This is a genomic window from Paenarthrobacter nitroguajacolicus (assembly GCF_007786235.1).
GTDB lineage: Bacteria > Actinomycetota > Actinomycetes > Actinomycetales > Micrococcaceae > Arthrobacter > Arthrobacter nitroguajacolicus_A.
This window is the reverse complement of the sequence record NZ_VNFK01000005.1, coordinates 1-57671: the sequence shown is the minus strand read 5'-3', so window position 1 is coordinate 57671 and position 57671 is coordinate 1. Positions and strand designations below refer to the sequence as shown.

Below are 57671 nucleotides of genomic sequence, written 5' to 3'. Positions count from 1 at the left end.
GGGGCTCGACCGACCGTCTACTCGTGGGGCAAAAGCGGAGCTGAGCCCCGCACGGATCATCGAGGTGGCCATACGACTCGCCGACAAGGAAGGCCTGGCAGCTGTTTCCATGGCCCGGGTTGCCAAGGATTTGGGCTTCACCACCATGTCCTTGTACCGACACCTGCGCTCCAAGGAAGAGCTGCTGGTCCTGATGGTGGACGCTGCGTTTGGCGATCCGGACCTCGCCGCGCCGGAGGTCGGGGACCGGGCGGAGCCCGACTGGCGAACCGCCACCCGGAGATGGGCCAAAGCCATCGAGCAGCGATACAGGGAGCATCCCTGGATTCTGGACTACCCCGTCACCGGGCCACCCGCCTCACCCAACGAGCTCCTCTGGCTGGAACAGTTGCTGCGCGCTCTCGCACCAACCACCTTGACGGCCTCAGAGAAGTTGAACTCCGCCCTCATGCTGGCCAACCTGGTTAGGTCCAGCACCCGAATGGAACTCGATGTGGCGGACAACGACACCCCGGACGCCTTTGAAGCGTACGTGGGCTTGCTCTTCCAACTCCTGGACCCGGAACAACACCGTGAAGTCCTGGGACTGTTCAGCGACCCCGAGCTGGCCGTGATGGAAGATGCCGGAGATGAACTCAGCTTCGCGCTGGAGCGCTATCTGGACGGTATGGAAGCGCTGATGGCGCGCCGCGGCTCCGGCGCGGACCAGCCCGGGTAGCCAACGGCAGCCCTACGCCAGCTTGCCCGCCAGCAGGAACTCAAACGGGGACTCAATGACAGACCGGATCACTTGGCCGGCAGCACCAAGGAGCGTCCCGGAGTGCTCCAAGCCGGAGACCGTGAGGTTGGCAGGATCCAACAGCCCTGGGGCGTAACGCTCCAGGCTGCCCAACAGCGCCGGCCTGAGCCACTCCCCCAACACGGCAAAATGGCCACCCAGCACTACGGCTTCGATATCCATCAACCGTGCAGAGGAGGCGAGCGCGACGCCCAAGTACCGCCCGGCGTCGTGAACCGCCTGAGTGGCCCGCGGATCCTTCCTCCGCAGGGCCGTGAGGAGCAGTTCCGTACGTTCACCCAACGTGCCGTCGGGTGTGCCCGCGGCCTCAAAAATGGCTTCCTGGCCGGCGAACGTTTCCAAACACCCCGCCCCGCCGCAGGAACAGGCGGGACCTTCCGGGTGCACCACAATGTGGCCCAGTTCGCCCGCAGATCCACCCGGCCCTGTATAGAGTTCCGAGCCGATGATGACGCCGCCGCCGACGCCCACTTCACCGGAGACATACAGGAAGTCCGCCTGGCCACCGCCATACCAAAGCTCTCCCAGGGCGGCACTGTTGGCCTCATTGGAGAGCCTGACGCCCAGCGGAGCACCTTCCAGCAGGGACCGCGGATTCAGCTGTTCGTTTTCCCAATGAAGGTTCGGAGCGGAAAGCACCACGTTTCGCTGCTGGTCCACCAAACCCGGAACGGCCAATCCGCCACCCAAGATGGCAATGTTTTCGGCTGCAGCCGCAGCTTTCGCTTCAGCCGCAAGCCCCCCAAGGCGTTCCATCACCTTTGCAGGCGCCAAGCCCCTGTTGCGCGATTCAACAGCTGAGTGGAACCGCAGGTTTCCGCCGAGGTCCACCAACCCCACGGCCAGGTAGTCCACATTAATCTCCATGCCAATTACGCCGCGATGCGAGCTGAGCTCCAAGCCCTGGCCGGGCCTTCCCCTCTCACCATCGCGGTAGAGGCCCACTTCGGACACCAGCCCGGACTCCACGAGGTCGGCAACGAGGCTGGACACGGCAGCTTTGGTCAGCCCCGTTCCAGCGGCCAGTTGCGCACGGCTTGGCTTGGCATCCCCCGTTCGAGCGATCGAGTCCAGTACCAACGAAAGATTTCGACGGCGGACGTCGCCTACGCGTCCGGGCGCGGTTGCCTCATTCACGGGCGTGGGACCTCCCTGCGGATTCGAAGTTTTTTTGCTGACTTCCATTGACCATGATCCATCATCCCCCATATAGTTCAGATTGAAAACTAATTGGAGTGGAAAACTTCCACACCTCCCCAGTGCTTTGCAAAGGAGCAAAAATGACCCCGCAGCCCACCCCCCAGGACCGCTTCACCTTTGGCCTTTGGACCGTCGGTTGGACTGGCGCTGATCCCTTCGGTGTAGCTACCCGCCCCGCATTGGATCCCGTGGAAGCCGTACACAAGCTCAGTGAACTCGGGGCGTATGGCATCACCTTCCACGACAATGACTTGATCCCCTTCGACGCCACCGCCTCCGAGCGCGACCTGATCTTGAAGAACTTCAAGGCAGCATTGGCGGAGACCGGCCTGAAGACTCCGATGGTGACCACCAACCTCTTCAGCCACCCGGTCTTCAAGGACGGCGGATTCACTTCGAACGACCGTGCCGTTCGCCGCTTCGCGCTGAGCAAGATCCTTCGTAACATCGACCTCGCCGCTGAACTGGGCGCCGAGACGTTCGTCATGTGGGGAGGCCGCGAAGGCAGTGAATACGACGGTTCCAAGGACCTCTCCGCAGCGCTGGACCGCATGAAGGAAGGCGTGGACACCGCGGCCGGCTACATCAAGGAAAAGGGCTACGGCCTGCGCATCGCCCTTGAGCCCAAGCCGAACGAACCCCGCGGCGACATCTTCCTGCCCACCGTTGGCCACGGCTTGGCGTTCATTGCGCAGCTGGAACACGGCGACATCGTGGGCCTCAACCCGGAGACGGGCCACGAGCAGATGGCCGGCCTGAACTTCACGCACGGAATTGCACAGGCCCTGTGGGCCGGAAAGCTCTTCCACATCGACCTCAACGGGCAGCGCGGTATCAAGTACGACCAAGACCTCGTCTTCGGACACGGCGACCTCACCAGCGCTTTCTTCACCGTGGACCTGCTGGAGAACGGCTTCCCCAACGGCGGACCGAAGTACGACGGCCCCCGGCACTTCGACTACAAGCCGTCCCGCACCGATGGCTACGACGGTGTGTGGGAATCAGCCAAGTCCAACATGTCCATGTACCTCCTGCTGAAGGAACGCGCCCTTGCTTTCCGTGCGGATCCCGAGGTCCAGGAAGCGCTGGCCACCTCGGGCGTGTTCGAGCTGGGCGAGACCACCTTGAACGCCGGCGAGACCACCGCGGACCTGCTGGCTGACGCCAGCGCGTTCGAAACGTTCGACGCCGACAAGGCCGCCGAGCGCTCGTTCGCTTTCGTCCGTCTCAACCAGCTGGCCATCGAGCACCTGCTCGGTTCCCGCTAACCACTCCATCCACCTCAACCCCGTCGACGGGCTTGCCAGGATTATTCTTTGGCAAGCCCGGCGCCGGTCCCCCCAAAGGAACAAACGCATGCCTCTCGTAGCCGGGATCGATAGCTCCACCCAGTCCTGCAAGGTGGTCATCAGGGACACAGCCACGGGGGCCTTGGTGCGTCAGGGCCGGGCCTCCCATCCTGACGGCACGGAGGTCCACCCCGAACACTGGTGGACTGCCCTGCAGGAAGCGATCTCACAGGCCGGTGGCCTGGACGACGTCGAGGCCGTGTCCATAGGCGGACAGCAACATGGCATGGTGTGCCTGGACGAATCCGGCGATGTGGTTCGACCGGCCCTGCTCTGGAACGACACCCGTTCGGCACCAGACGCTGACCAACTCATCATCGAAGCCGGTGATGGCGATGCTGCTGCCGGGGCCTCATTCTTGGCATCCAGCACCGGAACCGTCCCAGTGGCTTCCTTGACCGCCACCAAGCTCCGTTGGCTGGCCCGGAATGAGCCCGCCAACGCTCAGCGCACAGCCGCAGTGTGCCTTCCCCACGATTGGCTCTCCTGGCGCTTGGCCGGTCACGGTCCAGGGACCGGACCTCAGTCCTTGGAGCTGCTCAGGACCGACCGTTCCGACGCCTCGGGCACGGGCTACTTTTCGGCCATCACCGGGGACTACCTGCCCGATGTCCTCAAGAGCACCCTGGGCCATGTCCCGGTGCTGCCAACCGTCGTCGGACCTTTTGAAACTACGGGCAAGACTCCCACGGGCGCATTGATCGGTCCGGGCGCGGGCGACAACGCCGCAGCGGGCCTGGGCGTCAGTGCCGCCGTCGGGGACGTCGTCATTTCGATCGGCACATCGGGGACCGTGTTCGCGGTATCGGACGTCCCCGCCCGGGACGCTTCCGGTCTGGTGGCTGGCTTCGCGGACGCGACCGGAAACTTCCTTCCGCTTGCCTGCACGCTTAATGCCACCCGGATCTTCGACGCGACAGCTGCGCTGCTTGGCGTAAACCTCACGGAACTTGGAGAACTCGCGCTTTCCGCCCCGGAGGGAGCCAACGGCCTGACACTTGTTCCGTATTTCGAGGGTGAACGGACGCCCAACCTTCCCGATGCCTCGGGTTCCCTCCACGGCCTCACTCTCTCCAACTACACCCCAGCCAACCTGGCCCGGGCTGCGGTGGAGGGTGTCCTCTGCTCATTGGCCGACGGTTTGGCAGCGTTGCAGGCACAAGGGGTCGCCGCGCAGCGCATCATCCTGGTGGGTGGCGGCGCCCAATCGGAAGCTGTGCAGCAGGTGGCTGCCTCAGTGTTCGGCCTGCCAGTGTTCGTCCCGAATCCCGGAGAATACGTGGCCGACGGCGCCGCCCGGCAAGCAGCCGGGGTTCTCACGGGGCAACTGCCTGATTGGGCGTTGGAAGGCGTCGAGGTGAGCCCCCTGAACTCTGATGGGCCAGCGCCCTTCCTGACGAGGTATCGGCGTTACGCCGCCGGGGTGGCCATGGGCTGATCAGCGCAGCTTGTGCTCTATCGTGACAGGGTGAGCTCTGAACAATCTGCACCGATCCGACCTCCCGTCATGGAGGACGTGGCCCGCGTGGCGGGAGTCTCCCACCAGACGGTCTCGCGGGTTCTGAACAATCACCCCAACGTAAGTTCCAAGACCCGCGAACGCGTGGAACAAGCCATCACGGAACTTGGCTACCGCCGCAACACGGCCGCCCGCAGCCTGGTGACCCGGCGCTCCCAAACCATCGGAGTGCTCGGCAGCGAAATGGCCCAGTATGGGCCATCCCACACCCTGCTGGGAGTCCAACAGGCAGCGAGGGACGCGGGCTATTTCGTCAGCGTGGCAGCCCTGCGGGAAGTCACGCCGGAGACCATCAAGGACGCCATAGCCCACTTCATGGACCAGGGCGTCGACGGCATTGTGGTGACCGTCCCCCACCCGGGTACGTTTGACGTCCTCAAGGACATCACGTCCCAGGTCCCGCTGGTGGCCGTGGGGTCAATCGGGGATGAACACCTCAGCGGAGCCACCGTTGACCAGCGGCAAGGCGCCCTGCTTGCCGTCCGGCACCTCCTGGATCTGGGACACCAGCGCATCGGACACCTCTCCGGGCCAACTGATTGGATTGATGCCGCTGCCCGGATCGACGGCTGGCGGGACGCGTTGACCGACGCAGGACTTGAGCCAACCACCCTGATCGAGGGCGATTGGAGCGCCGAATGCGGTTACAGGGAAGGCCTGAAAATTGCTGCCGACCGCTCCGTGAGTGCGCTGTTCGTCGCCAACGACCAGATGGCCCTTGGCGTCCTCCGGGCGTTCCATGAAGCAGGGGTTCACGTGCCAAAGGACATCAGCATTGTGGGCTTCGACGACCAACCGGAGTCGGCTTACTTCATTCCCCCGCTGACTACCGTTGCCCAGGACTTTGAGGAACTCGGCCAGCGCTGCATCGGCCTGCTTCTGGATCGCCTGGAAAGTGGCGCGCCGGGCACCCCCATCACGGTGACACCCCGCTTGGTCGTCCGCGAGACCACAGCGCGGCTCAGCAACTAACCCCTCTGGGGGCGAGAGAACAGTGACATGCGCCAGGGAGCCTCTTGACATCAAAGTTGTGAGCGCTAACAATTGCATCAGACCTTCTTCAGTTTTCCACCCCGACCCCCGGCAATGAGGCCCTGGCCAGCCGGATGGAGACCCATGAATACCTCTGAAAACCTCCCGCTCGACGAGCAGTTTGTCATCGGTGTGGATTACGGCACTTTGTCCGGACGCGCCGTCGTGGTGCGTGTATCGGATGGCACCGAGCTCGGAAACGGCGTGTTCGAGTATCCGCATGCCGTCGTGACGGAAAGCCTGCCCGGCAGCAGCCAGCGATTGCCCGCTGACTGGGCGCTTCAGGTGCCCAACGACTACCGCGACGTCCTTCGCAACGCAGTACCGGCCGCCGTCGCCAATGCTGGAATCAACCCGGCCAATGTGGTGGGCATCGCCACTGACTTCACGGCGTGCACCATGGTTCCGACGACGGCGGACGGCACGCCACTGAACGAACTGGAACGCTTCGCGAACCGGCCGCACGCCTTTGTGAAGCTGTGGCGGCACCACGCCGCGCAGCCACAGGCGGACCGCATCAACCAGCTCGCCGAAGATCGCGGCGAATCCTGGCTCCCCCGCTACGGTGGCCTGATCTCCTCTGAATGGGAATTTGCCAAGGGCCTGCAGCTCCTGGAGGAAGACCCGGAAGTCTACGCTGCCATGGAGCACTGGGTTGAAGCGGCGGACTGGATCGTCTGGCAGCTCTGCGGCAGCTACGTCCGCAACGCGTGCACTGCCGGCTACAAGGGCATCTACCAGGACGGACAGTATCCGTCCGAGGACTTCCTGGAAGCACTCAACCCTGATTTCAAAGACTTTGTCAGCGCAAAGCTGGAGCACACGATTGGCCGCCTGGGCGACGCCGCCGGCTTCCTCACCGAAGAAGCCGCGGGATGGACCGGGCTCCCGGCGGGTATCGCTGTGGCGGTAGGCAACGTGGACGCCCATGTCAGTGCACCTGCTGCCAACGCCGTGGAACCCGGCCAGCTCGTCGCGATCATGGGAACCTCCACCTGCCACGTCATGAATGGCGACGTCCTGCGCGAAGTCCCGGGCATGTGCGGCGTTGTAGATGGCGGAATCGTTGACGGCTTGTGGGGCTACGAAGCCGGCCAGTCCGGAGTGGGCGACATCTTCGGCTGGTTCACCAAGAACGGCGTACCGCCCGAATACCACCAGGCCGCAGCAGAGAAGGGCCTGGGAATCCACGGATACCTCACGGAACTCGCAGAGAAGCAGGCCATCGGCGAGCACGGCCTGATTGCCTTGGACTGGCACTCGGGCAACCGTTCAGTGCTGGTGGACCACGAACTTTCCGGCGTCGTGGTGGGCCAGACCTTGGCCACCAAGCCTGAGGACACCTACCGTGCGCTGCTGGAAGCCACGGCGTTCGGCACGCGGACCATCGTGGATGCCTTCCGCGATTCCGGCGTCCCGGTCAAGGAGTTCATCGTGGCAGGTGGACTCTTGAAGAACAAATTCCTGATGCAGGTCTACGCCGATATCACCGGCCTGCAGCTCTCCACGATCGGATCGGAACAGGGCCCGGCTCTGGGCTCCGCCATCCACGCGGCCGTGGCTGGCGGGAAGTACAAGGACATCCGCGAAGCCGCCGCTTCCATGGCTGCGGCCCCCGGCTCTGTCTACACGCCCATCCCGGAAAATGTCGCCGCGTACGAGGTCCTTTTTCAAGAGTACAAAGAGCTCCACGACTACTTCGGCCGCGGGGCCAACAACGTCATGCACCGCCTCAAAGCCATCCAGCGTGCCGCCATCCAAGGCTCGGCAACCCAGGATACAGCGAACCAGACGAACACCCTGGAAGGGGCCAACGCATGAGCGCCCTCTTGGAGACCATCGCGCGGGTCCGCAAGGACGTCTGCGAGCTCCACGCCGAACTGACCCGCTACGAACTTGTCGTGTGGACCGCCGGCAATGTGTCGGGCCGCATCCCTGGCCACGACCTGATGGTCATCAAGCCCTCCGGAGTTTCCTACGACGACCTCACCCCGGAGCTCATGGTGGTCACGGACCTTTACGGCACACCGGTCCGCGGGATCAACACTGGCAGTGGCGGCACCGTCGACTGGGGCAACCCGGACCTCTCACCGTCCTCGGACACCGCTGCGCACGCCTACGTCTACCGGCACATGCCCGAGGTAGGCGGCGTGGTGCACACGCACTCCACCTACGCCACGGCGTGGGCGGCCCGTGGAGAAGAAATCCCCTGCGTCCTCACCATGATGGGCGACGAATTTGGTGGCCCCATACCGGTGGGACCGTTCGCCCTGATCGGCGATGACTCGATCGGCCAGGGAATCGTGGAGACGCTCAAGAACTCCCACTCCCCCGCAGTGCTCATGCAGAACCACGGGCCCTTCACCATCGGCAAGTCCGCCCGCGAGGCGGTCAAAGCCGCGGTCATGTGCGAGGAAGTGGCCAGGACGGTCCACATTTCGCGCCAGCTCGGCGATCCCCTGCCCATTGATCAAGCCAAGATCGAATCCCTGTACGACCGCTACCAAAACGTCTACGGCCGCTAACGCGACGCAGCTTTAGCCCCGCCACCACAACACTTCAGGAGCCCCGAGAATGCCCAACGCCAACAACACCTCCCTCGAACAGTACGAAGTCTGGTTCCTCACGGGCAGCCAGCACCTTTATGGCGAGGACGTCCTGAAGCAGGTCGCAGCGCAATCGCAGGAGATCGCCAACGTCCTCAACGCCAACAGCAACATTCCCGTCAAGCTCGTGTGGAAGCCGGTCCTCACTGATTCCGATGCCATCCGCCGCACTGCACTCGAGGCCAACGCGGACGACGCCGTGATCGGCGTGACCGCCTGGATGCACACGTTCAGCCCCGCAAAGATGTGGATCCAGGGCCTCGACGCCCTCCGCAAACCGCTCCTGCACCTCCACACCCAGGCCAACCGCGACCTGCCGTGGGCGGACATCGATTTCGACTTCATGAACCTTAACCAGGCTGCGCACGGTGACCGCGAGTTCGGGTACATCCAGTCGCGCCTCGGCGTGCCGCGGAAGACCGTCGTCGGGCATGTCAGCAATCCTGAGGTCGCCCGCCAGGTGGGCGCGTGGCAGCGCGCCTCGGCGGGCTGGGCCGCCGTCCGCACCTTGAAGCTGACCCGTTTTGGCGACAACATGCGCAATGTCGCCGTCACCGAAGGCGACAAGACTGAAGCCGAGCTGCGCTTCGGCGTCTCAGTGAACACCTGGTCCGTCAACGAGCTCGCCGAGGCTGTTCACGGCACAGCAGAGTCCGACGTCGATGCCCTGGTGGCAGAGTATGAGCGCCTCTACGAGGTGGTTGCCGAACTGAAATCAGGCGGCGCCCGCCACGAGTCGCTGCGGTACAGCGCCCGCATCGAACTGGGGTTGCGCAGCTTCCTCGAAGCCAACGGTTCCGCAGCGTTCACCACTTCCTTTGAGGACCTCGGCGAGCTGCGCCAGCTCCCCGGCATGGCCGTCCAGCGCCTCATGGCTGACGGCTACGGCTTCGGCGCGGAGGGCGACTGGAAAACCGCCATCCTGGTGCGGGCTGCCAAAGTCATGGGCGGTGACCTGCCCGGCGGCGCGTCGCTCATGGAGGACTACACGTACCACCTGGAACCGGGAAGCGAGAAGATCCTGGGTGCGCACATGCTGGAGGTCTGCCCCTCGCTGACCGCCAAGAAGCCGCGCGTCGAGATCCACCCGCTGGGCATCGGCGGCAAGGAAGACCCCGTCCGCATGGTGTTCGATACGGACGCTGGCCCAGGCGTCGTTGTGGCGCTGTCCGATATGCGCGACCGGTTCCGCCTGGTTGCCAACGTGGTGGATGTCGTCGACCTTGACCAACCGCTCCCCAACCTTCCGGTGGCCCGCGCGCTCTGGGAGCCGAAGCCCAACTTCGCTACCTCGGCGGCTGCGTGGCTGACTGCCGGCGCCGCGCACCACACGGTATTGTCCACGCAGGTGGGCCTGGACGTGTTCGAGGACTTCGCCGAAATCGCCAAGACCGAACTTCTCACCATCGATGAGGACACCACCATCAAACAGTTCAAGAAGGAACTCAACTGGAACGCGGCGTACTACAAGCTGGCCGGCGGCCTGTGAGCGCCGAATTCACGCTGAGCGCGGGCGGTTACACCGCTGTCGTGACCGCCCGCGCCGCTGCGCTTCGTCGGCTGACATTCGATGGCCGGGACCTGGTGGTTCCCTTCCCGGAAGGCGGCCCGATCCCGGACTACCGTGGCATCATCGCCGCGCCGTGGCCCAACCGGATCGCCGATGGCAAGTACAGTTTCGACGGCGTTGATCACCAGTTGCCGATCAACGAACCTGAGCGGGACACCGCGCTGCATGGCCTCGCCTTTCCGCTCGACTGGACGCCGAAGGAGTCCGACGCCGGTTCGCTCACCTTGACGTGCGCGGTGGGACCCACGGCGGGCTACCCGTTCGTCCTGGAGTTGGAGGCACGGTATGTGCTGGACGAGGCGGGGTTGCACACGTCCGTTTCCGCGGTGAACGCAGCCGACATCGATGCCCCCTACGGCGTCTGCCCGCACCCGTACCTGGTAGCGGGTTCCTCGCCACTGGACCAATGGGTCCTTGAGTTCGCCGCCGACTCGTTCCTTGAGGTGACACCGGACAGGCTCTTGCCTGTCGGCGTTGTGCCCACGGACGGCCACGCCTTCGATTTCCGTGCTGCCAAGGCCATCGGCAGCACGGAAATCGATCATGCGTTTACCGCAATAGCGTTCGACGGCGGGCTGGCGCGCCTTTCGCTGCGGGACCCCGCGGGCACCGGCGTCGGAATCTCCTGGGACGAAAGCTGCCCTTGGCTGCAGATCCACACGGCGGATAAGCCGACACCGATCCCCAGCCGCATCGGCTTGGCTGTGGAGCCCATGACCTGTCCTCCGGACGCCTTCAACAGCGGAACGGACCTGATCCGGTTAGAGCCCGGAGCCAGGCACACGGCGTCGTGGAGCATCTACGCGCTGTAGCTGGCCCCGTCAGGCGGATTTACCGGGCTGAGGGGATGTGTTGCAGGAGTCGGACGTCTGCGTAACCATCCTCGATGTCGATGCTGGGCTCGTCGAAGACCCGCACCTGATGGTCACCGGCGTCCCAGGGCGTCCACCCCGGTTGGCCGTCCCGGATGAAGGCCACTGCCGCTCCGTGTACGTCCGCAGCCAAAGCCGAGGGCGGCTCCTCGCCGGCTATCGCGGCCACACGTTCGGCCGTGGTCACATCAAAGAAGAACGGGATATCGAAGCAGTGGCCGGCATCCCCGGTGACCGGTGACCGCCACGCAAAGCGGTAAACCCACGTGGGTGCCGCCGATCCGGCACGAGCCTCGGCAACGTTCAGGGTGGGGGTGCGGAAAATCCTGTCGGAAACGTATTGGCCCACCAGGACCTCGCTCGGAAGCCCGCCGTGGCTTGCCAAGTAGGCCTCGGCTATCTCCGGCGAGGCACCCAACCTTTCCAGCAGTGCCGCGTCCGGCTCCTTGGGCAGCAACGGGCCGGCGCCCGCCGTCGACATATTGAACTCGTGGTCAGTGCAGCCCACCAACAGAGCCTTGTCCGAACCATTCCCCAGGCGCATGGCCTCAACCGTTGGCCCAGGAATAAGAACGCCGTCCACGACGGGCCCAAACACCAGTCCGTCCCGCACGAGGTCAGCGAGTGGCCTGATGGGGTCTGTTTGTTCGGGCGAACTACCCATCCCCGCTACCTCCGCCTGCAGTTCAAGGACGCGCTCTTCGGAAGGTTCCGACAAGCCGGCACGCGTCGCTTCGACTCCCGCCAGCCGGGCCAGGCGGCGGCCAGCGGCCTCCGCCTGGCCCAGCGTCCTCTCGGTGGGGACTCCGGAGAGTGAAATGACCCTCTCGAACAGTGCCCGGGCACGAGACACCGTGAGCAAGGTCATCACCGCTCCCCCTCCAGCGGACTGACCCGCAATCGTCACGCGGGAGGGGTCCCCGCCGAAAGCTTCAATGTTGTCGCGGACCCATTCAAGGGCGAGGATCCAGTCCAGAACGCCCCGGTTGTTGGGTGCGTCCGGAATCCAGCCAAATCCATCGAACCCGAGGCGATAGGAGATGCTGACGGTCACCACACCGTCCCGGTTGAACGCACCACCGTCATACCAGGGGCTCGCCGGCGAACCAGCAATGAAGCCGCCGCCATGGATCCACACCAGCACGGGGAGGCCTTTGTCCCGGTTCCGGGAAGGGCTTGGGGTGAAAACGTTGAGGTTCAGGATGGAATCACCGGGAATGGAGGGCTCGGGAGTGATGATCAGCTCCGAGTCCGGAAGCTTCCTCTGCGGAGTGGCCCCATAGTCGAGGGCATCCCTGACGCCCTCCCACGGCCGGTGCGGCGCGGGCTCAGCGAAACGGAGGTCCCCGATGGGTGGTTCGGCGTACGGTATCCCGAGGAAGGCTGCGGAGCCTTCCCGCCAGCGACCACGGACGGCTCCTGCCGTCGTCGTGACTTCTGCGAACTCCTGGGTAAGTGACGGGGTCATGCGGTGGGGCTCCTATCGGACGCTTTTGATGGGGACAAGCACGACGGCGGCGATCGCCACCGCTGCCATGCCGAAAATGAAGAGGGCGGGGTAGCCGCCAAAAGAACTGATCAGCACACTGGCAACGACCGGACTCATTGCCTGCGGGATGTTGGTGGCGATGTTGAGAATTCCGAGGTCCTTTGCGGCGGCCGTACCGCCACCTGGGAGGACTTCGGTCATCAGGGCCGTGTCGCAGGCCATGTAGAGTCCGAAGCCGAATCCGTTGACGACGCCCATGGCGATCATGCCGGTGATGTTCGGCATGATCACCGGCATCAGCAGTCCCAGCACCATCAATGCGGACGCGACGTAGACGAACACCTTGCGCTTGCCGATGCGGTCACTCCACCAGCCACCCAGCGAAACGGAGATCAGGGTGCTGCCGAGGCCGGCAAGGCTCAGCAGGCCTATGGTGGCGTTGGCTTCTGCGAGCGCCAGGCCGACGTAATCCGTCAGGATGTACAGCTGGAAAGTGAAGACCACGAAGTAGCCAAGGGTAAAGAGGAAGCGGGCCGCGAAGGCCCACGCGAAGTCCGGGTGCCGTCGCGGGCTGATGACGAATCCGGCGAGGAACTGCTTCCACTGGAACGGGGGATGCGTCACGTTCCGGCTGGGGAAGTCGCGGTGCAGCAGGACAAACAGCAGCGCGGCCACCAGGACTGCAATGCCGAACACCGTATAGCCCAGGCCGACATTGCCGGCGAGGTTGCCTGCCAGGATCACCCCGGCAGTGGAGCCGGCCATCGTCCCCACACCGACCATGGACGAGGCGATCCCCCGGCGTTCCCGGGGGAACCTGTCCGGGACAATCGCGGAGAACGGGCCCTGCAAGGCGTTCAGCGACACCTGGATGATCACCCAGAAGCACACTATCCAGAAGATCGATTCGAGGCCGCCGAGTCCCATGAGGAACACCGCGCCGATCGCGGCTCCGATCAGCATCCAGGGCGCCCGCCTGCCGAGCCTGCTCCGTGTCCGGTCACTGAGCGCCCCCACAACGGGTTGGGCGAACAGCGTGAAGAAGAACGAGGTCGTGGAGATGGTGGCGAAGTTGGCTACCTTGTTGGCCTCGTCGATGGCGGCCACCTGGTTTGGCAGAAGCACTGCGATGAGTCCGGAGTAGGTGGCGAACAGGACCATGGAGGTGACGGCCAGCGACGGCAACAGGCCCCTGCCGGCTGGGCGGCTCGTTGCTGTTGCGGGCGAAGACTTGTTGGCAACCTGCGGGGACGGGGGCGGGGAATTGATCTCAGGCAGGGGGAAGGACACGACTCTCCTCATCGAGAAAGTTACGGCGGGATCATCGAAATTCGACGATCACTTGGGATTGAGTATGCGCCGCATCCATAGATAATTCAAGGGTTAAATTAAACGCACTTCCAGTGGCTCATGGAGCAACCGTTTTCTCGATTCCCGAATCGCCCCAACAAGGGTCGCTTCGTTCTCCAGCTGTCCGGCCCGGATAGTGGGCAGGTAACTCCCCGGTGAAGCAGAGACCGGGGCGTGCTCGGCGAAGGAGCGTTCGATCCGGTCAGCCAGCACCGACCAATACCCGCCCAACACCACCGTCTGGGGGTCCAGGGTACGGCTGAGGACGTGAAGGGCCCGCGCAACCCAGTCCGCCGCGGCGTCGAAGGACTCGACCGCCCTTGCGTCGCCGCGGGCAATCCGGTCAGTCAGATCCCCCAAGGCACTGCCCAGGCCCGCAGTTTCCAGTTCTTCGCCCAACCCAGCAGATTTCAGGACGACATCAGGTCCCGCAACCAGGACCAGGCAGCCACGTTGCCCGCAGACGCAGCGTTCCCCCAGGTGGTCCATGGGAAGGTGTCCGAATCCGCCCGCCAAGCCATGAGCTCCCGTGCGGAGCCTGCCGCCAAGAATGATGGCTCCTCCGATTCCCGAATTGCTCTTCAGATAGACCATGTCCCTGATGCCGGGGATCAGATCGAACTCGGCCATGGCCGCGAACCCGGCGTCCGAATGCAAGGAGACACTCCCCGGTAAGCCGGGAACCCGCTTTCGAAGCCCGCCGAGAACATCCACTTCACCCCAGCCCATGTCTGAATCACCGAAAACCACGGGCGGATCACCAAGTACCGGCGCGAAGACCACCACCGTCACATCCACCACGCGCCGCTGCATTCCCCCAGCCGCTGCCACAGCACGCTCCAGCACTGTCGCCAGGACATCAAGCACAGGTTCCGGGTCCCCCATGGGCCGCCCGTGGTGATCAGCGGTGCGGAACAGGACATCCCCGGCCAGGGAGGCAACCACCGCGGTGGCCTCGTCGGCGTCCAGTTGAAGGATCACCAGGGCGACATCGTTGGCGGCCAATTCCAGGAGTGTCTGCGGCCGGCCCTTCCCTCCAGCAGACACAGGTTCCACCTCCCGAATAGTCCCGGCATCCACCAGCAACCGCGTCAGCGCGGTCACTGCGCCCCGCGTCAGCCCCGTCCCTTCGGCTATCTGGCTGCGGGAACTGGGACCATGTTCAACGAGGTGCCCAGCCACCAACTCAAGGTTGTGCCGGCGCACGTCCCCGCTGACGAGTGAATGGGACGAGTCAAATCCCGGACTTCCGGAGGCGTGTGCGTGCGTGACCATGTGGTTAGCCTGCCACAGGATCAGGATTGCCCGCGCAGCCCAACTGGCTGGCAGTAGTGGTTGTTCTGAGGCATCAGAACAACCACTACTGCCAGTTACTTGGGCAGATCAGCCGATCAGGCGGGCGTCCCCCGTCTTGATGGAGGAGGCCGGGAAGCCGTTCTTCACCACGATCTTCTCCAAACTGCCGTCCTGGCGAAGGCTCTCCACGTACTCGTTAAGGGCTGTAACCAACGCGGTGTTGCCCTTGGTCACCGGCAAGCACGTCTGCGGCGGCTCGAGCGATGCCTTGATGGCACTGTCCGGGTCCAGAACTTCGACTTTGAGCCCGTTGCTGTTTTGATGCGCTTCACCGAAACCATCGATTCCAACGTCCAGCCGGCCGGATTTGAGGTCCTGGAACAAGTCCACGGGGGCTTTATAGAGCTGCAAGTCGCCGCCGAGGTAGCTCTTGGCGTCGTCCACCCACACGTTGCCGTTGACAGTCCCTACTTTCTTGCCTTTAAGGTCAGTGACCTTGTTGAGCCCGTCCTTGGAAATCAGCACCATCTGGTCGGTATAGATCGGTTCAGTCAGATCAAGGATGTCGGCCCGAGCCTTGGACCGCCACCAGCCGCCCGTAGCAATATCGGCCCGGCCACCCTGGACCGTGGGGATGACGGCTGCAGCAGCGGCGGACACCGTGGTGATGGAGAGGCATTCCTTTTGGGCAAATCCCGTGAGGATGTCGCCGTCGACTCCCCCGAGTTCATTGCCCTTGAACGTGACGTAGGGCGGCGCTTCATAGACGGCAACCGTCAAGTTGCCCTTCTTGATGGTGCCGAAGTCGGAAGCAGGTTTGCAGTCGGCGGAGACTTTGGATCCGGCAGCTTCGGTGTTGCCACCGCAACCGCTCAGGGCCGCAGCCAACGTCAACGCAGCCACTGTTGACGCAATCATTCGTAGTTTCATGGTGGGTCCTCTGGGTCTATGTTGCCTGGAACGTCAGCGGTGACGGGCCAGGCGATACTCAACGAAGTTGCTCAGGGAACTCGCGGGAATAGTGATCAAGGCGTACATCAAACCCGCGAGGGTAAGGATGCTCAGGTAGCGGAACGTGATGGAGCCGATGGAGTAGGCCTGGCTCATCAATTCCGGCATGGCAATGGTGTAGGCCAAGGAGGTCGCTTGGAACACCATGATCGCGAACCCCATGAGCGGCGGGATGGCGATTCTGATCCCTTGCGGAATCACAACAAATCGAAGGATGTCGCCGCGTGCCATCCCCAAGGCATGCGCTGCTTCCACTTCACCGCTCGGCACGGCCTGCAGCCCGCCTCGCAGGATCTCGCTGGTATAGGCCGCAGTGGTGAAAGCCAGAGCCAGCGATGCTGCCACGAAGGAGGTCAGGGTCATTCCGGCGGTCGGGAGCCCGAAATAGAACAGCTGCAGGACCACGAGGGCCGGGGTTCCGCGGCCCACCTCGATCACGCCAATGGCTACGACACGGACGACTCGTTTCTTTGAACCAGCAGCAAGAGCCAGCACAAGTCCGGCAGGAAGGCCGATCAGCAGCGTTACCAGGGTCAGCTGCAGGCTGACACCGAGCCCGCCCAACAGGTCAGGGAAGTAGTCCACCCAGTCGTTGAAGAACGTCATCGCGCAACCCGCTTTCGGAGCTTGGCATCCAGCAACCGCGTTGCCCACGCACAAGGAATGGTCATGGCCACGTACAGCCCGGCAGCCCAAAGGAAGGGCACGATCGCGTCACCCGTCACCGTGGATTCGTGGCTGGCCCAATAAATGGTGTCCTGGACACCGATGACGGAGGCAACAGAGGAGTCCTTGAGCAATCCGATGGCGAACGTCGCAGCGGCCGGAATGGAGACACGAAGGACTTGGGGGCCAATGATGGTGACCAGGGTGGCCGCATGCGACAGGCCCAGGGCATCGCTGGCTTCCCATTGGCCGTCATGGATGGCCGTCAGCCCACCTCGATAGATCTCAGCCATGTAGGCAGAGGAGACCAATCCGAACCCGATGACGGCGGCCGCGAAGGAACTCAGTTCAATGACACCAGTACCTACACCGAAGTAGATGATGAAGAGCCAGGCCAGCGGCGGGATCCCGCGCAGCAGTTCGATAAGGGCGCGGGCAGTAAACCGCACCAAGGCAAGCCGCGACCGGCGCGCAAGGACCAACGGTATACCGCCGATGGCGCCGAACAGTAGCGAGGAGAGTGTCAGCAGCAGCGTCATGGAGACGCCCTGTGCCACCACTGAGAGGTGTTCCATGTCAGCGCTCCAGAACTGCGCGAAGGAACTTCCGCGTACGGTCCATGGCGGGTGCGGTGAACACGTCCGCGGGATCGCCCTCTTCGAGGATGGCTCCCTCTGCCATCACCACCACACGGTCCGAAACATCCCTGGCGAACTGCATCTCGTGGGTGACCACCACCATGGTCATTCCTTCAGCCGCCAGCTCGCGCATCACCGCCAGCACTTCGAGACCCACTTCCGGGTCCAGCGCCGACGTAGGTTCGTCGAAGAGCATCACGCGGGGGTCCAGGGCCAACGCCCGTGCAATGGCGATGCGCTGCTGCTGGCCTCCGGAACAACGGCTGGGATATTGCTGGGCCTTGTCGGCCAGTCCCACCCTTTCCAAAAGCTTCATGGAGCGGGCGTCTGCTTCCTGCCGGCTCCGCCCGAGCACACGCTCCTGGGGGAGCGAAATATTCCGCAGAACCGTCATATGCGGAAAGAGGTTGAAGGACTGGAACACCATTCCGACGTTGCGGCGCAGACGGACCAGGTCCTTGTGGCTGATCTGGGTTCCGGCATCCACATGGTTGCCTTCCACCGTGATCCGACCGCGGTCGGGGACCTCCAACAAATTGATGCACCTCAGCAGGGTGCTCTTGCCGGCACCGCTGGGGCCGATGATGGCAATCACCTCGCCTTCCCGAACGGACAATGACACGTCGTTGATCACTGTGTGATCCCCATACTTCTTGACCACTGACTCAAGGGATATGGCGATCCGATCCTGCTCGGTGTCTTCATGCATGACTGACTCGTTCCTGACTTGTGTCATTGGCTCAAGGTGGCGCTGGACCCCGCTGCCGGCGCACCGGCGTCGAAACCCTTACCCAACGCGTTCAGCGCGAAGGAGGCGACGTCGAGGATCGGCACATCGGTGTACTTGCGGATTTCCTGGCGGAATTCGGGCAGCAGGGTGCATTCGAGGACCAGGACGCCGATGTTCGCAAGGCGTCCGCCGGGGCCGAACTCACGCTTGGCAACAGCAGCTACGCCTTCCTTCAGCAAGGCCTGATCCCAGCCGTTGCCCAAAGCGTGGTCGTTGGTCAGCATCGTGGACCAGCCGGGCTCGGCTTCCATGCCTGCGATCACCAGTCGCGAGGACAGCACGTGGTCTCCGAGGAGCTTCGAGGCGAGCGACTCGGAAACCGTCAACACACCGATGTCCTTGCTTGTCAGCACTGAGGCGATGGGAAGCAGGTCCAATCCGCTGGTGATGACGTTGGCTGTTTGGCGCATGTCCTTGCGGGCGTAGAAGAAGAACCCGCAATCCGTGATGACCAGGGGGCAGTGGGCCAGCTTTTCGCTGGCGGACCAGAAAGCCTCAATGGCTTCAGGTTCGCCATTGACCAACGGTTCCACACGGGCTCCGCGGGCCACGGCATAGGCAACGGGAAGACCTTGCCAACTGGCAGGGTTCTCGAAGAAGCCCACCGGGTTGTCGCTGATGCCCGAGGCATCCGGGGTGAGGCACTCGATGTAGTCCACGGGATAGGAATCGAGGTCGCACAGGATGACGCCAAGTTGGGGCTTGACCTCAGACACCGGGGGCCTCCCCCGCATCGGTACCGTCGAGCACTGCCTGGGCGCCGCCGTCGAACGCTTCAATGCGGGTAGCCGCGCTGCCCACGATAGCGACGGCATTAACTTCCACGCGAATGCCGGGGAGGTTGAGTTCTTCGCCGATCAGGATGCCTGTGGCGGTGGGGCCTGGGGCGGGGAAGTAGCTGAAGCGGATGTCGTACGTGCGCTGCCATTCTTCGTAGCTGAGTTCGCCGGCGTAGAAGGTGTTGAACTGGACCACGTCGCCCATGGTGCCGCCGAGGTTTTCGATGACCCGTTTCAGGGATTCCATGACGTTCTTGCACTGGGCCACGATGTCGCCGGGGTTATTGACGTTGCCGTCCGCATCGAGGTCTTCCTGGCCGCCGACGTAGATCATGTCCCCCACGCGGATGCCGTGGCTGTGGTTGATCTTGAAGTGGCCCGGCACCTGCCAGTGTCCGGGAACCTCTGCGAAGCGTCGTTCGAGGGTGGTCATTTTTTCGTTCTCCTTTGTGGTGATCGTCACTGATCACTACAAGCATGGAGCGAGAAAAAGGGGTTAAGGCCGGCTTCAGGACGATGTTTACTGGCGCTGCCACAAGAGATTCTTTTACTGCCGCTTAACCCACGACGGCGGCGCTCGGCTTACGCGGCGGCTCTACCCAGGAGGTTGTGGATTTCATCCAGAACGGCCTTCACGATGGGGCGTTTGGCGTCGCTGCTCCGTGTCACGGTGAGCACCCGGCGCTGGATGCGTGGCTTGTCGAAGGCATGGATACCAACGGGCGCCACTGTGCTGTCGATGGAGAGCGGAGGAAGCAAGGAGATTCCCCGCCCCCTCGATATCGACTCAACCAACAGCAGAAGATCGTCCACGCTCCATCGGATGTTGGGCTCAAAACCCTCGTTGCGGCACGCATACCGGACCGCTTGCCCGCAGGCACCGGCTTCCGGCGTCAGGACCCAGTCCGCGTTCTTGAGGTCTGCCAGCTTGAGCCGTGGGGGCACCACATAGTCAGGCGGAGTGACCAAAACCAGCGGCTCGCTCATGACTTCCCGGGTGACCAGATAGTCCGGAAAGGCCATGGGCACATTGTCGTAGAGGTCGACGATGGCAATGTCCAGCGCGCCGTTCAACAACTGTTCAATGCTGTCCACCGGCTCCACGACGTTGACGGTCAGTTCGACGTCGGGGACGGTCACCTCGAGCTTTTCGGCCACCGGCAGAAGTACTGTCCGCGCAAGCGAAGGAATGGAACCTATCCGTACCCTGCCGGCGAGTTCGCCGCTGAGCTGGTCCATTTCAGCGCGGGTAACTTCCAGGAGCCGGACCACGGCACGCGCGTGCTCCACCAGGATCTCGCCGGCACCTGTCAGGCCGACACCTCGTGACGAGCGGTCCAGGAGCTGGACACCCGCCTCGCGCTCCAAGACGCTGATCTGTTGCGAAACGGCGGACGAGGTGATGCCAAGGACGCGGGCCGCGCCGGCCAGCGATCCTTGCCGTGCAACCTCGCTGAGGAGCCGCAGTCGTGAGACGTCCGGGAGGGGCTTTTCGGTCATGATCACATTCTTACATGATTAGCTATGCTTAACACCTAACTGGATGTATCTTAAGTTAAACAACACGCCACCTGCGGAACAACGAAGTTCCGAATGGCCCCAAACACTTCCCATCGTGAAAGGACGCCACGTGGTCACCGTGGAAACACATCCTCGCCTTACCGGCATCCTCGGCGCCACCGAATCCCTGGCGCGAAACATCACAAGCACCGTTGAAGGACTGAGCACAGACCTCCGGGAACTCAGCCACGGCATCCACGGCATAGCCGAGATCGGCTTCGAGGAGCGCCTGTCAGTGGCCTTCGCGGCCGAATTCCTGAGGTACCGGGGTTTTCCGGTCCAAGTGGGCCGCTACGGACTTCGCACATCGCTTCGCGCCGAGGCTGGATCCGGCTCCCCCAAGGTAGCCGTCCTCGCCGAATACGACGCCCTCCCTGAGGTTGGCCATGGCTGCGGCCACAACGTGATCTGCGCGGCGGCGGTTGGGGCCTTCCTCGGCCTGGCTGCCCACGTGCAGGAACTCGGCGGTTCCGTGGTGCTCATCGGCACGCCGGCCGAAGAAAACGGCAACGGCAAGGAGCTGCTCGCCCGCGCCGGCGCCTTCGACGACATCGACGCCGTGGTGATGCTGCACCCGTTCACCGGAGAGTACGAGGTCGCTTCGTTTGCCTCGCTGGCGGTCCGGGATGTCGAAGTGACCTTCCACGGCGTAGCTGCCCACGCCTCGTCCGCCCCGCACATGGGCCGCAACGCGCTCGACGCCGTAGTCGCCGCGTACCAAGGAATAGCGGCCCTCCGCCAGCACATACCTGTGACGGACCGCTTGCACTGCCTCATTAACGAGGGAGGCACCGCGGTGAACGTCGTCCCGCACCTGGCGCGCGCCGTCGTCGAAATCCGCTCATTGGACCCCGAGGGGTTGATCGATCTTTCGCAGAAGGTGCAAAACGTCCTGGAGGGTGCCGCACTCACGACCGGCACCCGGCTGGAAACTAACTGGGACCCCTTCCCCGCCTACCTTCCCGTGCGCAGCAACAACGCGCTGGCCGCCCGGTACCACTCCCGCATGTCGGCGCGTGGCAGAGCCATCACCCTGGAGACCGAACTGGTTGGTGGCGGCTGGTCTACGGATCTGGGAAATATCAGCCTCCGGATCCCGTCCATCCACCCGACCGTGAGCATCTCGAAAGCTACGGCTGTGATGCACACTGTCGAGTTTGGCCAGCACTCCATCAGTCCCGTGGGGGACGCCGCCGTAGTGGATGGGGCCGTGGGGTTGGCGCTGACCATGGCCGACTACCTCGCCGATGCCCAGCTGCGGGAGCAGGTCCGCCTGGATTTCGAAGCGGCCGGTGGCGCCCTTGACGTGGAGCGGCTACTCACGCCGCCATCAGGAGAATAGCCAGGCCATGCTGAATCCCGTCCACCTGCACACACTGTCCGTGGTCCTCCGGACAGGTTCATTCGCCGATGCAGCTCGCGAGATCGGCTACACCGGTTCGGCCGTGTCGCAGCAGGTAGCTGCACTGGAACGCGCCGTGCAGGCACCGCTTGTGGAACGCGATGCCCAAAGCATCCGGCCAACGGAAGCCGCGAAGTTTCTTGCCTCCCGGGCACATGACATCATTCACGCGCTGAGTGCACTGGAAGACGACATGAGGGGCTTTAGCAAAGGAGACTACGGACTGATGCGGCTGGGCGCCTTCAGCACCGCGAGCCAGCGACTGCTTCCCGGCGGACTGGCGTCCTACCTGCGAAGGCACCCCAATTCGAGCGTGGAATTGGAAGAGAGCGGGCCAGCTGAGCTCGCAGCCATGATCCGCGACTCCGCCCTGGATGTTGCAGTGGTGTACCACTACGATCTTGTTCCCCAGAAATGGCCGGCGAACGTGGTGGCCGTGCCCTTGTTGGCCGAGGACCTGGTACTGCTTCTCCCTGGGAACCACCGGCTGGCAGGCGCAGAAACCATCACCGTCCAAGACCTGGCGGAAGAAAGTTGGGTCTCCACCAAGGAAGACTCGTCCGGCGATGCATGCGTGAGGCACCTGTGCGCCGGCGCTGGATTCCAGCCCCGCGTCGCAGTCCGCAGCAACAACTACGACGCCATCCGCGGCATGGTCCGTTCAGGGCTGGGCATAGCCCTGGTTCCTTCCTTGGACCATGTGCCCACGGACACGGTCATTGCCACGAGCATCAGCGGATGCACCGCCCGGCGGTACGTATCCGCGCTCCGGCACAAGACGCAGGCCGGCGTTTCCATCACGAGCTTCCTGCAATGCCTGGGACGCGCTGCGGACAAACTGGCCGCGTCCCACACCGGAATTGTCCGTCAGACGAAGCAGCCCGAGGCGATGGTGCCGATGGGTTACCTTGCCGGTCTCCGCGCGTCGTAATCCTCCCAACTGGGTCGCAGCAGAGCGCGTCATGACCGCTCAAGTCGCCCATGATTTCGACTTAGTCGGGTGAGCCGCCAGTGCTTTGCCGCACCACGAGCTCGGGCGTGAAGACCACGGCCCTGTGCTTGGTTCCGCCGCTGTCCTGCTCCTCCGCGAGCAACTCGATCGCGGTCCGGCCCAGCGCCTCGGTGGGCTGGCGGATGGAGGACAGGGGAACCACAGCGGAGATGGCGAAGTCGATGTCGTCGTAGCCGATCAGGGCAATGTCCTCGGGAATGCGGACCGTCCGCAGCATGGTCAACGACTGCATGAGGCCAAGCGCCAGGAGGTCGTTGGAGCAAAAAGCCGCTTCGGGCCGCTTCTCCGGGTCCCGCTCCACCAGCTTGTTGCCCACTTGCCGTCCGGCCAAGACTGTCTGACCGGCGGAGTCAAGGACTTCGATGGTGGCACCGGGCACTTCGGCAACAGCACGTTGCGCACCCTTGAGTCGGTGCGCCACCTGACGGATGGAGGGGGTGCCAACAAAAGCCAGACGACGGCGGCCCGTGTCCAGCAGGTGCTTGGCGGCCAGATATCCCCCGGCGTCGTCATCCACGGAGACCGAGCTGCAGCGGTTCTCATCGGCGAGTTGGTCCACCAGCACCGTGGGGACGCCACGTTCGCGAAGGGTGTCGATACGTTCGGTCACGTCGCCGACGGGCGAAATAAGCAGGCCTTGAACTCGCTGCTCCTGGAACAGGTCCATGTAGTGCGCCTCGCGAGAGGTGTCCTGCCCGCTGTCACCAACAAGCACCACACTGCCCAGGGCTGCGGCAGCATCCTCCGCAGCGCGGGCGACGGAGGAGAAGAAGGGGTTCCCGACGTCCAGCACAATGAGGCCGATGGTCCTGCTCTGGCCCGCGCGGAGTTGGCGGGCAGCGTCGTTGCGCACGAAGCCGAGTTCGGCAATGGATTTAAGGACGCGCTCCTTGGTTCGCTGCGAAACGCGGTCCGGGTAATTCAGCACGTTGGAAACAGTTCCCACGGCTACCTGGGCGTGGGTGGCAACGTCTTTGATGCTGGCTGTCTGGGACATGCTTTCCGATCTCCGATGGCTGACGTCAATGTGCTGGAAACGCCTTGACACCCTCCCGTTTCCGAGGGTAATTTGAATCGTAACAAATGAAACGATTCAAAGACGAGTAACCCTGGAGATCCGCACATGAGGGTATGTTTCCGCTCTTCCGTCCAGCCGGAACTGATGGACGAGTACAAGGAGCGCCACGCCGCCGTATGGCCGGAAATGCTGCTGGCATTGAAGAACGCCGGTTGGAACAACTACTCGCTGTTCCTCGGTTCCGACGGCCAACTCATCGGCTACCTGGAATGCGAAGACTACGCAGCAGCGCAGGCCCACATGGCCCTGACTGACGTCAACGCCCGCTGGCAGGCCGAGATGGCAACCCTGTTCGCAAACAGCAACGTCCCTCCGGACCAGGGCTTCGAGATCGTCGAGGAAGTTTTCAACCTTGAGGACCAACTGGCCGCTGCAGGCATCGTCACAGATGCCACCGGCACCACACACATAGACAAAGACTCAGCCCACGAATACCAAAAGGAACAAGCATGAACACCACAGAATCGGCCCTGGGCCGTCTCGGGGAATTGGCCATTGAAGTGCCGTCCTGGGCCTACGGTAACTCCGGGACCCGGTTCAAGGTCTTCGGCACCCCCGGTACTCCGCGCACCGTCCAGGAAAAGATCGCCGACGCTGCCAAGGTCCACGAGCTCACCGGCCTTGCTCCCACCGTGGCCCTTCATATCCCGTGGGACAAGGTGGATGACTACGCCGCCCTGCGCGAGTACGCCGCTGGTTTGGGCGTCGGACTGGGCACGATCAACTCGAACACGTTCCAGGATGACGAGTACAAGTTCGGCTCCCTAACCTCGTCCAACGAGTCCGTGCGCCGCCGGGCGATCGACCATCACTTGGAGTGCATCGAGATCATGCACGCCACGGGTTCGCGCGATCTCAAGATCTGGCTGGCCGATGGCACCAACTACCCGGGCCAGGATGACATCCGCGGCCGCCAGGACCGCCTGGCTGAGTCGCTTCAGGAGATCTACGCGGGCTTGGGCGATGAGCAGCGCCTGGTCCTGGAGTACAAGTTCTTCGAGCCGGCTTTCTATCACACCGATGTTCCGGACTGGGGCACGTCCTACGCGCAGACCCTTGCCCTGGGCGAGAAGGCCTTTGTCTGCCTGGACACCGGCCACCACGCCCCTGGCACCAACATCGAGTTCATCGTGATGCAGCTCCTGCGCCTGGGCAAACTGGGTTCCTTCGACTTCAACTCCCGCTTCTACGCCGACGATGACCTGATTGTGGGCGCGGCTGATCCGTTCCAGCTGTTCCGCATCATGCACGAGGTCATCCGTGGCGGCGGCTTCGGGAAGGATTCCGGCGTCGCCCTCATGTTGGACCAGTGCCACAACCTGGAAGAGAAGATCCCGGGCCAGATCCGCTCGGTGCTGAACGTCCAGGAAATGACGGCCCGCGCGCTGCTGGTGGACACCGCCGCACTCAGCGAAGCCCAGCGCGCCGGGGACGTCCTGGCCGCCAACGGCATCTTCAACGATGCCTTCTATACCGACGTCCGCCCGGCCCTGGCCGAGTGGCGCGAATCCCGCGGCCTGCCCGCCGACCCGATGGCCGCCTACAAGGCCAGCGGATACCAGAAGAAGATCAACGAGGACCGCGCAGGCGGCCAGCAAGCCGGATGGGGCGCCTAAGCATGACTACCAACACCACTGTTGAAGAACTGATTTCCCGTTCCAACCGCCTCGGTGCGGACAAGCGGAACACCAACTTCGCCGGCGGCAACACCTCCGCCAAGGGCACCGAGAAGGACCCCGTCACGGGCCAGGACGTCGAACTCCTCTGGGTCAAGGGCTCCGGCGGTGACCTCGGCACGCTGAAGGCGGAGAACCTTGCCGTGCTCCGGCTGGACCGGCTGCAGGCTCTGAAGTCCGTTTACCCCGGCGTCGAGCGTGAAGACGAAATGGTGGCCGCCTTTGACTACTGCCTGCACGGCAAGGGTGGCGCCGCGCCCTCGATCGATACCGCCATGCACGGCCTCGTGGACGCAGCGCACGTTGACCACCTGCACCCGGACTCGGGCATCGCGATCGCCACCGCCGTGGACGGCGAAGCGCTGACCTCCAAGGTCTTCGGCGACAAGGTTGTCTGGGTTCCGTGGCGTCGTCCCGGTTTCCAGCTGGGCCTGGACATCGCGGCGATCAAGGAAGCCAACCCGCAGGCCATCGGCACCATCCTGGGCGGCCACGGCATCACCGCCTGGGGCGCCACGTCCGAAGAGGCCGAGGCCAACTCGCTCTGGATCATCGATCAGGCAGAGACCTACATCAAGGAGAACGGCAAGTCCGAGCCCTTCGGCGCCATGCTCCCCGGCTACGGCGCCCTCCCCGAAGCTGAGCGCAGGGCCAAGGCAGCCGCCCTCGCACCGGTGATCCGGGGCCTGGCCTCCACCGACAAACCGCAGCTGGGGCACTTCAGCGATGACGCCGTCGTGCTTGAATTCCTTGCCGCGGAAGAGCACCCGCGCCTGGGCGCGCTGGGCACGTCCTGCCCGGACCACTTCCTGCGCACCAAGGTCAAGCCGCTGGTCCTGGACCTCCCGGCCGACGCCTCGATCGAAGAATCAACCAACCGCCTCAAGGAACTGCACGCCGCCTACCGCGAGGCCTACCAGGCGTACTACGACCGGCACGCTGACGCTGATGCACCGGCGCTGCGCGGCGCTGACCCGGCCATCGTGCTGGTGCCCGGCGTCGGCATGTTCTCCTTCGGCAAGGACAAGCAGACCGCCCGCGTCGCCGGCGAGTTCTACATCAACGCCATCAACGTGATGCGGGGCGCCGAGGCCATCTCCACCTACGCCCCGATCGAGGAATCCGAGAAGTTCCGCATCGAGTACTGGGCCTTGGAGGAAGCCAAGCTCGCCCGGATGCCCAAGCCCAAGTCCCACGCCACCCGCATCGCGCTGGTGACCGGTGCGGCGTCGGGCATCGGCAAGGCGATCGCCACCCGCTTGGCGTCCGACGGCGCGTGCGTGGTGATTGCCGACCTGAACCTTGAGAACGCGCAAAAGGTCGCCGACGAACTGGGCGGTTCCGACGTCGCCATCGGCGTCCAGGCCGACGTGACCGACGAAGCCCAGATCGCCGCGGCGATTCAGGAGGCCGTGCTCGCGTTCGGCGGCCTGGACCTGGTGGTCAACAACGCCGGCCTGTCCATCTCCAAGCCGCTGCTGGAAACCACCGAGAAGGACTGGGACCTGCAGCACAGCGTCATGGCGAAGGGTTCGTTCCTGGTGTCCAAGGCCGCGGCGAAGGTCATGATCGACCAAGGCATGGGCGGAGACATCATCTACATCTCCTCCAAGAACTCTGTGTTCGCCGGCCCGAACAACATCGCCTACTCCGCCACCAAGGCAGACCAAGCCCACCAGGTCCGCCTGCTCGCCGCCGAACTGGGCGAGTACGGCGTCCGCGTCAACGGCATCAACCCCGACGGCGTGGTCCGCGGCTCCGGTATCTTCGCCGGCGGCTGGGGCGCCAAGCGCGCAGCCGTGTACGGCGTGGACGAGCAGGAACTGGGCAAGTACTACGCCCAACGCACGCTCCTCAAGCGCGAAGTCCTGCCCGAACACGTGGCCAACGCCGCGTCCGTGCTCACCAGCAACGAGCTCTCCCACACCACCGGCCTGCACATTCCCGTGGACGCCGGCGTGGCAGCAGCCTTCCTCCGCTAGGACCACCGGTGACCAACGGAACCACCACGAACACCGCCCCGGCAGACGCCGGGGCGGTGTCCGCTCCCGCAGCCCCCAACGCAGTGTTCGCAGCAATAGATATCGGGGCCTCCTCCGGCCGAGTCATGCTCGGCCGCGTCCCCCCAACGTCAGGGGTTTCGCTCGAGACCATCCACCGCTTCCCCAACGGCGTCGTAGAACTCGACGGCGGCCTCCGCTGGGATTTCGACGCGCTGTTCGCTGAGGTACTCAAGGGACTCACAGCCGCGGCTTCCGTTGCGGCCACGAACGGCGAGCGCATCGTGAGCATCGGCATCGACACCTGGGCCGTGGACTACGGACTGGTTAACGACGCCGGTGAACTCACCGCGCAACCCTACAGCTACCGAGACGAACGCAGCCGGGCAACAGTGGAGCGCGTCCATGCGGCCGTTTCCCCGGAAAAGCTCTATGCCGCCACGGGATTGCAGTACTTGCAGTTCAACACCCTGTATCAACTGGCCGCGGAGCCGAACCTTGAAGGGCTGCAAGCTCTCCTGATCCCCGATCTGATTGCTTTCCTGCTGACGGGTGAGCGCCGGACGGAAGCCACCAATGCCTCCACCACCGGGCTCTTCGACGCCGTCGCCGGAGAGTGGGCCACGGAATTCCTGGACGCCCTCCGCCTGCCCCGCAACGTCTTCCCTCCGCTGATCCAACCCGGCGAAACGGTGGGAACGCTCTTGCCGGAGATCCTTGACCGGACGGGCCTTCCGGCGGACACGAAAGTGGTGGCCGTCGGTTCGCACGACACCGCATCCGCCGTCGCCGCAGTTCCCGCTGCGGACCAGGATTTCGCCTACATATCCTCGGGCACGTGGTCCCTGGTAGGCGTGGAACTCGCATTGCCGGTCCTCAGCGAGGCCAGTCGCAAGGCCAACTTCACCAACGAACGCGGCGTCGATGGAACCATCCGGTACCTCCGTAACGTCGGTGGTCTGTGGTTGCTGAGCGAATGCCAACGTGCCTGGGCCGCCGAGGGCTACACGCAAGCGCTCACCGCGTTACTCGATTCCGCTGCGGCACTACCTGCCGGCGGACCTCAGATCAACGCCGACGACCCCGGCTTCACCGCCCCGGACAACATGCCGGATCGCATCCGCGCAGCCGTGCGCAACACCGGCGCCGTACTCCCGGACCGACCTGCCGCCGTCGTGCGTTGCATTATGGACAGCCTCGCGGCCGGTTACGCGCGAACCCTGTGCGACGCCGAGCGGCTGACTGGCAGAAGCACCAGCGTGGTGCACATCGTGGGCGGCGGTTCGCAGAACCGGCTCCTGTGCCAGCTCACTGCCGACGCAACAGGCAAACCCGTCATCGCGGGGCCCGTTGAAGCCACCGCGCAGGGCAACGTCTTGGTACAGGCGAGGGCTGCCGGCCTGGTCAAAGGAAACCTGGCTGAGCTGCGCGAACTCGTGGCTGCGGGAACGGAGTTGGAGAGGTACGAGCCGGCCGGCGCCTTGCAGTCCAGCCGGTCCTGACCCTCTTTGAACCGGATGCGGCCGCGGATCAACCGAGTGAGGTTGATCCGCGGCCATCCTGCATCTGAACAAGGTCAGGAAGCAACAGGCCCCCGATCTCGTGCTTGTGAATCTCCCGCTCTACGGCAGGCTCCAAGTCTGGTACGTCACAGCGCCGGGTGAGGGTCCCGCGCTAAACTGATCCCACTATGATCCGCACAATGTTCAAGTCCAAGATCCACCGCGCAACGGTGACCCATGCCGACCTCCACTACGTCGGTTCGGTGACTGTCGACCTGGACCTGCTGGACGCGGCCGACATCCTTCCCGGTGAACTCGTGTCCATTGTGGACGTCACCAACGGCGCCCGGCTGGAGACGTACACCATTGCCGGCGAGCGCGGGTCCGGCGTGATCGGGATCAACGGCGCGGCCGCCCACATGGTCCACGTCGGCGATACGGTCATCCTCATCACCTATGCGGAAATGACCACGGAAGAGGCCCGGGCCTACGAGCCCAAGGTGGTCCACGTCAGCAAGGACAATAAGATCCTCCAGCTCGGCAACGACCCCGCCGAAGGCCACACCCCCGGGCTCATGCGCCCGCCGCACGCACTCAGCAACGCAGCGCACCTCAGCTAAGTCTTCACAGCAACGCTCGACGTCGGCACTCACCAGGGTGCCGGCGTCGAGCGCGTTGTGAGGTCCATATGACGGAATACCCGCCTGAAAACGCTTACCCGGCGGCCTGTTCTGACTAGGCTGGGAACCGTGATCCAACGAATCCCCGCCCGCCTGCTGTCATGATCGGCGTCCTGTCCGGGTTCTTCGTTGTCTGGGCCATCATCCTGGTGGGCATGTTCGTTGGCCGTCGCGGCATCCTGGGTGAAAATGCCCGCTCGGTGCTGAGCTCCCTGACGTTTTTCGTGGCCAGTCCCGCGCTCCTGTTTGAAACCCTGAGCAAGGCCAAGCTGCATGATGTCTTCGCCGCATCCCTGCTGGTCACCGCCGTGGGTGCGGTCATCACGGGCCTGCTGTTCTTCCTGATCGCCAAGTTCTGGCTGAAGCGCAGCATGCCCGAAGCGCTCATGTCCTCGATGAGCTCGTCCTTGGCCAACTCCGCGAACCTCGGCATTCCCATCGCTGTCTTTGTTCTAGGCGACGCGAGCTACGTGGCGCCGCTGCTGATTTTCCAACTCGCGTTCTTCACGCCCCTGTACCTCATGGCGCTCGATGCCAGCACCAGTTCGCACCGCACCACTCCCCTGCGTTTCCTGCTGATGATCGTCAGGAATCCGATGATCGTGGGCTCTGCACTGGGGCTCCTGGTGGCGGGTACCGGCTTCCAAGTGCCCACGCTCATCCTGGAGCCGATCCACCTCATTGGCGGGGCCGCGATTCCGGCAATGCTGATGGCGTTCGGGATGAGCCTCAATGGATCCAAGCCTTTGCAGAAGTCCACAGGACGCCGACTCGACACCCTGTTGGCGAGCGGCTTCAAGTTGATTGTCCACCCGACGATCGCGTACCTCTTCGCCCGCTTTGCCCTGGGAATGGACGGTCATGCCCTGTTCGCCGTGGTGGTCACCTCGGCCCTGCCCACGGCACAGAACGTGTTCGTCGCTGCCAACCGCTACCAAGCAGGAATTACCGTAGCCAAGGACACCGTCCTCATCACCACGATCGTGGCCGTGCCGGCGATGATCGCGGTGGCGCTGCTGCTCACCTAGCGCTGCCCCCTGCTTGGGTTACTCCACGTCCGCTCTGGCCAGGTAGTGATCCAGGAGTTGCGCACAGCGGATGAAACCCAAATGAGAGTACGCCTGGGGATGGTTGCCAAGGTGGGTTTCCGTGCCGGGGTCGTATTCCTCCGGCAGCAAACCCGTGGGACCGAACAATGCCACCAGTTGGTTGAACAACTCCAACGCATCGTCCAGGCGGCCAACCGCAAGGTACGCCTCGATCAGCCATGTGGTGCAGATGTGGAAGCCGCCCTCCAAACCAGGCAGGCCGTCGTCGTACCTGTACCGGAATACCGTGGGCCCGACGCGCAACTCCCGCTCCACGGCGGTCACGGTATCCAGGAACCGCTGGTCCTGGACATCCAGCAGGCCGGACAGTCCGATGTGAAGAACTGCCGCGTCCAGGTCCGGGCTGTCGTAGGCCACAGTGTAGGACCGCGCGGACGAATCCCAGCCTTCGCGCAGGACTTCCTCACGGATCGTGGCCGCTGTGCGCTCCCAGTCCGTGTGCGGAGAGCGTCCGTGCAAGGCCGCGGAACGCAGAGCCCGGTCAAGCGTCACCCAGCACATGACCTTGGTGTACACGTGATGACGCGGCGGCCGGCGTGCCTCCCAAATGCCGTGGTCGGGTTCATGCCAGCGGGCCAGCACAGCGTGTGCCATCTGCTCCATCAGGAACCAGTGTTCGTCCGGCAGGAACCCGCGCCGCTCGGACAGATCGTGGATCAGCTCGGCGATGGGACCAAAGACGTCCAGTTGCACTTGGTGGTCCGCCGCATTGCCGATCCGCACAGGACGGGACCCCGCATACCCCGGCAGGCTCTCCACGATGGCCTCCGTGGACAGCGGCGAGCCCGTCACCGAGTACAGGGGGTGCAGCCATTCCGGGCCGGGGGCGTTGTCCAGGATGCGGCCCAGCCACCGCAGGAACCCGTCCGCTTCATCCGTGGATCCCAAGGACACCAGCGAGTTCACGGTCATGGATCCGTCGCGCAGCCAGCAATAACGGTAGTCCCAGTTCCTTGTTCCGCCGATGCCTTCGGGCAGGGACGTGGTGGGCGCGGCCAGGACGGCGCCGGTGGGCTCGTGGACCAGTGACTTCAGTACCAGCGCGGAACGCCGCACCAGCGAAGTTTTGATGGTGGGCAGCTGCAGTGCTTTGACCCACTCACGCGCAACCCGCCCGACGGCGGCACGCCGGGAAGGCTCGCCGGCCGGGTCTGCGGGTGGCGGCTCAGTGTCGCCGCACCTCAGGTTCAATACGACGGGCCCGTCCTGAAGGGCGACTTCAGCGGTCGCCGTCGCGTATTTGCCATCGCTCGTGATGAGGAAGGTGACTCCCGGCGCGGCAAGGATGATCGGATCCGAGGTGCCGATGATGTGCACTTCGTCGCCGCGGATCTCCATGTTGAATGGTGCGTTGGCGTAATCGGGCCGTGGTGCGAACACCACTCGCGCCGTACCCGTCCCCGAAAGAACCCGGACCAAACTGGTGATGCCTTCCGGTGCGGGCTCCAAGTAGTCGGTCACCGTGACATCCGCCCAGCGGGTCTCCACGATCATGGTGTTGTCCACATAGCGCTGTGCCAGCACCGGCGAGGGCTTCACGGGCTCAACGCTGAAGTGGCCCGCAGGATCACCGCCGAGAATGTGGGCGAACAGCGAGCCTGAGTCCGGCAACGGGTGGCTCATCCAACAGACCTTGGCGTCCGGGGTGAGCAAGGCCGTGGAGCTTCCGTTGCCGATCATCGAGTGCCGTTCCAGGCCAACCGCATCTTCGCCGAAAAGCCACGCCCGCCGCAGCTCGAACAACAAAGCAAGCACGTGCGCAAAGGCTTCCGGATCCGGAATGGTGTGCGCCGCCGTCGTATCCCCCGGACCGACGTGCAGGCCAAGGTCCGGTCCCCGCAGGGTGGCCAGTGCCTTCTCGTCGCTTTCGGCGTCGCCCGCGTACAGCGCAGCGCTGACTCCAAGCCGCGCGCGGAGCTGCTCCAGTGCTTGGCCTTTTGCCGGTTCCTCCACCGTCAGGTCAAGCACCGTACCGTCAACGATGAAGTAGAGCCCGAACTCGATGGCGATCTTCTGGGAGGCGAAGAGCACCCTGTCCACCACTTCGGGCGTCGCCGGCCGGGTGTGCACAGCAACGCCTACGGGCTTTCGGACAACGCTGATGCCCTTCTCGAATCCCACGGCCTCGGTCAATGCGGCCGCGACTTGCTGGAGCAGTTGCTCCGTGGCCATGGAGAGCGTGTAGGCGTAGCCCATGTCGAACTCCATACCGTGGGAGCCCACCAGATGGACCTCGGCCGGGAGCCGGGACACCGCCGCCAAGTCCCTGAGGGACCTGCCGGAAATGATGGCCGTGTGCGTGTTCGGCAACGCTGCGAGTGCACGGAGGGCAACCGCCGCACTGTCCAAGGGAAGCGTCTCCGTGGACACGCCCTCGGCGGCGCAGAGGGTGCCCCCATAGTTGCACGCCACCAGCAGGCCCGGGACGCGTGCCAGGACTCTGAGCTCCGCGAACAGCTGCGGCGTGATGCCGTTCTGTGCATCGGATTGAAGGACGGTCCGGAGCAGGCCAAGCGGGAGCGACTTCATCAGCAGCGCTGAATCGGCAACTGATTGATTCAAATGCGTAGGCATGGTGGACCCTTCCGAAGCGGATAGCTACAGTCTCCGCCCGGACGGTTTCGCTTGACTACCTAGTAGATTGCAAATGCGTAAAGCTTTTCCTTGGATTTATGCGGGAACCAGGCCCGCTACTTCCGCCACGAGCTCCACGGACCGCAGCCGTTCCTCAGTGCCATTGCTCTGGTGGGCCACGATCAGCTCGTCTGCGTCCGCGTGCTGTGCGAACTCGTCCAGGTAATCGCGCACCACGTCCTTGGTGCCCACGGCCGAGAACTTCATCATTTGGGCGATGTGCTGGCCCTGCGGAGAGTCGAGGACCATGTCCGCCTCGTCATCGGTGAACTGGCGTCCGCCGCCGAAGAACAGCGAGACGCGGGCGCGCTTCACTGCGAGGTGGATGGCCTGTGCCTCGGCATTGGTGTCCGCAGCTGTGACGTTCACGCCGGCAATCACGTAGGGCTCGGACAACTGTTCGGAGGGCTTGAAATCGCGGCGGTAGATAGCCACGGCATCCTGCAGGGCGGCAGGCGCAAAGTGGGACGCAAAGGCGTACGGGAGGCCGAATTGGGCGGCCAACTGTGCCCCAAACAGGGAGGATCCCAGGATGTAGAGCGGAACGTTGGTGCCTTTGCCCGGCGTCGCTTCCACGCCCTGGATGCGGGTGGGCCCGGTGAGGTAGCCCTGCAGTTCAAGGACATCCTGCGGGAACGCATCCGAGGACGTGTGGTCACGGCGCAGCGCGCGCATGGTGTTCTGGTCGCTGCCGGGAGCACGTCCCAGGCCGAGATCGATGCGTCCCGGGTGCAGCGTCTCCAGGGTGCCGAACTGTTCCGCGATGGTTAGCGGGGAGTGGTTGGGCAACATGACGCCGCCGGCGCCGAGCCGGATGGTGTTGGTGTGCGCTGCGACGTGGGCGATCAGCACGCTCGTGGCAGAGGAAGCAATCGCGGACATGTTGTGGTGCTCTGCGTACCAAACACGACGGTAGCCGAGCTCTTCCGCTTTCTGCGCCATGGCCACGCTGCCTGCGAGGCTTTCCGCCGCCGTCTGGCCCTTCCCGATGGTTGCCAGGTCGAGGATGGAAAGAGGAACAGTCACGGGGAGGCCTTTCGGTACGTTTCGCGATGCCCGCGCGTTGGTTGCCGGGCACTCTAGCGACAACGACGGCGGCCCCCGGCTTATTTCTGTGAGTTGCGTCGCGCCGTGGCTGTCTTGGGTTTCAGGGACGGTTTTGTGACACCGTTCGACGCCCGATTAACCGCCGTGACCCCTTGTATCCCAGCGTTTCAGAGCGCTTTGACCGCCTCCCGAGGCCTGCCGGATAGTTGCAGCCACAAGTACGCATCAGACTTCCCGATTCGGGTAAACCAAGGAGAATAAAGTGGCACGTTTTGCAGCCAAATCCGGCGTGACCGCGGCTCTGGCCGCCACCGCCCTGCTGGGGCTCGCGGCCTGCTCGGACCCGGGCGCGACGGCGGCGACGGCGCCGTCGGCATCAAGCTCATCCACCAGCACCACCAAGGAATTCAACCTGACGCCTCAGCAGGACCGCGTCAAGGTGACGGTGGATTCGGCTGCAGCCGCCAAGGTTCCGGACGCCATCAAGGCCGATGGCAAGCTGACGGTAGTGACCACCGGCGGCACTCCGCCGCTGAGTACCTTCGCTACCGACAACAAGACGCTGATCGGCAGCGAAGTGGACATTGCCTACGCCGTGGGTGAGACGCTGGGGCTCGACGTCGAGGTCCTTCCCGTCGCGTGGGCCGACTGGCCCCTCGGCGTTGAATCGGGCAAGTACGAGGCCGTCCTCTCCAATGTGACCGTTACCGAAGCCCGCAAGGAAAAGTTCGACTTTGCCACCTACCGCAACGACCTCCTGGGCTTCTACGCCAAGTCAGACTCCGACATCAGCACCATCAAGGAAGCCAAGGACGTCGCTGGTAAGCGCATCATCGTCGGTTCGGGCACCAACCAGGAAGCCATCCTGGTTCGCTGGGACGAAGAGAACAAGAAGAACGGCCTGAAGCCGGTTGAATTCCAGTACTACGACGACGACTCCGCCTCCCAGCTCGCCCTCCAGTCGGGCCGCGCCGACCTGACGTTCGGGCCCAACGCGTCCGCAGCCTACAAGGCCGCGAAGGATGGAAAGACCAAGGAAGTGGGCACGCTGGAAGGCGGCTGGCCGCTGAAGGCCGAGATCGCCTTCACCACCAAGAAGGACAACGGCTTGGCGGTGGCAGCCCAGGCCGCGCTGAACACCCTCATCAAAGATGGCAATTACGCCAAGATCCTGGACCGCTGGGGACTGTCCTCCGAGGCCATCCCGACGTCCGAATTGAACCCGGCAGGCCTGCCCAAGAAGTAGGAACCGCTGTGGCAGGGCAGACCTGCCGACGCCGAATCCCCGCCGGACACCAGCCGGCGGGGATTCTTGCGCACGCTGGCCCAACCAGGGTGGGGTTAGAAGTGCGCGGGGTCGGTGTTCGCGCCGCAGAGAATGACCGCCACCGTTTCGCCGTCGTGGGGTTTGTACGCACCCGAGAGCAGCGCCGCGTAGGCTGCCGCAGCTCCATGCTCCACCACGATGCGGTGCTTCTCCCACAGTGTGCGCCGGGCTTCGACAATGTCCTCGTCACTGACAAGGACGCTCTGCACACCCGTTCGGCGGGCAACGCCGAAGCCGATCTCGCCAATCCGCCGGGCGCCCAGGGAATCAGCGGCTATCCCGGAGACAGCCACATCCACGGGCCCCCCGTGGGCCAGCGCGGTATGCAAAGTGGGGACAGTCTCAGGTTCAACGCCCACTACGTGCGCCCGCCCTTCGGTGGCTGCCGCGATGCCGCCCATCAGCCCGCCGCCGCCAACTGCAACCAGGATGGTGTCGACGTCGGGTAGTTCGTCCAACAACTCAAGCCCCACGCCACCGGCGCCGGCCACGATCTCCGGCTGGTCGTAGGCATGGCAGTAGACCGCGCCCTTCTCCTCGGCGAAGCGGATGGCGGCGGCGTAGGCCTCGGCGTATTCGGCGCCCCCTTGGACCACCTTGGCGCCAATAGCGTAGAGCTTATGGACCTTGTTGGCCGGCGCCGACTCAGGAACGAACACGGTGGCCGGAACACCAAGCTTGGCGGCGGCGTACGCGTTGGCCAAGCCCGCATTTCCACCGGAGGCCACCACGATCCCGACCCCCGGGTCCAGTTCGCCGTTCTCCTTTGCCGTGAGAAGGCGGTTGAACGCACCCCGGGCCTTGAACGAACCCGTGTGCTGCATGTACTCGCACTTGAACCACAGGTGATAGGGCTCCAGGTTGCCGCTCTCCGCCAAGGGCGTGTGGCGGACCCAGCCTGATGTCCGTGAGTATGCGGCTTCTACTTCTTCGCGTGTGACCATCGTGGCGGCACCTTTCGTCCGTTTCATCCTATGGTTCCAAAGCCAGGCGGGCGGAATAGGCTTGTTCCCATGCCCGACTTCATCCTCCGCCCCTCCATTGCCACCGATGCTGCGTGGATCGCCGAACTCCGTGCCGTGGTGATGCGCCCGGACCTGGAACGGCTGGAGCGCTACGACCCCGTTCGTGTCCGCGAGCGCTTCCTGAACGGCTTCCAGCCGGAGCACACGTATGTGATTCACAGCGACGGCGTGGATGCGGGAGTGATTGCTGTCCGGCCCGAGCCCGATGCCAGGTGGATTGAACACTTCTACGTGGCCCCAGCGCATCAGGGCAAGGGACTAGGTGGGGCGGTGCTCCGCCACGTCATGGAAGCTTCCGTCGACGAACGGCCCTTCCGGCTGAATGTGCTGCAGGGCAGCGCTGCCCGGAACCTCTACGAGCGGCACGGCTTCGTGCTGGAATCCGAGGACCCGATCGACGTCTTCATGGTGGCTCCCGGGCGCCTCTGACCACAGCGCCCGAAGTACGGTAACCTCGGCACAAACCTAAGCATTTACGAGCCGGCTTCTGGGGGAACAATGGGGATTTTTCGTGCGCGGGCTTTGACTGCTGCAACCGCCGCTGCCGTGGCTATGGCAGCCACCTTGGTGGGTATCCAGCCCGCCACGGCGGACACCCAGCCGACGCCCATTATCGACGGCGTCCCGTACGTGGGTGCGGAGCTTCGCCGGCAGTACGACTACAGCTATTGGGGTTGCAGGAACCCGGACGGCACCTCGGATGGCATTACCTTGGAATGGCTCCGCGACGGCGAGCCGCTCCCGGAGGAGCGGCAGGGAGAAACGTTGCGTATCCTGCCCGACGACCAGGGCAGCCGCTTGTCCATGCGTGTCCATCCCCTCACTCCCGGTAACCAGGGCTGCCCCACAGGCACGCAACTGAGTGCAGAAACGCAGCCCATCAAGGCTTCCAGCAGGGCGATGGGTTGGACCGCGCGGGGCAACTTCGAGCCCCTGGCCCGCACCCACGACGGCAGGCTCATCCTGTACCCGCGGACGTACACCTACTACAAGGGGGCCTGCGAGGGGCCCTGCCCTGCGTACTGGGGCTCATGGGACGAACCCCGGCAGGTAGGCCAGGGGTGGAACGTCTTTGACATCGTGTTCTCTCCCGGCGACTTTGACGGCGATGGCTATAACGATCTTCTGGCCAGGGACGCTGCCGGGAAACTCTTCCTCTACCCCGGGGACGGCGAGGGCGGCTGGTTCGATCGGGAACAGGTGGGCCAGGGATGGAACATTTTCAACACCATCGTGGGCCCGGGCGACTTCAATGGCGACGGCACCAACGATGTGCTCGCACGCGACGCCGCAGGTGGTCTTTTCCTCTACCCGGGCGATGGCGAGGGCGGCTGGCTCGATCCGGAGCAGGTGGGATGGGGTTGGCAGGTCATGAACAAGATCATCACCGGTGGCGATATGAACGCGGACGGCGCCGTCGACGTTTTTGGGCGCGACCGGGAGGGTTACCTGCGCCTGTACCCGTCTGACGGCGAGGGCGGCTGGGAAGAACCGAGGTACCTCGGCACCGGGTGGCAGACGTTCTCCGAGGTGGCCGGACTTGGCAGCTCCGGCCACTCGAAATACAACGAGCTCGTCGCCGTTGACGCCAACGGCGACCTCATCACCTACACCACTGGTGCTTCAACTACAGGAATGTACGGCCCGTACGGTCCCATCGGCCGCGGCTGGAACGTGTTCAAGGAACTGCTCTAGTGGTCTGTTAGAGGGGCTGCCCCCACACAGCCAGCTGGAGCTTTACCGTCGAACGGGCATCATCCCCGCCCTCTGATGCCGAATTCTGCTGGATCATTGCCAGGAGCAGGCGGAACGGCCCCCGCTTTTTCGGGGTTTTTCGCCAGCGCCAACGGAATGATCCAGCAGAATCTGCACGCTTCATCATCAGGCCCGGACTGCCTCGTCTGAACGCACCGGCGTTTCCAGGCCCAGGTTTTCGCGGAGCGTGGTGCCCCGGTACTCCATGGGGTACACGCCGCGGTCCTGGAGTTCGGGCACAAGGTGGTTCACGATCTCGTCCAGGCCGGTGGGGATGAGCCATGGCGAAATGTTGAAGCCATCCACGGCGCCAACCCGGGCGTATTCGGCGAGGTGATCGGCGACGGCGGTGTAGGAACCAGTGAAGGTGGCATCGATGCGTGCCGTCTTTGAGGTGACGAACTGGCGGATGGTGAGGCCCTTGTCCTTGGCCTCGGCCCTCCACTGATCCGCAAGCTGGCGGGCCTTGGCACCGTGGAAGCCGCTGCCACGGGTCTCCGAGGTTTCCTCCACCACGGGATCGATCTCCGGGAGGGGACCATCGGGGTCGTAGGACGAAAGCTCCCTGCCCCAGAACTGTTCCAGGTACGCGATGGCCTGCTGCGGGCCAATCTGCAGGCTGCGGACCCAGGCTTTCTTCTCCTGCGCTTCCTGGTCAGTGGCGGCGAGGATGAACTCGCTGGCCGGCATGATCTGCACGGCGTTGGCACCGCGCCCTGCTGCCACGGACCGGGCCACGATGTCGCGGCGGAACTCCACAGCGTCGTCGAACTTGGGGTGGGCAGAGAAGATCACGTCAGCCTGGCGGGCAGCGAAGTCGCGGCCCTCGGGTGAGTCACCGGCCTGGAACAGCACGGGCCGGTACTGGGCACTGCGGGGCAAGCGCGGGGTGACATCCACGGTGTAGTGCTGGCCTTCGTGCAGCACTCGCCGAGCCGGGCCGGAGGAGGTCTCCCAGGAGTCCCAGATACGCTTGGCAGTCTCAACGAAAGCCTCTGCGTGCTTGTACCGATCGGCGTGGTCGAGATACCCGCCGCGGCGGAAGTTGGCGCCGGTCCAGGCGTTGTCCGTGGTCACCACATTCCAGGCCGCGCGTCCGCCGGAGATCAGGTCCAACGATGACAAGCGGTGTGCCAGGTCCGCGGGGTCGTTGTACGTGGTGTTCTGAGTGGCCACCAAGCCAATGTTCGTGGTGACAGCTGCCAGTGCGGCGAGCATGGTCTGGGCGTCGGGCCTGCCCACCACATCCAAGGCGTGGGGACGCCCGAGGTGTTCGCGGAGGCGTAGTCCTTCGCCCAGGAAGAAGGCGGCGAACTTGCCGCGCTCTGCGGTCTGGACGATGTGGCGGAACGACTCGAAGTCCGTCTGCGAGCCAGCCTCGGCTGCCTTCCAGATGGTGCCGGAATTGACGCCCTGGAAGAAGATGCCGAACTGGATCTGGCCGCTCGGCTGGAAAATAGCACGGTTGTGCTGTGTCATGGTGATCCTTACTTTCCGGCGGCGGCAATAGCCGCGGCAGACGTCGAATAGCGGTTCTCCGCCGGTCCCAGTCCCAGCACATCGCGGAACGTGCCGTCCTGGATGGGCGGCCGCAGTGAACCTCGGCGGCGCAGTTCCGGAAGAACACGCCGTGACAGTTCTTCGAGTTCCACGTCCAGAACGGCCGGGTGGAGGCGGACTCCGTCGGCTTCTCGAAGAAGTGAGTCGAGAAGCTCGGCGAGACCGGCTGCCGAGCCAACAAAGCCCGCCCGGTCGCCCTGAGCGGCTACCGAACGAGAGGCTGCAGCCTGCCCGCGCGCGTTCAGGACGACGTCGAGCTCCGCCACAATCGCGACGCCGGCACCGAGGCGGGCCCGAACGTCGCGAACCTCGCCTGCGAGCAGCTCCGCAGTGGGGGCGGTGACGAGCACTGCGTCCACGGCGTCAGCGGGCACCAGGCCCTCGCCTACCAGTGACGCAGCGGCGAGCACCGGAAGCTGGCCCTGAAGCGGCCTCGGGATGATGGACGGGCCCTTCACGGAATAGGCGGCGCCATGGAAGTCCTCCGGGGTTTCGAAGTCCACGTAGTGCAGCTTGTCCACGTCGATGTAGCGGCCGGTAGCAACATCGCGGATCACGGCGTCGTCCTCCCAGGAGTCCCACAATCGGCGGCCGACCTCGATGGACGCAGCGGCTTCCTGAGCCAGGGCGTCACCTTCAACGTAAGAACGTCCGACGGCGGCAGCGGCCTCGGGCGCTTCGACTGCGGTGGCGATCCACCCGGCACGGCCACCGGACACGTAGTCCAGGCTGGCGAGCTGCGTGGAGATGTGGAACGGCTCCGTATAGACGGTGTCCACTTCCGGAACCACGGCAATGGTGCGCGTCACGGGACCGGCAAACGCTGCCCGCTGCAGGGCGTTGGCCCGCCCGGCTTCCGGGGCGTCCTTGAAGGTTGCCACGTGGAAGCCGGCGGATTCGGCGGCGAGGACGGTGCGGGCAAGGTTCTCATACCCGGCGCCATCGAGTTCAATGGCCAGGAATCCGGCCTTCTCAGCATTGCTCACTTCTGGTCCTGACGTTCGTAGGGGATCTTTTCGCCGGCTTCGACGGCCACCGGAAGGCGGTTTTCGGCGGGCGGCAGCGGGCAGGTGGCAAGGTCGGTGTAGGCGCACGGCAGGTTCACGGCCCGATTGAAGTCGAGCTGCACCGTGCCGTCGGCGGCGGGGACCACGGACAGCGAACGGTTGGCCGCGTAGGTGGTCTTGCCGGAGGTCTGGTCGGTGAACAGCACGGACAGTGAACCGGGAGCGTGGCCGTTGAAGGCCGTCAGCGCGAGCTCCTCGCCGGCCAGCTTGAAGCGAATCTCGCCCGGAGCTTCGTACACGTGCTGGATACCTTCGACGGCGGCACCCACCGTAGTGGGTCGCGGAGCCTCGAAGGGGACAAACGTTCCGGCAACGGCGAATGCCGCGTTCGGGGTGTAGGCGGGCGTGCCTTGGTACTCCTGCAAGAGGGCATTCGAAGGGTTGCGCGGCCGAACGATGTACTCGCCGCCGCGCTTGGCCACCTCGATCACCGCATCGCCCGAGACCAGGTTGATCCCGCCGCGTTCTTCGATCGGCCCAAGCTCAAGAGGAGTGCCGGTGTTCAGTTCCACGCCGTCCTGCTGCAGGCTCTCGCCCGGTTCCAGGACAACCCGTACGACGTCGTCTCCCGCACTCCAGGTGCCGGGCGCACCCTCCAGTCGGGTCGCGTCCCCGGTCAGCCAATGCAGGTGCGTCACGGCGAGGAAGCCATGCGGGTGGGCACGGTGACGCTCATGGGCGTCGTGCCATTCCTGCCATTCCTCGTCAAAGGCTGCGAGTGCGGATGCGGCGTGCGTAGCGCTATTAGTGTGCGTAGACATTGGCGGTATCGCTCCTGTTGAAGGCGTGGTCTGCGGTGACGGTTGCTGCGGCGTCGGCTTCGGTGGCCCCGGCAAACTCCGGCCGGCCACCGAAGGGGTCTTCGGTTTCCCACAAGGTGCTCGGCGCAGAAGCTCGGACGGCCGGAATGACTTCCAGCGCGAAGCGTTCCAGGATCTCGAGCTGCTGTTCAAAGGGCAGCGTGGTGGGCAGGGAGATCGACTGGAGATCGTGGTTGTACAGCGTGTGGTAGCTGAGGATCTTGTCGATGACCTGCTCGGGGCTGCCCACCAGGGCCGGGCCTTCTGCCACGGCGTGCTGGATATCGCGGAACGGCGAGTTGTTGCCGGGGACGTTACGGCTGGCGGTAAGTGCCTCATAGACCGGGCCGTACTGGCGGATGGCTTCCTGCGTGGTGTCCGCGATGAACACGCCGCCGGCGCCGCTGCCCGAGCCGAGGTACTGGTGCCGAGGATCGTGCCCGTGGCGCTCGTACTCTTCGCGGTAATGGTCGATCAGGACCTTGTAGTTCCCGCGCGGCTGGATGGCGTTGGCCGTGAACAGCGGATCACCCCATTTGGCGGCGAGCGCAGCGGACGTCAGCGTTGTAGCCGAGCCGTGCCAAATCCGGGGTGACCCCGCGAACGGGCGGGGCGTCGTCGTCGTTGGTTCGGTGAGCGCAGGCCTGAAGCGACCCGACCATGTGACACTTTCCTTACGCCACAGCGTGCGAAGCAGCGCATATTTCTCGGCGAGCAGATCCCATTGCTCGTCCAGGGACAGGCCAAAAAGCGGATATTGCAGCACCTCGTTGCCCTTGCCGATCACCAGTTCCAGGCGGCCTCGACTCAGTTGGTCGATGGTGGCGTAGTCCTCGGCCACGCGCACAGGGTCCAGAACGGAGAGCACGGTGACACCGGTCTGGAGGCGGATGCGGCCGGTGACGGCGGCAATTGCGGCGAGGACCGTCGTCGGGGATGACGAGACGAACTCGCCGGCGTGACGCTCCCCCACGGAGAAGCTGTCGAAGCCCAGTTCCTCCGCGCGGCGAGCCGTTTCCACCACCTGGTTGAGCCGGTCGGCGGTGGAGACGATCTCCCCCGTCACCGGGTTCTTCACATGCGGGATGATGTCAAGGACTTGGAACTTCACTTGCCTGCTCCGAAAGTAGCTTCGGTGACAGTCTTGGATTCCGGCACGGCTTCTTCCGACAGGCCCCAGCGTTCCAGGACCTTGGCGTAGGAACCGTCCTTGATGGTGGAGTTCAGGGCGTCAGTGATGGCCGGGGCCAGTCCGTTGCCCTTGAGCGTGGTGGCGGCCACCAACGTCTCGGCGGGCCAGCCTGCGTTGACCTTGCCCACTACCTTCAGGTCGTCGCGGGTGTTCTCGCGATACGTCACGGACGGGTACGGAGCCAGGTTCAAGTCGGTGCGGCCTGAGGAGAGTGCCAGGATGGTGTCGGCATCGGACGAGTAGTACTGCAGGACCGCTGGCGCCTTGCCCTTGGCCTCGAGTTCCTTGTTCCAGGCCAACAGGATCTTCTCCTGGTTGGTGCCGGAGCCCACGGAAATCTTCAGGCCGGAAATGTCGTCCGAGCCTTTGATGTCATAACTGGAACTCTTCTTGGCCTCGAAACCCATGTACGCGGCTCGGTAGGTGGAGAAGTCGAAGAGCTTAACGCGGGCGGCGTTGATGCCCACATTGGAGAAGACGGCCTCGAAGTCGCCGGACTGGGTCTTGAGTGGCCAGTTCTCCCACGATGTCACCTGCAGGTCCAGTTCCAGGCCGAGCTTGTCGGCCACGAGCTGGGCGATGTCCACCTCCACGCCGATGGGAGTCTTGTCGTCCGTGGCGTGGAAGGACAGCGGAATCGAGCCGGCCGTGGTGGCGACGGTCAGTTTCCCGTCCTTGGCGATGGCCGCGGGAACGGCCCCTGCTGCGGCAGCGTCCTTCTCTCCACGGATCCGGTTCTGGTCAACGGAGGTGTTGTAGACGATGCCGTTCTTGGCAGCTTCCGACTCCGGCTTGGCAGCCGACGCCCCGGGATCGGAGCACCCGGCCAGCGCAGGAAGTACGACGGCGGGCAGTACAGCGAATGCCAGGAGCCTGCTTTTGATTGGGCGCAGTTTTGTTTCATGAGCGGCGAAGCCGTGGGCAGTGCGAAGCATGGAGGGTGTCCTAGATGTTGAAAGCTGGTTCGATGACTTTGGAGAAGAAGCTGCGGGTACGTTCTTCGCGGGGGTTGGCGAAGATGTCCTGCGGCGTGCCGGATTCGACGATCTGTCCCTGGTCCATGAAAACCACGGTGTCCGCGACGTCCCGGGCAAAGCCCATCTCGTGGGTCACGATGATCAGCGTTGTGCCGGACTTGGCGAGTTCCCGGATGACGTCCAGTACCTCGTTGACGAGTTCAGGGTCCAGCGCGGAGGTGGGCTCGTCGAAGAGCAGGATCTTGGGATCGAGCGCCAGGGCACGGGCAATCGCGACGCGCTGCTGCTGGCCGCCGGAGAGCTGGCGCGGGTAGGCGTCGGCCCGGTCCTTCAGGCCCACGCGGTCCAGGAGTTCCAAGCCACGCTTCCGGGCCTCGGCCTTGGAGCGCTTCTGCGCCACGATCGGCGCCTCGATGACGTTCTCCAGCGCCGTAAGGTGCGGGAACAGGTTGAAGCTCTGGAACACCATGCCAATGTGGGTGCGCTGCTTGAGGATGTCCTTCTCACGCAGTTCGTGGAGCTTGTTGCCGCGGACCTCATACCCGACCAGTTCGCCGTCGATGGTGATGTAGCCGCCATCCACCTTTTCCAAGTGGTTGATGGTCCGGAGCAGGGTGGACTTGCCGGAACCGGACGGGCCGACGATCACAGCGACGCCACCCGGCGGAACGGACAAGGAAACACCCTTGAGGACCTCGGTGACGCCGAACGATTTGCGGACGTTGGCGATGTCCACCTGGCCACGGGTGGCTTGCTGGTCAGCAGAGGCGGGCCGGGCCGTCGTCGTGCCCGCTGATGCGGCAGCCGAAGTTTCAGCCTGAGTCTGGTGTGCGGCCTGTGCCGTGGTGGTGGATTCCTTGCGTGCAGCGATGATGCTCATCGGGCGTCCTTCGTGGGAGAGGCGGCAACGTGGGTGGCAAAGAACTTCCGGGCCTTCTGCAGGGGCGTGAGCGGCAGGGTCCGGAGGGCGCCCTTGGAGAAGTGGCGCTCAATGTAGTACTGGAAGACGCTCAGCACCGAGGTGATCACCACGTACCAGAGCGTGGCGACGAGCAGCAGCGGCAGCACCTGCTGGGTCCGGTTGTAAATGACCTGGACCGTGTAGAAGAGCTCGGAGTAGGCCAACACGTAAACAATGGAGGTGCCCTTGACCAGCCCGATGATCTCGTTGAACGCGTTGGGCAAAATGGCGCGCATGGCTTGCGGCAGCACGATCCTGGTGGAGCGCTTCCACGCCGGGATGCCCAAAGCCGACGCAGCCTCAAGCTGGCCCTGGTCCACGGAGAGGATGCCGCCGCGGATGATCTCCGCCGAGTACGCAGCCTGGTTAAGCGTGAGGCCCAGGACAGCTGCGGCGAATTGGCTGATGAGCGTGGTGGTTTGGGCTTCGAAGAAACGGACGTCCGTGAAGGGGATGCCCAAGCTGATCTTCTCGTAGAGGTAGCCCAGGTTGTACCAAAGCAGGAGCTGGACCAGCAGCGGCGTCGAACGGAAAATCCAGGAGAACGTCCAGGACACCGAAACCAGCAGCGGTGAGGCCGACAAGCGCATGAGGGCGAGGATGAAGCCAAGCACGAAGCCCAGCACACCGGAAATGGCAGTGAGCTTCAGGGTCTCGATGAGTCCGTTGACCACCGACTGGGCCGTGAACCACTCGGCCACCACTCCCCACTCCCAGCGGGGGTTGGTGACCAGCGACCAGGCGATGGCAGCGACGCCGGCGGCAACGAGCACGGTGCCCACCCATCGCCACGGATGGCGGGCAGGGACAAGCTTGTACTCGGAGTAGTCCGGGGTGGGCGGTGCAGTGTCCGCCGTGGCAGGCGGTGCGATTGCACTCATGCGCCACCTCATTTCAGATCGGTTGTTGTCTATCGGATGGCTGCCAATCTAGGGCGGCGCGAAACCCTGCAGCAAGGCGGGAATTTGCACTTCTTCACTGGACTTCGCGCGGCTTCTTCGGGGTTCTCACGGCGTCACAATTGCTGACACCGGCCGTCTTATGCGTCGTGGTTTTGCGTGCGTTGACGTTGCGTGACGTGCAGTGAACGGCGGTTACCCGCTGCTCGACCGGCGTCCCCCAAGCTCCCTAGATTGGGCTGCACCACCCGCTGTTTTTCAGGAGATCCCATGCCGTCACGAGTTCCCGCCATCGTCTTCATCGGCGGCGGCCCGCGCACGGCCGGCGTCCTCGAACGATTGGCCGCCAACCGGCCCGCGCTGTTCGAGGGCCCCCTGCACCTCCACGTCATCGAACCCCACGAACCCGGTTCCGGGAGGATCTGGCGTTATGACCAGGATCCCGGCCTGCTCCTGAACTCCACCGCCGCGGACGTCACCATGTTCACTGACGCTTCTGTTGCCTGCGATGGACCGTCCCTTGACGGCCCCGGCCTGTCCAGCTGGGCCGCGGGTGTGCTGGATGGCACCATCCGGGACGTTCCTGCGCTGGAGCCGCACCTGCTTGAACAGCTCCGCTCCCTGACACCCGCGTCCTTTCCCACCCGGCAGCTGCAGAGCAAATACCTTGAGTGGTTCTTCCGCCGGGCTGTCGCCAGTCTCGGCCCCGACGTGACGGTGACCGTCCACCGGGACACGGCCACCGCCGTCGCGCCCGCAGCGGCTGCGAACCCCGACGCCGGTGCGCACCGCGTGCGGCTGTCTTCCGGCGCGGAGGTGACGGCCGACGTCGTGGTTTACGCGCTGGGCCACACCGACTCCGCCCTTGACGACGAGTCAGCCCGGATCAGCGAGTTCGCTGCCCGGCACGGCGGGTTCCATGCGCCGCCGTCGTACACCACGGACGTGGACTACAGCGGGGTCAAGGCCGGGCAGGACGTGATCGTGGCCGGCATGGGTTTGGCGTTCGTGGACCTGCTGGTGCTGTTGTTCGAGGGCCGGGGTGGCCGCTTTGAAGAAAGGCCCGACGGCGAACTGGACTATGTGCCCTCCGGCGCCGAGCCGCGCGTCTGGGCCGGGTCACGGCGCGGAGTGCCGTACCACTCCAAGATCTCCTCCACCCTGCGCGGGGAGCCGATTGCGCGGCCGCGATACTTCACCGCTGATGCCATCGACGCGCTGCTTGCGGAGCACCACGAGCTCGATTTCCGCACGCAGTTGTGGCCGCTGATTGCCAAGGACGCCGGCTACGCGTACTACCGTGAGCTGTTCACCGGTTACCCGGAGCGGGTCCTGGGGACGTGGACCAGCTTCGAGTCGCGGTTCGACGCCGTCGACTGGTACAGCGCCGCCCGGGAGGAACTGGTGAACTTCTCCGTGCCGGACCCCGCGTTGCGGCTCGATCTTGAGAAGCTTGACCACCCGCTCAGCGGCTGCGCTTTCGCCGACCATGACGCCGTGCAGCGCTCCGTAGCTGCCTACATCCAGAACGACCTCAACCTCCGCACCAGCCCCGACCATTCGGAAACCCTGGCCCTGTTCACCGCATTGCTGTTCGTGTACATGGACCTCGGCCGGCTGGTCCCCCAGGAACGGCTCAATGCCCGCTCCCAGCAGGCCATCCACGGCTGGTGGCACGGATTCTTCAGCTTTGTGGACTCCGGTCCGCCGTCGCACCGCCTCCGCGAGATGCTCGCCCTGCACCGTGCCGGACTCCTGAAATTCCTGGGGCCGGGCATGTGGGTTCGTACGGACGAGTCCGTACGACGGTTCGTGGCCGGGTCTTTCCAGTCCCCCGTTGTGGTGGATGCGTCGGCCTACATTGAGGCGCGGTTGCCGTCTGCATCCGTGGAACGCTCAGCGAATCCCGCCTTGGCAAACCTGCACGACGCCGGATGGGGCACCGAACAGAGGCTGCTCACCTCCGAGGGCGCCCACTCCACCGGCAAACTCCTGGTCTCCGGGAATCACCAGGTCCTGTCCCCTGTTGGTACACCACAGAATGGTTTATTTGCTGTGGGCCCATGGACCTCCGGTTGGGGCGCGGGAGCGTTCGCACGTCCCAACACCAACGCCGCCCCCTTCAGGGAGAACGACGCCTTGGCGCGCCGGCTCCTGACCACCGTTGCTGCCACGCTGGAGGGGGCCGGCATGAGTGCCTCGGCCTCAGTACCAGCGCCCCTTCCCAACTAGCCATCCCAACCAGCCATCCCAACCAGGGGACAGCAAACGCCACACTGGACCGTCATTACACCATCTGCTGACCCCTCCTTGGGTTCCACCTACGAAAGGCCTGACATGACCACCACCCCCACCCTGCCGACGTCGGGCCTTACCGTCCTCAGCCTTCCCATGCGCGATCCCCGCGTTCGCCCGCTCCTGGACGAGCTCGCCGTCGAATACGAGACCCGCTACGGCAACCTGTTCGGCACAGGCGGCGCAGCGGAAGAATTGAGCCGCTACCCGGCCGAGGAATTCGAAGCTCCGCACGGAGCGCTGATCATCATCCAGGAAAACGGCGAGTCTGTGGCCGGCGGCGCCTTCCGCCGCTACGACGAGCACACGGCCGAACTCAAGCGGATCTGGACCCATTCAGCACATCGTCGCCGCGGCCTGGCCCGCCTGGTTCTGACTGAACTGGAGAATGAAGCCCGTCGCCGCGGGTACCGGAAGCTGTACCTGACCACCGGCCCGCGCCAACCCGAGGCCAAGAATCTGTACCTTGCCACTGGCTACCGGGCGCTGTTCGACCTCGCCGCTGACCCCGAAGAAATCAAGCATTTGGCCTTCAGCAAGGATCTTGCCTTGCAGAGCTAAGCTATCCGCATGGCCAACGAACCCAACGCAACAACTGCCGAAAAACTCGCCACCATCCAGCAGGGGTACACCTTGGAAGGTGCCACCATTGAACTCGGCGCCGCAATCGTTGACGGCGAGATCCATAAGGAAGCGCAGGTCCGCCTGCCCCTCGCCATGATGAACCGCCACGGCTTGGTGGCCGGCGCCACCGGTACGGGCAAGACGGTCACCCTGCACATGATCGCCGAACAGCTTTCGACGGCGGGCGTTCCGGTTTTCCTCGCAGACATTAAGGGCGATCTGTCCGGGCTGGCGACGCCGGCCACGGGCAGTGAGAAGCTGTTGGCACGTACCGAGGCACTCGGCCAGCAGTGGCAGGCCAAGAACTTCCCGGTGGAGTTCCTTTCGCTGGGCGGAGACGGCCACGGAATTCCTGTCCGCGCCACCATCACTTCGTTCGGGCCCATCCTGCTCTCCCGGATCATGGACCTCAACGACACCCAGGAATCTAGCCTCCAGTTGATCTTCCACTTCGCGGACAAGAACAACCTGGAACTGATCGACCTCAAGGACCTCCGCGCCGTCATCCAGTTCCTCACCTCGGACGAGGGCAAGGCAGAACTGGAGAAGCTTGGCGGGCTCTCCAAGGCCACGGCCGGTGTGATCCTGCGCGAGCTCGTCACCCTTGAAGCGCAGGGCATGGAGAAGTTCTTCGGCGAACCCGAATTCGATACCGCCGAGCTTCTCCGCACCGCCCCGGACGGCCGCGGCGTGATCAGCTGCCTCGAGCTCCCCACGTTGCAAACCAAGCCGCTCCTGTTCTCCACGTTCCTCATGTGGCTCCTCGCGGACCTTTTTGAGGATCTTCCCGAAGCCGGCGACCTGGACAAGCCCAAGCTGGTCTTCTTCCTGGACGAGGCCCACCTTCTGTTCAACGGTGCCTCCAAGGCCTTCCTGGAAGCCATCACCACCACCGTGCGCCTCATCCGTTCCAAGGGCGTGGGCATCTTCTTCGTCACCCAAACGCCCAAGGATGTTCCTGCCGACGTCCTCGGCCAGCTGGCCAACCGCATCCAGCACGCCCTGCGAGCCTTCACCCCCGAAGACGCCAAAGCACTCAAAGCCACCGTGTCCACGTTCCCCGTGAGCGACTACGACCTGGAAAAAACACTCACCTCCGCGGGCATTGGCGAGGCAGTCATCACCGTCATGAACGAGAAAGGCGCACCCACGCCAGTGGCTTTGACCCGACTCCGGGCTCCGGAGTCCGTCATGGGGCCCAGCACCGACGAACTGGTCACCAGCACGGTGGCTGCGTCCTCGCTGTTGGTGAAATACGGCACGGCAGTGGACAACCTCTCGGCCTACGAGAAGCTCAACGGCAACACCGCAGTGCCCACTGGGGACGCTGCGCCGGGGTTGCCGCCGGTACCAGCTTCCTCATCGGGCGCCTCCCAGGCCGACATCGACGCCGAGGCACGCCGCATCGAGGAGGAAATCCTCGGCCGCCCGAGCTCACGGAGTTCGACACCCGAGTCGTACCCGGCGCCCCCGGCCCCCGCCCCTGCTCCGCAACAAGCCCCCCAGCAGGACGGAATGTTCGGGGACATCGCAGGGGCGCTTGGTGGAGCCTTGGGCGGTGGGCTCAAGAGCATGGTCCGTTCCATGGGGACTCAGCTCGGCCGCGATCTCATGCGGGGTGTCTTCGGCACCTCCTCACGGCGCCGCCGCTAGCCCTTCCGGACTCCCATAACCACGACGACGGGTGGCGGCACCGCGTGCTGCCGCCCGCCGTCGAGCCTTCTCCACACGATGGATATAAGTCAATCGGAGGTCTTCCTGCACAGCGATTGCTGCCGCGGCAGGTAACGTAAAGGGCGTGCAGTTGAGTCAAGCATTCGTCAAGACCGCAGCCGGATGGCTGCTCGGTCTAATGCTTGCTGCCGCCGGGGCCATCGTCTGCATCAACTTGGTGAGCTCGTCCGTTGCCAGTCCCCAGCAGCCCGTCAAGGAGTATCTGGAAGCCCTGCAGAAGGGCGAAGGCGAGCAGGCACTTGGACTGCTCCGCGCTAAAGTCCCCAGCGCCAACGCCGCCATGCTCGACGGGACGGCCTTGCAAACCGCCGCTTCCAAGATGGCGGACGTCAAGGTGGGCAACCCCGAAGCACGGGGCAACAACCGGATGGCCGTGCCCGTCGACTACACCTTGGACGGCAGCCGACTCCACACCGAGTTCCTGATGGAACGGACCGGGACACAGTGGCTGTTCTTCGGGAAGTGGGCGTTCGTGCCCACCACGCTGCCCACCATTGACGTCACCGTGGTCAACTCCAGCGAGGCCACGCTCAACGGCGTGCCCGTAAACATGCCCAATGGCCGCAACACTTTCGCCGTGTTCTTCCCCGGCAAGTACGAGGCAAGCCTGAACGGCACCTACTTCGAAGCCCCCGCTGCGTCGGCCCTGGTGACCACCCGCGATGGCGGCTTGGCGCCCCTGAACCTGCAGACCCGCTCCACGAAGGCCCTGAACGAGGCCGTCGCCGGGAAGGTCCGCGAGTTCCTGGACACCTGCGCCGCCCAAGCAACAGAGCAACAGCGCCTCCAGCCCGACTGCCCGTTCTACCACGCCAGTAACGCGCGCGTCGTGGACGGAACCATCAAATGGGAAATCACGGATTACCCCAAAATCACCATCGAGCCCTTCGGCGGCAAATGGGTGGTGGCGCCTTTGAACGGCAAGGCCAAGCTGACCGCCAGGGAGATCGATCTGTTCACCGGCTTCGGCAAGGACCTCAACGTGGAGCACGATTTCAGCTTCACCACACAACTGGACACCAGCAAAGACACTGTGACGGTCACCCCGCTGCTGACGTTCTAGTCGTGCCGCCCACGTTTGACGGGGCACACCATTCCTGACCAGGGCATTCCTGACAAGACCGTTCCTGACAAGACCGACAGCATGAGAATGGCCCGGGCTATCCCCTGAGGGGCAACCCGGGCCATGTCAATCAATAAGGCTTAGTCCATGCCGCGCAGGCTTAGTCCATGCCGCGCAGGTCCAGCACCAGCTCGGATTCACCGTCTGCCTGCAGGATCACAGGGATGCCCCAGTCCTGCTGGTAGAGGTGGCAGGCTGCGTGGTCCGGGATTTCGCCGTCTTCAGTCTCGGGTCCGTCACAGGCAGCAGCACGGGCAGTGATGTGCAGGATGCCCTCCGGAACATCGGCGGACAACTCAAGGGTGCGCAACAGTCCCACAGACGTCCCGCCTCCAGAGACCAGCAGTTCAGGCGGCGTGGAGGAAATCTTCAACTGCGTCGGGTCACCCCAGCGGTCATCCAGCTTCTGTCCAGTGGGAGCCTTGAACCGGACTGCGAGCTCCAGGTTTCCTGGCGTGACCGGGCTCTTTGGCCGGTGCGTCTGCGACGCACCCTCATCCACCTGCTGGGCTTCCTTGGGAATCGGCACCAGGACAAGCTGGTGCTTGTTGGACTCCACCACGATCAGCAGCGGATCGCTGCCTTCCACCTGAACCACCACCACGTCACTGGGCTCAGCGAGGCCCCTGGCCAACGTGGAAACAGACTTGGTAGCGGGGTCGTACCGGCGCACGGCACCGTTATAGGTGTCGGCGATGGCTACGGAGTTGTCCGGCAGTACGGTGACGCCCAGGGGGTGCTGGAGTCGCGCTTCACCGGCTGCACCGTCACGGAACCCGAAATCGAACAGGCCCTTGCCTACTGCGGTCTCCACGGTCACGCCCGAATCGCTGACAACCAAGCGACGCAATGACGACGTTTCCGAGTCAGCCACCCAGATGTTGTCTTCGCCGTCGATCGCCAGGCCTGACGACTGGGCGAACCAGGCTTCCTCGGCCTTGCCATCCAGCAGGCCCTCAAGCCCGGAGCCGGCAAGGATGGAAACCTCGTTGGCCAGGGGGGCGAAAGCGAAGATCTGGTGCGTTCCGGCCATCGCGATGACAACGCGCTGCAACTTTTCGCTCCACACCACATCCCATGGCGAGGACAGGGAAACCTCGGTACCGAGACCCAGCGCCCCAACATCGATGGCGTCGGCAGCAAAGTCGGCCGGACCGCCGTCGTGGTGTTCAGACCAGGTGCCGGCGCCCGTGTCCGTCACGCGGGCGGGACCAGCGTCGAGCAGTCGCTGCACGCCGTTGCCGGCGAGCGTCTGCACGTAACCCGAGCTCAGCGTGACTCCCCGCAGGCGGTGGTTGACGGTATCGGCAACCACGGCGTCGTAGCCCAGCTTCCAGGCGAGTTCCGACGGCAGCAGGGTCACGCCCTGAGGTTCGTTGAACTGTGCGATCTCCGATTGTCCGTCCAAGTACCCCTTGGTGCCGGAGCCGATGACGCGCTCCACGGTCTCCAAGTCGGGGCGTAGCTCCACCAAGCGGTGGTGGCCGGAGTCCACCACCAGGTAGTTGCCGTTGGCGAGCTGCGTGGCCTTTCCGGGGAAACGCAAAGTGCCCGACGTCGGCACCGGCGCCACGTACGGACCGTTACCGCGGTGGAGGGTCCCCTTGGCTTCGTGCTCAGCCACGAGTTCCTCCAGCAGGACTGCCAGTCCGTCTGCGTGGCCTTCACCGGAAAGGTGGGCCACGATGTAGCCCTCGGGATCCACCACAACCAGGGTTGGCCATGCACGGGCTGTGTAGGCCTTCCACGTGGCGAGCTCGGGATCATCCAGGACCGGGTGGTGGATTTCGTAGCGCTCAACAGCGGATGCCAGTGCCACGGGATCCGCCTCATGCTCGAACTTGGGCGAATGCACGCCGACCGTCACCAGGACGTCCGAGTACTTTTCCTCGAGGGGGCGCAGCTCATCCAGCACGTGCAGGCAGTTGATGCAGCAGAAGGTCCAGAAGTCGAGCAGCACGATCTTTCCGCGCAAGGACTCGAGGTCCAGGGATTTGCCGCCCGTGTTGAGCCAGCCGCGGCCCTCCAGTTCGGAGGCCCGGACCCGGTGTTGGGTACGTACGGTTTCGCTCATCAGCGTCCTTCCAGCTTGGTGTTTCGTTCGTTCTGCCCGGTGGTGCTGTCCGGCTGGACCGCGCCATCTTGCTCCGGTGCGCTGTCGTTGGCGGAGTGTTCGGCCGTGACCGTCCGGGTGGGTTCGGCCGTGGCCGTCCGGGTGGCTTGGGCTGTTCGGCCGGCCATCTTGGCGTCGCGGTCAGCAAGCCGGGCAAACATATCGTTGTAAGCACTGAGATCGGCGTCGTTATTCCTGTCGGCTGCCCGATCCACCCTGCGGGTCTCCCGTTCGTCCGAACGCGACCACATCACGGCCACGCCAATCGCCACCAGCAACGTAGGTACTTCGCCGATGCCCCAGGCCACGGCACCGCCCAATTGCTGGTCTCCGATGGCTGACGGCCCCCAGGCTCGGCCAAGGTTTCCGAAGTAGTCAGCGGCAAGCAACCCGGTGCCGCCCATGATGGCCACTCCGAAGAAGGCGTGGAAGCCCATGGTGGCCAGCAGGAGCAACAAGCGCATCGGGTACGGAGCGCGACGAGGCAGCGGATCGCTGCCGATCATGCTCAGCACGAAGATGTAGCCCGTCAGCAGGAAGTGGAGGTTCATGAGTTCGTGACCCACGTGCTCACGCATCGCCAAGCCGAAGAGATCCGAGTAGTAGAACAGGACAATGGAACCCGCAAAGTTTGCCGCGGCGAACAACGGGTGCGTCACCACCTGCGAGAACTTGGAATGCACGAACAGCAGCAACCACTCCCGCAGGCCGCGCGAACCGTGGGCGCCTTCGCCCCTGGCCGGAAGTGCACGAAGAGCAAGGGTCACCGGGGCGCCGAGGACCAGGAAGATAGGCGCCACCATGGTGAGGGCCATGTGGTCCACCATGTGCGCGGAGAACAGCACCCGTCCGTAGACGGCGGGCGGACCGGAGGTGATGTACGTGAGCACGATCAGGCCGATCAGCCAGTTCACCGTGCGGAACCAGGACCACTTGTCGCCACGCCTGCGTACCTTGACGATGCCGAGGATGTAGGTCACAGCACCGAACAGCGCTACACCCACCCACAGCCAGTCGAAGCGCCATTCCGTGAGCCAGCGCTCGGGGGTGAGTTCAGGCGGCAGTTCGTAGCCGGAGAGAATGAACGACGGCGACGCATCCGGTGCGTAGGTGGTGGGCTGCGGCGGAGCCGATCGCCCCAGCGCAACGGCGAGTCCCGACGTCGCGCCCATCACCAGCAGTTCAACCAAAACCAGCTGCCACAGCACGCGGCGGGCAGACATGGCCCCGTTCTTGCCGAGCTGCGGAATGACCCACTGCCGGTGCATGAACCCGATACCACCCAGCACCAGCGTGGCCAGCGATTTCGCAAGGATGAGTTGGCCGTAGGGTGAGCCGAAAAGGTCGGCGGGGTTGGTGACCCTGATGGCTGCGTTGATCACGCCCGAGGCGAAGACCAAGACAAAGGCGAAGCCCGCCAAGGACGAGAAGCGCCTCAGCGTCTGTTCCGTGATGTCCTGGGTTCCCTTGCTCCTGGTCCCTGTGAGAATCCCCGAGAGGACCGCCAGCATGATGATGCCGCCCACCCACGTGGAGACACCCACCAGGTGGAGGCCCAAGGAATTGATGGCACCCTCGTGGTCGCTGGAGCTCGAGGAGTGACCGATGAGGGCAGTGGGAATCAGGCCGATGAGGGCCAGCAGGAGCGTGAACGCGAGCCCGGTCAACGAACGGACCCCGAACAGCGCAGTGGTTACCACGGCCGCGATGATGGTGACGGCGAGCCAAGCCTTGCCTGTCTCGATGTCGGTCATGAAATACACCAGCGAGCGGGTGAACTCGGCATCGCCGGAAAGACTCTGGCCGGCGACGTCTGCGTAGGTGAGGACGAGGACCGCGACGGCGGACAACGTCCATGCCGCGCCGGCGGCAGCGGCTACTGCGAGTGCGCGCGCGAAGGCTGGATGCTCGGGCGCGTCAAGGTCCTTCTCGCGTGATCGCGATCCGCCGAGGTTCTTGGGCAGGATGCCGACGGCGAAGATCAAGCCGCCAACCACCGTGGCCACAGACACGTTGTGGATAGCCTTCGCAAAGGGAAGTCCCCACCGGACCAAGGCGCCGGGGTCGGAAACCTGGCGTGCGGCTGAGGCTCCCGAGAAGATCAGTGCTGCGGCAAGTGCCAGGAACAGTACTGCCAGGCCGGCAAGCTGCCACGGAAGCGAAATGCCCGCGACTGCAGTCCCTCCCCGCGCTCCCGGCTTGGGAGCAGGCGAAGGGGCAGTTGCGGAACTTCTTGCTGATGGCACTTATCCATTGTCCGCTACCTGCCGCCGGGCTGCGAATCGGGAGGGCGCTATGTGCATTAACTCAAAAGCAGAAGGGACGGCAACCAACAGGTTGCCGTCCCTTCCAGGCGTTCGCCGAAGAGTAGTTACTTCTTCTTGGCGACAGCTGCCTTCAGCTTGGAGCCAGCGGTCAGCTTGACGCTGTGGCCGGCTGCGATCTGGATGGTCTCGCCGGTCTGCGGGTTGCGGCCGGTGCGAGCTGCACGGTCGGTGCGCTCAACTGCGAGCCAGCCCGGGATGGTGATCTTTTCGCCAGCGGCGACAGAAGTCTCGAAAACTTCGAACAGTGCATCGAGCACGGAGTTGACTGCTGCCTGGCTGGTGCCAGCCTTGCCTGCTACCTCTGCAACGAGTTCACTACGGTTCTTAGCCATTTACGTCCTCCTGGACTCATACGTTTTTGAGCTTTCAAGCGGAATGCGAGCAAGCCACTGTTCGAAAACTTACCAGCTTGGGCTGGCATGGCCAGCAAATTCCGCGTGTTTCCGCGCCTTTTTGACCAAAATCACCGGATTTTCGGGGTTTTTAGGGCCTCTTTACGCCCTTGGCGTACCCTACGGCGTGGGCTGCTGTTGCCGGTCAGAAAAGAATGCGTTGAAACAGGACGTGGTCCTGCCACTCTCCGGCAATCCGCAGGTAGTCCGATGCCAGCCCAATCTTCTCGAAGCCGCACCTCTTCAGCACAGCCTGGGACGCTCCGTTGTGGACCAAGGTGGCGGCCTGGATGCGATGGAGTCCAAGGTCTTCCGCGGCCATCATCACGACGGCGGATACCGCACCTGACGCTGCGCCCCGACCGGTCCACGCCTCATCGATCCAGTAACCGAGGTTGGCATTCAAGAACGGTCCGCGGACGATCCCCGTGAGGGTGATCATGCCGATGATGTCCTTGCCGGTTGCCACCACCCAGGGCAACTCACTGCCTGCTTCTGAGAGCGCAAGTTTGTCCTGAATCACCGACTCTTGTCCGGCTGTGGTGAAGAAAGGCTCGGCGCGTTTAGGCTCCCATGGCGCCAGGTGTTCACGGTTCCGGAGGTAGGCAGCGGCCAGCGCGTCGGCGTCCGAGACTTCCAGCGGACGTATGAGGACCTGTTCGTCCCCCGGTGAAGCGATGGTCAGGGCACGCGTGAGATTCATCCCAAGACTCTACCGGTGGCTCCGGGTTAGCGGGCCCGGGGTCTGCCTGCCTGGTGTGTGGGTGTTAAAGGTGAAGAGCCCCGACCTGTGGTCGGGGCTCTTCGAATGGTTGTCCGGCGGTGTCCTACTCT

At 64.2% G+C, this 57671-nt stretch carries 49 protein-coding genes (1 of these 49 running past the window's edge); 23 read left to right on the top strand and 26 right to left on the bottom strand.

The window, feature by feature from the left end:
• Positions 1–718, top strand: the 3' portion of a protein-coding gene (locus FQP90_RS07795; protein WP_144649167.1) for a TetR/AcrR family transcriptional regulator. The gene continues 56 nt to the left of window position 1, outside the view; only the last 718 of its 774 coding nucleotides appear in the window; the start codon falls outside the window, past its left edge; it ends in the stop codon at positions 716–718.
• A gap of 12 nt (positions 719–730) precedes the next feature.
• Here the strand turns inward: FQP90_RS07795 and FQP90_RS07790 are convergent, their stop codons facing one another.
• Complete coding sequence (locus tag FQP90_RS07790; RefSeq protein ID WP_244296591.1) at positions 731–1936, bottom strand: ROK family transcriptional regulator; 1206 nt, start codon at positions 1934–1936, stop codon at positions 731–733.
• 143 nt (positions 1937–2079) lie between these two features.
• Here FQP90_RS07790 and xylA point away from each other — a divergent pair, with 143 nt between their 5' ends.
• The 7 genes from xylA to FQP90_RS07755 all read left to right on the top strand — a co-directional run bounded on the left by xylA (position 2080) and on the right by FQP90_RS07755 (position 10887).
• A complete protein-coding gene (xylA, locus tag FQP90_RS07785) occupies positions 2080–3267 on the top strand; it encodes a xylose isomerase (RefSeq protein WP_144649166.1) in 1188 nt (395 codons plus the stop codon).
• Between the two features lie 88 nt (positions 3268–3355).
• A complete protein-coding gene (gene xylB, locus FQP90_RS07780) occupies positions 3356–4786 on the top strand; it encodes a xylulokinase (protein ID WP_144649165.1) in 1431 nt (476 codons plus the stop codon).
• Positions 4787–4855: 69 nt separating this feature from the next.
• Complete coding sequence (locus FQP90_RS07775; RefSeq protein WP_144649487.1) at positions 4856–5839, top strand: LacI family DNA-binding transcriptional regulator; 984 nt, start codon at positions 4856–4858, stop codon at positions 5837–5839.
• A 144-nt stretch (positions 5840–5983) separates the two neighbouring features.
• Positions 5984–7720, top strand: coding sequence for a ribulokinase (gene araB / locus FQP90_RS07770; RefSeq protein WP_144649164.1), 1737 nt, complete (start codon positions 5984–5986; stop codon positions 7718–7720).
• Positions 7717–8424 (top strand): L-ribulose-5-phosphate 4-epimerase, encoded by a 708-nt coding sequence (locus FQP90_RS07765; protein ID WP_144649163.1) that lies wholly within the window; start codon positions 7717–7719, stop codon positions 8422–8424. The genes araB and FQP90_RS07765 overlap by 4 nt, the downstream gene beginning before the upstream one ends.
• Positions 8425–8473: 49 nt before the next feature.
• The gene (gene araA, locus FQP90_RS07760; RefSeq protein ID WP_144649162.1) at positions 8474–9994 is read left to right on the top strand and encodes an L-arabinose isomerase; all 1521 of its coding nucleotides are present in this window, start codon (positions 8474–8476) and stop codon (positions 9992–9994) included.
• Entirely contained in the window at positions 9991–10887 is an 897-nt protein-coding gene (locus FQP90_RS07755; RefSeq protein WP_144649161.1) for an aldose 1-epimerase family protein, read from the top strand. The genes araA and FQP90_RS07755 overlap by 4 nt, the downstream gene beginning before the upstream one ends.
• 19 nt (positions 10888–10906) lie before the next feature.
• Here FQP90_RS07755 and FQP90_RS07750 read toward each other — a convergent pair whose 3' ends face one another.
• The 10 genes from FQP90_RS07750 to FQP90_RS07705 all read right to left on the bottom strand — a co-directional run bounded on the left by FQP90_RS07750 (position 10907) and on the right by FQP90_RS07705 (position 20466).
• A complete protein-coding gene (locus tag FQP90_RS07750) occupies positions 10907–12415 on the bottom strand; it encodes a carboxylesterase/lipase family protein (protein WP_144649160.1) in 1509 nt (502 codons plus the stop codon).
• A gap of 12 nt (positions 12416–12427) precedes the next feature.
• A complete protein-coding gene (locus FQP90_RS07745) occupies positions 12428–13726 on the bottom strand; it encodes an MFS transporter (RefSeq protein ID WP_144649159.1) in 1299 nt (432 codons plus the stop codon).
• 93 nt (positions 13727–13819) lie between these two features.
• The gene (locus FQP90_RS07740) at positions 13820–15061 is read right to left on the bottom strand and encodes an ROK family protein (protein ID WP_144649158.1); all 1242 of its coding nucleotides are present in this window, start codon (positions 15059–15061) and stop codon (positions 13820–13822) included.
• A gap of 108 nt (positions 15062–15169) precedes the next feature.
• A complete protein-coding gene (locus FQP90_RS07735; protein ID WP_144649157.1) occupies positions 15170–16012 on the bottom strand; it encodes a substrate-binding periplasmic protein in 843 nt (280 codons plus the stop codon).
• 33 nt (positions 16013–16045) lie between these two features.
• Positions 16046–16699: an amino acid ABC transporter permease gene (locus tag FQP90_RS07730; RefSeq protein WP_144649156.1), complete on the bottom strand. Its 654-nt coding sequence runs from the start codon at positions 16697–16699 to the stop codon at positions 16046–16048.
• Positions 16696–17334, bottom strand: coding sequence for an amino acid ABC transporter permease (locus FQP90_RS07725; protein WP_144649155.1), 639 nt, complete (start codon positions 17332–17334; stop codon positions 16696–16698). Before FQP90_RS07725 ends, FQP90_RS07730 begins: the two co-directional genes overlap by 4 nt.
• Before the next feature lies 1 nt (position 17335).
• A complete protein-coding gene (locus FQP90_RS07720) occupies positions 17336–18106 on the bottom strand; it encodes an amino acid ABC transporter ATP-binding protein (RefSeq protein WP_144649485.1) in 771 nt (256 codons plus the stop codon).
• A gap of 23 nt (positions 18107–18129) precedes the next feature.
• On the bottom strand, positions 18130–18903 hold the full coding sequence (locus tag FQP90_RS07715) for a hypothetical protein (RefSeq protein WP_144649154.1): 774 nt from the start codon (positions 18901–18903) through the stop codon (positions 18130–18132).
• Positions 18896–19399 (bottom strand): Rid family hydrolase, encoded by a 504-nt coding sequence (locus FQP90_RS07710; RefSeq protein WP_144649153.1) that lies wholly within the window; start codon positions 19397–19399, stop codon positions 18896–18898. Before FQP90_RS07710 ends, FQP90_RS07715 begins: the two co-directional genes overlap by 8 nt.
• Positions 19400–19548: 149 nt before the next feature.
• On the bottom strand, positions 19549–20466 hold the full coding sequence (locus tag FQP90_RS07705; protein WP_144649152.1) for a LysR family transcriptional regulator: 918 nt from the start codon (positions 20464–20466) through the stop codon (positions 19549–19551).
• A gap of 115 nt (positions 20467–20581) precedes the next feature.
• Here FQP90_RS07705 and FQP90_RS07700 point away from each other — a divergent pair, with 115 nt between their 5' ends.
• Together FQP90_RS07700 and FQP90_RS07695 are read left to right on the top strand one after the other, a co-directional pair.
• Positions 20582–21868, top strand: coding sequence for an amidohydrolase (locus FQP90_RS07700; protein WP_244296589.1), 1287 nt, complete (start codon positions 20582–20584; stop codon positions 21866–21868).
• Positions 21869–21875: 7 nt separating this feature from the next.
• Positions 21876–22859 (top strand): LysR family transcriptional regulator, encoded by a 984-nt coding sequence (locus FQP90_RS07695; protein ID WP_167510435.1) that lies wholly within the window; start codon positions 21876–21878, stop codon positions 22857–22859.
• A gap of 61 nt (positions 22860–22920) precedes the next feature.
• Here FQP90_RS07695 and FQP90_RS07690 read toward each other — a convergent pair whose 3' ends face one another.
• A complete protein-coding gene (locus tag FQP90_RS07690; protein WP_144649149.1) occupies positions 22921–23937 on the bottom strand; it encodes a LacI family DNA-binding transcriptional regulator in 1017 nt (338 codons plus the stop codon).
• A gap of 126 nt (positions 23938–24063) precedes the next feature.
• Here FQP90_RS07690 and FQP90_RS07685 point away from each other — a divergent pair, with 126 nt between their 5' ends.
• The 6 genes from FQP90_RS07685 to FQP90_RS07660 all read left to right on the top strand — a co-directional run bounded on the left by FQP90_RS07685 (position 24064) and on the right by FQP90_RS07660 (position 30904).
• Positions 24064–24471, top strand: coding sequence for an L-rhamnose mutarotase (locus FQP90_RS07685; RefSeq protein WP_144649148.1), 408 nt, complete (start codon positions 24064–24066; stop codon positions 24469–24471).
• Complete coding sequence (rhaI, locus tag FQP90_RS07680) at positions 24468–25634, top strand: L-rhamnose isomerase (protein WP_144649147.1); 1167 nt, start codon at positions 24468–24470, stop codon at positions 25632–25634. Before FQP90_RS07685 ends, rhaI begins: the two co-directional genes overlap by 4 nt.
• A 2-nt stretch (positions 25635–25636) precedes the next feature.
• Positions 25637–27676 carry a bifunctional aldolase/short-chain dehydrogenase gene (locus FQP90_RS07675; RefSeq protein ID WP_167510434.1) on the top strand — a complete coding sequence of 680 codons (2040 nt, stop codon included), beginning with the start codon at positions 25637–25639 and terminating at the stop codon, positions 27674–27676.
• An 8-nt stretch (positions 27677–27684) separates the two neighbouring features.
• Entirely contained in the window at positions 27685–29196 is a 1512-nt protein-coding gene (locus FQP90_RS07670; protein ID WP_144649145.1) for a rhamnulokinase, read from the top strand.
• Positions 29197–29384: 188 nt separating this feature from the next.
• On the top strand, positions 29385–29816 hold the full coding sequence (gene panD, locus FQP90_RS07665) for an aspartate 1-decarboxylase (RefSeq protein ID WP_208759965.1): 432 nt from the start codon (positions 29385–29387) through the stop codon (positions 29814–29816).
• Positions 29817–29977: 161 nt separating this feature from the next.
• Positions 29978–30904 (top strand): AEC family transporter, encoded by a 927-nt coding sequence (locus tag FQP90_RS07660; protein WP_144649144.1) that lies wholly within the window; start codon positions 29978–29980, stop codon positions 30902–30904.
• Between the two features lie 18 nt (positions 30905–30922).
• Here the strand turns inward: FQP90_RS07660 and FQP90_RS07655 are convergent, their stop codons facing one another.
• Together FQP90_RS07655 and FQP90_RS07650 are read right to left on the bottom strand one after the other, a co-directional pair.
• Complete coding sequence (locus tag FQP90_RS07655; RefSeq protein ID WP_144649143.1) at positions 30923–33559, bottom strand: trehalase-like domain-containing protein; 2637 nt, start codon at positions 33557–33559, stop codon at positions 30923–30925.
• 96 nt (positions 33560–33655) lie between these two features.
• Positions 33656–34645 (bottom strand): LLM class flavin-dependent oxidoreductase, encoded by a 990-nt coding sequence (locus FQP90_RS07650; protein WP_144649142.1) that lies wholly within the window; start codon positions 34643–34645, stop codon positions 33656–33658.
• Between the two features lie 283 nt (positions 34646–34928).
• Between FQP90_RS07650 and FQP90_RS07645 the strand changes: the two genes are divergently transcribed.
• Positions 34929–35912 carry an ABC transporter substrate-binding protein gene (locus tag FQP90_RS07645; RefSeq protein WP_144649141.1) on the top strand — a complete coding sequence of 328 codons (984 nt, stop codon included), beginning with the start codon at positions 34929–34931 and terminating at the stop codon, positions 35910–35912.
• Positions 35913–36007: 95 nt separating this feature from the next.
• On the opposite strand, the gene FQP90_RS07640 is transcribed toward FQP90_RS07645, so the two are convergent.
• Entirely contained in the window at positions 36008–36937 is a 930-nt protein-coding gene (locus FQP90_RS07640) for a threonine/serine dehydratase (RefSeq protein WP_144649140.1), read from the bottom strand.
• A gap of 69 nt (positions 36938–37006) precedes the next feature.
• Between FQP90_RS07640 and FQP90_RS07635 the strand changes: the two genes are divergently transcribed.
• Both FQP90_RS07635 and FQP90_RS07630 read left to right on the top strand, forming a co-directional pair.
• Positions 37007–37447: a GNAT family N-acetyltransferase gene (locus tag FQP90_RS07635; RefSeq protein ID WP_167510433.1), complete on the top strand. Its 441-nt coding sequence runs from the start codon at positions 37007–37009 to the stop codon at positions 37445–37447.
• 69 nt (positions 37448–37516) lie between these two features.
• Positions 37517–38713, top strand: a complete 1197-nt coding sequence (locus FQP90_RS07630; protein WP_144649139.1) for an FG-GAP repeat domain-containing protein — start codon at positions 37517–37519, stop codon at positions 38711–38713.
• Between the two features lie 186 nt (positions 38714–38899).
• Here the strand turns inward: FQP90_RS07630 and FQP90_RS07625 are convergent, their stop codons facing one another.
• From FQP90_RS07625 to FQP90_RS07595, 7 genes are read right to left on the bottom strand one after another with little or no spacing between them, the layout of a single operon-like run.
• On the bottom strand, positions 38900–40252 hold the full coding sequence (locus tag FQP90_RS07625) for an NtaA/DmoA family FMN-dependent monooxygenase (RefSeq protein WP_144649138.1): 1353 nt from the start codon (positions 40250–40252) through the stop codon (positions 38900–38902).
• An 8-nt stretch (positions 40253–40260) separates the two neighbouring features.
• Entirely contained in the window at positions 40261–41319 is a 1059-nt protein-coding gene (locus tag FQP90_RS07620; RefSeq protein WP_144649137.1) for an LLM class flavin-dependent oxidoreductase, read from the bottom strand.
• On the bottom strand, positions 41316–42161 hold the full coding sequence (locus FQP90_RS07615) for a DUF1684 domain-containing protein (RefSeq protein ID WP_144649136.1): 846 nt from the start codon (positions 42159–42161) through the stop codon (positions 41316–41318). Before FQP90_RS07615 ends, FQP90_RS07620 begins: the two co-directional genes overlap by 4 nt.
• Positions 42145–43311, bottom strand: a complete 1167-nt coding sequence (locus FQP90_RS07610; protein WP_144649135.1) for an LLM class flavin-dependent oxidoreductase — start codon at positions 43309–43311, stop codon at positions 42145–42147. Before FQP90_RS07610 ends, FQP90_RS07615 begins: the two co-directional genes overlap by 17 nt.
• Positions 43308–44327 (bottom strand): ABC transporter substrate-binding protein, encoded by a 1020-nt coding sequence (locus tag FQP90_RS07605; protein WP_144649134.1) that lies wholly within the window; start codon positions 44325–44327, stop codon positions 43308–43310. The genes FQP90_RS07610 and FQP90_RS07605 overlap by 4 nt, the downstream gene beginning before the upstream one ends.
• 10 nt (positions 44328–44337) lie before the next feature.
• The gene (locus FQP90_RS07600; RefSeq protein WP_244296587.1) at positions 44338–45249 is read right to left on the bottom strand and encodes an amino acid ABC transporter ATP-binding protein; all 912 of its coding nucleotides are present in this window, start codon (positions 45247–45249) and stop codon (positions 44338–44340) included.
• Positions 45246–46211: an amino acid ABC transporter permease gene (locus tag FQP90_RS07595; RefSeq protein WP_175538632.1), complete on the bottom strand. Its 966-nt coding sequence runs from the start codon at positions 46209–46211 to the stop codon at positions 45246–45248. Before FQP90_RS07595 ends, FQP90_RS07600 begins: the two co-directional genes overlap by 4 nt.
• Positions 46212–46499: 288 nt before the next feature.
• Here FQP90_RS07595 and FQP90_RS07590 point away from each other — a divergent pair, with 288 nt between their 5' ends.
• From FQP90_RS07590 to FQP90_RS07575, 4 genes are all read left to right on the top strand, one after another.
• On the top strand, positions 46500–48461 hold the full coding sequence (locus FQP90_RS07590; RefSeq protein WP_144649133.1) for an FAD/NAD(P)-binding protein: 1962 nt from the start codon (positions 46500–46502) through the stop codon (positions 48459–48461).
• 105 nt (positions 48462–48566) lie between these two features.
• On the top strand, positions 48567–49085 hold the full coding sequence (locus tag FQP90_RS07585) for a GNAT family N-acetyltransferase (protein ID WP_144649132.1): 519 nt from the start codon (positions 48567–48569) through the stop codon (positions 49083–49085).
• Between the two features lie 9 nt (positions 49086–49094).
• Positions 49095–50801 carry a helicase HerA-like domain-containing protein gene (locus FQP90_RS07580; protein WP_208759964.1) on the top strand — a complete coding sequence of 569 codons (1707 nt, stop codon included), beginning with the start codon at positions 49095–49097 and terminating at the stop codon, positions 50799–50801.
• A gap of 115 nt (positions 50802–50916) precedes the next feature.
• The gene (locus tag FQP90_RS07575) at positions 50917–51945 is read left to right on the top strand and encodes a hypothetical protein (RefSeq protein ID WP_144649130.1); all 1029 of its coding nucleotides are present in this window, start codon (positions 50917–50919) and stop codon (positions 51943–51945) included.
• Positions 51946–52105: 160 nt separating this feature from the next.
• Here the strand turns inward: FQP90_RS07575 and FQP90_RS07570 are convergent, their stop codons facing one another.
• From FQP90_RS07570 to FQP90_RS07555, 4 genes are all read right to left on the bottom strand, one after another.
• Positions 52106–54079, bottom strand: a complete 1974-nt coding sequence (locus tag FQP90_RS07570) for an NHL domain-containing thioredoxin family protein (protein WP_144649129.1) — start codon at positions 54077–54079, stop codon at positions 52106–52108.
• Entirely contained in the window at positions 54079–56364 is a 2286-nt protein-coding gene (locus FQP90_RS07565; protein ID WP_244296585.1) for a cytochrome c oxidase assembly protein, read from the bottom strand. The genes FQP90_RS07570 and FQP90_RS07565 overlap by 1 nt, the downstream gene beginning before the upstream one ends.
• Positions 56365–56489: 125 nt before the next feature.
• Complete coding sequence (locus FQP90_RS07560; protein WP_011776355.1) at positions 56490–56777, bottom strand: HU family DNA-binding protein; 288 nt, start codon at positions 56775–56777, stop codon at positions 56490–56492.
• A 205-nt stretch (positions 56778–56982) separates the two neighbouring features.
• Positions 56983–57540, bottom strand: a complete 558-nt coding sequence (locus FQP90_RS07555; RefSeq protein WP_144649128.1) for a GNAT family N-acetyltransferase — start codon at positions 57538–57540, stop codon at positions 56983–56985.
• Between the last annotated feature and the right edge of the window lie 131 nt (positions 57541–57671).

Bases quoted from the DNA above. Each gene is read 5' to 3' on its own strand.
- xylA (WP_144649166.1), top strand. From the start codon at position 2,080: ATGACCCCGCAGCCCACCCCCCAGGACCGCTTCACCTTTGGCCTTTGG.
- xylB (WP_144649165.1), top strand. From the start codon at position 3,356: ATGCCTCTCGTAGCCGGGATCGATAGCTCCACCCAGTCCTGCAAGGTG.
- FQP90_RS07775 (WP_144649487.1), top strand. From the start codon at position 4,856: ATGGAGGACGTGGCCCGCGTGGCGGGAGTCTCCCACCAGACGGTCTCG.
- araB (WP_144649164.1), top strand. From the start codon at position 5,984: ATGAATACCTCTGAAAACCTCCCGCTCGACGAGCAGTTTGTCATCGGT.
- FQP90_RS07765 (WP_144649163.1), top strand. From the start codon at position 7,717: ATGAGCGCCCTCTTGGAGACCATCGCGCGGGTCCGCAAGGACGTCTGC.
- araA (WP_144649162.1), top strand. From the start codon at position 8,474: ATGCCCAACGCCAACAACACCTCCCTCGAACAGTACGAAGTCTGGTTC.
- FQP90_RS07750 (WP_144649160.1), bottom strand. From the start codon at position 12,415: ATGACCCCGTCACTTACCCAGGAGTTCGCAGAAGTCACGACGACGGCA.
- FQP90_RS07740 (WP_144649158.1), bottom strand. From the start codon at position 15,061: ATGGTCACGCACGCACACGCCTCCGGAAGTCCGGGATTTGACTCGTCC.
- FQP90_RS07735 (WP_144649157.1), bottom strand. From the start codon at position 16,012: ATGAAACTACGAATGATTGCGTCAACAGTGGCTGCGTTGACGTTGGCT.
- FQP90_RS07730 (WP_144649156.1), bottom strand. From the start codon at position 16,699: ATGACGTTCTTCAACGACTGGGTGGACTACTTCCCTGACCTGTTGGGC.
- FQP90_RS07725 (WP_144649155.1), bottom strand. From the start codon at position 17,334: ATGGAACACCTCTCAGTGGTGGCACAGGGCGTCTCCATGACGCTGCTG.
- FQP90_RS07720 (WP_144649485.1), bottom strand. From the start codon at position 18,106: ATGCATGAAGACACCGAGCAGGATCGGATCGCCATATCCCTTGAGTCA.
- FQP90_RS07710 (WP_144649153.1), bottom strand. From the start codon at position 19,399: ATGACCACCCTCGAACGACGCTTCGCAGAGGTTCCCGGACACTGGCAG.
- FQP90_RS07705 (WP_144649152.1), bottom strand. From the start codon at position 20,466: ATGACCGAAAAGCCCCTCCCGGACGTCTCACGACTGCGGCTCCTCAGC.
- FQP90_RS07695 (WP_167510435.1), top strand. From the start codon at position 21,876: ATGCTGAATCCCGTCCACCTGCACACACTGTCCGTGGTCCTCCGGACA.
- FQP90_RS07690 (WP_144649149.1), bottom strand. From the start codon at position 23,937: ATGTCCCAGACAGCCAGCATCAAAGACGTTGCCACCCACGCCCAGGTA.
- FQP90_RS07685 (WP_144649148.1), top strand. From the start codon at position 24,064: ATGAGGGTATGTTTCCGCTCTTCCGTCCAGCCGGAACTGATGGACGAG.
- rhaI (WP_144649147.1), top strand. From the start codon at position 24,468: ATGAACACCACAGAATCGGCCCTGGGCCGTCTCGGGGAATTGGCCATT.
- FQP90_RS07675 (WP_167510434.1), top strand. From the start codon at position 25,637: ATGACTACCAACACCACTGTTGAAGAACTGATTTCCCGTTCCAACCGC.
- panD (WP_208759965.1), top strand. From the start codon at position 29,385: ATGATCCGCACAATGTTCAAGTCCAAGATCCACCGCGCAACGGTGACC.
- FQP90_RS07660 (WP_144649144.1), top strand. From the start codon at position 29,978: ATGATCGGCGTCCTGTCCGGGTTCTTCGTTGTCTGGGCCATCATCCTG.
- FQP90_RS07655 (WP_144649143.1), bottom strand. From the start codon at position 33,559: ATGCCTACGCATTTGAATCAATCAGTTGCCGATTCAGCGCTGCTGATG.
- FQP90_RS07640 (WP_144649140.1), bottom strand. From the start codon at position 36,937: ATGGTCACACGCGAAGAAGTAGAAGCCGCATACTCACGGACATCAGGC.
- FQP90_RS07635 (WP_167510433.1), top strand. From the start codon at position 37,007: ATGCCCGACTTCATCCTCCGCCCCTCCATTGCCACCGATGCTGCGTGG.
- FQP90_RS07630 (WP_144649139.1), top strand. From the start codon at position 37,517: ATGGGGATTTTTCGTGCGCGGGCTTTGACTGCTGCAACCGCCGCTGCC.
- FQP90_RS07625 (WP_144649138.1), bottom strand. From the start codon at position 40,252: ATGACACAGCACAACCGTGCTATTTTCCAGCCGAGCGGCCAGATCCAG.
- FQP90_RS07615 (WP_144649136.1), bottom strand. From the start codon at position 42,161: ATGTCTACGCACACTAATAGCGCTACGCACGCCGCATCCGCACTCGCA.
- FQP90_RS07605 (WP_144649134.1), bottom strand. From the start codon at position 44,327: ATGCTTCGCACTGCCCACGGCTTCGCCGCTCATGAAACAAAACTGCGC.
- FQP90_RS07600 (WP_244296587.1), bottom strand. From the start codon at position 45,249: ATGAGCATCATCGCTGCACGCAAGGAATCCACCACCACGGCACAGGCC.
- FQP90_RS07595 (WP_175538632.1), bottom strand. From the start codon at position 46,211: ATGAGTGCAATCGCACCGCCTGCCACGGCGGACACTGCACCGCCCACC.
- FQP90_RS07590 (WP_144649133.1), top strand. From the start codon at position 46,500: ATGCCGTCACGAGTTCCCGCCATCGTCTTCATCGGCGGCGGCCCGCGC.
- FQP90_RS07585 (WP_144649132.1), top strand. From the start codon at position 48,567: ATGACCACCACCCCCACCCTGCCGACGTCGGGCCTTACCGTCCTCAGC.
- FQP90_RS07580 (WP_208759964.1), top strand. From the start codon at position 49,095: ATGGCCAACGAACCCAACGCAACAACTGCCGAAAAACTCGCCACCATC.
- FQP90_RS07570 (WP_144649129.1), bottom strand. From the start codon at position 54,079: ATGAGCGAAACCGTACGTACCCAACACCGGGTCCGGGCCTCCGAACTG.
- FQP90_RS07560 (WP_011776355.1), bottom strand. From the start codon at position 56,777: ATGGCTAAGAACCGTAGTGAACTCGTTGCAGAGGTAGCAGGCAAGGCT.
- FQP90_RS07555 (WP_144649128.1), bottom strand. From the start codon at position 57,540: ATGAATCTCACGCGTGCCCTGACCATCGCTTCACCGGGGGACGAACAG.